We start from the raw sequence: 56,258 nt of genomic DNA on the forward strand, positions 1-56,258 counted from the left end.
GGTCGGGGCAGATCCGCATGCCGTGCAGGGTGACGTCGTCGCCGGTGTTGACCACGGCGGTGATCCGTGACCCGGATGTGACGTCCTTGAGTCCGCTGAGGAACCGGGCGCCGCCGATGCCGCCGGCCAGTACGACGATCTCCACGAACTTCATGGTGCCTCATGGGCACTTGTCGACTGTTCGCCCGGCGTGTCGCAGCTCGGGACGAGATCTGACGAACGATCTGTGACTCGTGGGGCTCCTGTGGTCATTTGGTTACACCAAGCGAGGTTGACGGTCACCCAACGACACGCGTGTAATTCCCGCGGTGTCACCGACTGCTGAGCCGCGGGAACGTCCCGCGGATCGCGTCGGGGACGAGAGCGAGAGGGGACGCATCGTCATGGCAGAGGTGTCGTGGTTGAGCGACCACATGGGCGCGTCCGATCGGCCGGCCGACCGGGGCACGGTGGCGTCGACCCCCGTGTTCGGCAGTCTGCTGGGCCTGGGTGAGGACGACGCGCCGTCGTGGCAGGAGCGTGCCCTGTGCGCCGAGACGGACCCGGAGGCGTTCTTCCCGGAGAAGGGCGGCTCCACCCGCGAGGCGAAGAAGATCTGCACCGGCTGCGAGGTCAAGGCCGAGTGCCTGGAGTACGCACTGTCCAACGACGAGCGCTTCGGCATCTGGGGGGGTCTCTCCGAGCGGGAGCGCCGCCGGCTCCGCCGCCGCGCGGTCTAGCACCCCCGGCCGCGAGGCCGTCCACAGCCGTCGATGCGTCGAGCATCGGCGGCTGTGGTCGTATGGCGGGCGTGCGAACGCGGGTGGTCACCGGCCGTGCCGACGTCCCCCGGGAGCTCCGGGCCGCCGCCCCGCTCATGGCCTCGCTGCGGGCGCCGATCCCGGCCCGCGCCCCCTGGCTCACCGCCGTCCTGAACGTCTCGGCCGCCCGGCCCGGCACCGGGTCCCCGGTCGCGGTGGTCGTCGAGCAGGCGCCGGGGGGACGGCCCGACGGGCTCGCCCTGCTGACCGCCCGCCGGCGCGGGGCCGCCCTGGAGCTGACGCTGCTGGGCGACGGCGCCGGCCCGGTGCCCCCGGGGCGACCGCACGCCCGGCTGCTCGCCCGGGACGACGACGCGGCCGCCCGGCTGGCCGAGGGGGTCCTGTCGCTGGTCTCCGGACGGTCCGCCCCCTGGTCGCTGTCGCTGTCCGGCCTGCCGCTGGGCGACCCGACCTCGCGGGCCCTGGGGCTGCTGCGCCCCGAGGCCTCCTTCGCCACCGCCCGCACCAGCCGGCTGGTCGACCGCCTCGACGGCGCCGGCGGGTCCGTCGCCCGCAGCCGCGACCCCCGCGAGGTGGAGCGCCGGCTGCCGGCCCTGCTCGCGGCCCAGCCGGACGGGCGGTGCCGTGACCTGCTCCGCGCGGCCGCCCGCCTGCACGCGGCCATCGGACAGGTGGAGGTCGCCGTGCTCACCGACGGGCCGCGGGTCCGCGCCACCGTGCTGACGCTCGTCGACGGCGCCGACCGGCAGCCGTGGGTGGGCTGCGGCGACCCGGCCGCCCTGGATCACGAGATGGGAGCGCCGGCGACGTCGCTGCGGGTCTCCGCCGGCTGGTTCAGCCGCCCACCAGCACCGCGCTGAGCGCCCGGTCGGGCACCGACTCCGCCCGGTCGGTGCCGAGGAACAGCGTGCCGCTCGCCGGGGCCCAGGCGCCGGGGTCCGCCGCGCCGTCGGAGCCCAGCGACACGGTCAGCTCGTAGACCCGGCCGGTGTAGACCGGCGGTCCACCGTTCGGTCGCGTGTAGGTGGGGAACCGCCCGGTCAGGCGCAGCACGTCGTCGTCCGCCTCGGTGGCCAGGGCGGGGGAGGGGAGGTCGGCGTACTCGACCGGCCCGGGCGTGCACCCGGCCGCGAGCGGGTCCGCGGGCGCCTCGGTGGACAGGCAGTTCCAGATGGGCAGCCGGACGTGGGCCAGGGCCGTGCCGTCGCCCCGCGCCGTCACGCTCAGGGCCGGGCTCGTGACCGTCGTCCCCACCGCCCGGTGCTCGAGGACGAGCGGCGCGAAGGAGAGCCGGGCGGCCCGGCCGCCGGCGTCCAGCGGGACCGAGAGGTGGGCGAGGCCGCCGGCGCCGGCCGCTCCGGGCGCGGGCGCCGGCGGCACCTCGGGCAGTTCGGGCACCGGCCGGGCCGACGTCGGAGAGCTGTCGGCCCGGCCCGCCCCGGAGTCGGCCGTCCCCTCCCGGCTGATCCCGGCGACGACGGCGAGCACCCCGAGCAGGAGCAGGGCGGCCGCCGCCATGGCCACGACGACGCGACCGGCGGAGGGGGCGTCGTCCGGATCGGCGACCGGCGCGGGCAGCACCCGGGCCGGCGGCCGGGCGGCGGCCGCGCCGGGCGTCCCCGGGGGCGTGGCGCGAAAGGCCGGCAGGTCGTCGTCCGGGAACGCCGGGCCGGGAGCCGGCGGCGGGAGGTCCCCGGGGCGTTGCCGGCGGCGGCCGGCGGCGGGGACGACGAGCAGCACCGCGCCGGCCAGGAGTGCGACGGCGCCGAGCACGGCCCAGAGCACGGCAGCGGCGTCCATCGTGCCCAGCATCTCAGGGGGGCGGATCGCCTCGTCCGCCCTCAGCCCGTGGGGTCGATCTCCTCGGGGTCGCGGCCCAGCAGCACGGCGACCTGGTCGACGACGACGTCGCGCACCAGGTCGGCGAGGTCGTCCCGGTCGGCGGCGCGGATCTCCAGCGGCCGGCGGTAGACGATGATCCGGGCGGGCACGTCCCGGCCGCCCTCGCGGTGCGCGGGCAGCACCCGGGCCAGCGGCACGCTGCTGTCGTCGAGCACGTCGGCGTCGAGGACCACCTCGTCGGGGCTGGTGTGCTCCACCCACGGCACGTCCTCGACGGCGAACTCCACGCCGGCCAGCTCCCGCTCCCAGCGGCGCTCGAGGTCCTCGACCGCGTCGAGCACCAGGTCGTCGAACTGCTCGGCCCGGCTGCGCGACAGCGGGACCTCCGCGGGGACGAGCCGCCCGCGCAGCCCACGGCCGTGCCGGTCGCGGCGGGACCGGACCGGTCGGCGGGGAGGTCGGCTCATGGCGACAGGAGGGTACGTCTCAGCGGGGGAGCCGGCGCCACAGCGCGCGGGGCACCACCTGCATCAGCGCGGCGACGGGGCCCAGGGCGCGCGGCACCCAGACGGTCTCCCGGTCCCGCGCCAGGGCCTCGACGACGGCGTCCGCGACGGTGTCGGGCGTGCTGGACAGCGGCGCCGGCGACATGCCCCGCGTCATGCGCCCGACGACGAACCCGGGCCGGACGAGCAGCAGTCGGACCCCCGATCCGGCGAGCGCGTCGGCCAGCCCGCTGGCGAAGCCGTCCAGCCCCGCCTTCGCCGAGCCGTACACGTAGTTCGCCCGGCGCACCCGCGCGCCGGCGACGGAGGAGAAGACGACGATCCGGCCGCGCCCGGCCTCGCGGTACCGCCGCGCCAGCAGGGTGAGCACGTGCACCTGCGCGACGTAGTCGGTGTGCACCACGGCCACCGCCGCGGCCGGGTCGGACTCGGCCGCGGCCTGGTCGCCGAGCACCCCGAACGCGACCAGCGTCGTGCCGGGCAGGCCGTGCCGGTGCTCGACCCGGGCGAGGACGTCGGCGTGCGAGCCGAGGTCGTCGGCGTCGAACTCCACCCGGTCCACGGCGACCGCCCCGGCGTCGAGCAGCGCGCCGGCCTCGTCGTCGAGGTCGTCGGCGCGGCGGGCGGCGAGCACCACGTGCCGGGCGCCGGCGGCCACCAGCCGCCGGGCCACCGCGACGCCGATCTCGCTGCGCCCGCCGAGGAGGAGGACGGGACCGGTCGTCGGCTCGCTGGCGGTGCCCATGGGGTCCATCGTGCAGGATGTGGCTCCTGCTCCCGTCACTCCGAAAACCCGGTGCGCCTGCTCCCATCGTCGCCGCCTCGCGTCTAGTGTCCAGGGCGTGAGGAACCGGTGGTGAGGCAGTCACGTCGCTGCTCGCGCAGCGGCTGCGCGCAACCGGCAGCGGCGACCCTGACCTACGTGTACGCGGAGTCCACCGCTGTCGTCGGTCCGCTGGCGACGTTCTCGGAGCCGCACAGCTACGACCTCTGCGAGTTCCACGCCCAGCGGCTCACCGTGCCGCGCGGCTGGGAGGTCGTCCGGCACGAGATCGACGTCGACGACGTCGGCCCGACCGGGGACGACCTGCTCGCCCTGGCCGACGCGGTCCGCGAGGCCGCGCGACCCGAGCCGCCCCGCGACCCGGCCGACGACGGCCGGGGCACGCGCCGCGGCCACCTGCGGGTCCTCCCCGACCTGTCCTGAACCGGGCGTCCTCCTAGGATCAACGGGCGCACGGCCAGGGAGCCGTCGCTCGATCCGGCGAGGGGCGACGAACACGTGGTGGACCTGAGCTCGATCATCAAGGCCTACGACGTCCGCGGCGTGGTGCCCGACGAGTGGGACGAGCACGTCGCCCGCCGGATCGGCGCGGCGTTCGCCGAGTTCGTGCACGCCGAGACCGGCGCGACCGCCGTCGTCACCGCGCACGACATGCGCGACTCCTCCGTGCCGCTGTCGCGGGCCTTCGCCGAGGGCGTGCTGTCGCGCGGGGTGGACGTCGTCGAGGCCGGGCTCGGCTCGACCGACCTGCTCTACTTCGCGGCCGGCTCGCTCGGCGTCCCCGGCGCGATGTTCACCGCCAGCCACAACCCCGCGCAGTACAACGGCATCAAGCTGTGCCGCGCCGGGGCCGCGCCCATCGGCCAGGAGTCCGGGCTGGTCACCATCCGCGAGCTCGCCGAGGTCGACAGCTACGACCGGGTGCCCGACCGGCAGGCCCAGATCTCCCAGCGCGACCTCCTCGCCGAGTACGCCGCGTACCTCCGGGAGCTGGTCGACCTCTCGACGATCCGTCCGCTGCGCGTCGTCGTCGACGCCGGCAACGGCATGGGCGGGCACACGGTGCCGGTGGTCCTCGCCGGGCTGCCGATGGACGTCGTCCCCCTCTACTTCGAGCTCGACGGCAGCTTCCCCAACCACGAGGCCAACCCCCTGGACCCGGCGAACCTCGTCGACCTGCAGGCCGCCGTGGTCCGCGAGGGCGCCGACATCGGGCTGGCCTTCGACGGCGACGCCGACCGGGTGTTCGTCGTGGACGAGCGCGGGCAGCCGGTGAGCCCCTCGGCCGTCACCGCGCTGGTCGCCGTCCGTGAGCTGGCCAAGGGCCGCGGGACGACGGTCATCCACAACCTCATCACCTCGCGGGCCGTGCCGGAGATCGTGCGCGAGCACGGCGGCGAGCCGGTGCGGACCCGCGTCGGCCACTCGTTCATCAAGGCCGAGATGGCCCGGACCGACGCGGTCTTCGGCGGTGAGCACTCCGCCCACTACTACTTCCGCGACTTCTGGCGCGCCGACACCGGCATGCTGGCCGCGATGCACGTGCTGGCCGCGCTGGGGGAGCAGAGCGGCACGCTGTCGGAGCTCACCGCCGCCTACAGCCGCTACGCCGCCTCGGGGGAGATCAACTCCACCGTGGCCGACGCCGCGGCCCGGACGGCGGAGGTCCGCGCGGCGTACGAGGGGACCGAGGGGGTGCGGTTCGACGAGCTGGACGGGCTCACCGCCGAGCTCCCCGACGGCTCGTGGTTCAACCTGCGGGCGAGCAACACCGAGCCGCTGCTGCGGCTCAACGTGGAGGCGCCCGACGCGGCGTCCATGGAACGGCTACGGGACCGAGTACTGGAGATGGTGCGCGCATGACCGCAATCACGGGACCCCTGGGCCTGGACCCGGCCCTGCTGGAGATCCTCGCCTGCCCCGACACCCACCACAGCCCGCTGACGGTCGACGAGGCCGCCGCCGAGCTGCTCTGCAGCACCTGCGACCGGGCGTTCCCGGTGCGCGACGGCATCCCCGTCCTGCTGCTCGACGAGGCCCGCCACCGCGGTCCCGAGGAGCTCGCACGCCAGCGGGGCACCGCCGGCGCATGACCGCGCCGGAGCTGGCCGAGGAGGTCCTCGACGACCTCGAGGTGCTGCGCGCCCGCGACCCCCGGGGGCTCCTGCCGGCCGTCGCCGGCGCCGGCGCCCAGGTCCGCGAGACCGCCCGGCTGGTCGAGGAGGCCGGGCTGGCGCGGGTCGCCGAGGGCGGCCGCCCCCGCGGCCTGGTGATCGTCGGCCGGCGCGAGGGCGCGGTGGCGGCGTCGGTGCTGCGGGCCCTGCTGGGGCCGGCGAGCCCGGTGACCGTCGACGTCGTCCCGGGGCCGGACCTGCCGGTGTGGACCGGGCCGACCGACATCGCCGTCGTCGCCACGCGGACCGGCGCCGGGCGGTACGCCGTGGCGCCGGCCTACGAGGCGGCCCGGCGCGGCGTCACGCTCGTCGGCATCGGGGCCGAGGACGCGCCGCTGCGCGCCGCCTGCTCCACCGCCCGCGCCCCCTACGTGCCGCTGCCGCACTCCCGGGTCCAGGGGACGACGCTGTGGTCGCTGCTCACGCCGTTGCTGAAGCTGGCCACCGACCTCGGGCTCGTCGCCGACGCCACCGCCGACCTGGCGCTGATCGCCGACGCGCTGGACGAGGTCGCCCGCGAGTGCGGCCCGGCGCAGGAGTCCTTCGTCAACCCGGCCAAGACCCTCGCGCTCGAGCTGCTGGACGCGCTGCCGGTGATCGCCGCCGAGGGGCCGCTGGCCGGCGCCGCGGCCACCCGCGTGGCCGACCAGCTGGAGACCCTCGCCGGCCTGCCGGTCACCACGTTCCGGCTGCCCGACCAGCGGGTCGCCGCGCGCGCCGTGCTCGGCGGCCCGCTGGCGCCCCGCGACGGCGCGGACGACTTCTTCCGCGACCGCTCCGAGGACGCCGGCCGGCGGCTGCGGCTGCTCACCATCCGCGACACCGACGCCGGCGACCACGACGGCCAGGGGGAGCGCGAGCCGCGCTCGGCCTCGGAGGCGATGCAGGAGGTGCTGCGCACCGCGACCGGCGCCAACGTCCCGGTCAGCGCGCTCGCCGAGTACGGGGAGCCGGAGCGGTACGGGCGGATGTGCCGCCTGGCCCGGCAGCTGGCGGTGGCCGACTTCAGCGCGGTCTACCTCGCGCTCGCCCTGGACCAGGAGCGGGCGCTGCGCTCCTGAGCACGGGGTCGGCGACCACCCGGTCGCGGGACGGCAGCCCACGCACCACCATCGGTGACACGGAATCGAGACACCGGCACACGAGTGCCGAGCGAGCGGAGGAACCCCCGTGGCGGGTGGACTGGCAGCCCTGTTGGACGACGTCGCGACGCTGGCCCGCGCGGCCGCCGCCTCCATCGACGACGTCGGCGCCGCCGCTGCGAAGGCGAGCGCCAAGGCCGCCGGGGTGGTCGTCGACGACACCGCGGTGACGCCGCAGTACGTGCAGGGCCTCGCCGCCGAGCGGGAGATCCCGATCGTCTGGCGGATCGCGAAGGGCTCGCTGCGCAACAAGCTGCTCTTCATCCTCCCGGCGATCATGCTGCTCAGCCAGTTCGCCGAGGGCCTGCTGACCCCGCTGCTCATGGTCGGCGGCTGTTACCTGGCGTTCGAGGGCGCGGAGAAGATCTGGGAGAAGGTCAGCGGCCACGGCCACGGGGCCGGCGGCGCCGACGCGGAGGTCAAGGACGAGGCCACGATCGTCTCCGGCGCCGTCCGCACGGACTTCATCCTGTCCGCCGAGATCATGGTCATCTCGCTGAACGAGGTCACCGACGAACCGTTCGTGGCCCGGCTGGTGACGCTGATCGTCGTCGCCTTCGCGATCACCGCGCTGGTCTACGGCGTCGTCGGGCTGATCGTGAAGATGGACGACGCCGGGCTGAGCCTGTCCCAGCGGGAGAACTCCGGACTGGCCGGCGTCGGCCGCGGCCTGGTCAAGGCGATGCCCAAGCTGCTCACCGGCCTGGCGGTCATCGGCACCGCCGCGATGCTGTGGGTGGGCGGGCACATCCTGCTGGTGGGCGCCGACGACCTGGGCTGGCACGGCCCCTACGACGTCGTCCACCACCTGGAGGAGCGTGCGCACGAGGCCGCCGGCGGGGTCGTCGGCTGGCTGGTGAACACGCTGGGCAGCGCGGTGGTGGGGTTGCTCGTCGGCGCGGTCATCGTGCTCGTCTGGCTGCTGGTGCAGCGGCTGCGGGGCAAGGGCGCGGCGACACACGACGCCGCGCACTGACGACGGGTCCGGCCCGGCTGGCCGGACGACGGGGACAGTGGGGGACATGGACCGGGGAGCGACCGACCGCACGCTGCTGTCACCCGAGCGGCGGCGCGCCGACCGGGCCCGGCTGGTCGACGGGGTGGTGGACGTCCTGGTCATCGGCGGCGGGGTCACCGGCGCCGGCGCCGCGCTGGACGCCGCCAGCCGCGGCCTGTCGGTGGGGCTGCTCGAGGCCCGCGACTGGGCCGCCGGCACCTCCAGCCGCTCCAGCAAGCTCATCCACGGCGGGCTGCGCTACCTGGAGCAGCTGGCGTTCCCGCTGGTGCACGAGGCGCTGCAGGAGCGCTCCCGGCTGGTGACGACGATCGCCCCGCACCTGGTCCGGCCGCTGCCGTTCCTGCTGCCGCTGACCGCGCCGGTGTGGCAGCGCGCCTACTACGGCGCCGGGGTGGCGCTCTACGACGTGCTCGGCGCCGCGCTGACCGCCGACCGGGGCGTGCCGGCGCACCGCCACCTCTCCCGACGGGCCGCGCTCGCGGAGTTCCCCGGGCTGGCGCCCGGGTCCGTCCGGGGCGCGATCCGCTACTGGGACGCCCAGGTCGACGACGCCCGGCACACCCTCGCCGTGGTGCGGACCGCCGCCTCGTTCGGCGCCGCCTGCCTGTCCAGCGCCCGGGTGACCGGCCTGGTCCGGGAGGGATCGGGGGAGAGCGCCCCGGTGGTCGGCGTGCGCGTGGCCGACCTGACCGACGGGTCCTCCTACGTGGTGCGGGCCCGCAGCGTCATCGCCGCCACCGGCGTGTGGAGCGACGACGTGGGGCAGATGCTGGGCGACAGCGCGCCCAGCCTCCGGGTGCGCGCCAGCAAGGGCGTGCACCTCGTCGTGCCGCGCGAGGCGATCGACGGTGGGCAGTTCGCCGGGACGGCGGGGGGAGGAGCGACCGGCGGCGGCCCCGACGAGCACCGGCCGGGGCTGATCCTGCGCACGCCGACCAGCGTGCTGTTCGTCATCCCGTGGGGCGAGCAGTGGATCGTCGGGACCACCGACACCCCGTGGGTGCTGGACCGCGACCACCCCGCGGCCAGCAGCCAGGACATCGCCTACCTCCTCGACCAGGTCAACCGCGTGCTGCGGCGGCCGCTGACCGCCGACCAGATCGTGGGCGTCTACGCCGGCCTGCGGCCGCTGCTGGCCGGCGAGGCCGACCAGACCAGCCGGCTCTCCCGCGAGCACGCCGTCGTGACACCCGCGCCCGGCCTGGTGCTGGTGGCCGGGGGCAAGTACACGACCTACCGCGTCATGGCCGCCGACGCCGTGGACGCCGCCACCGCCGGGCTCCCCGGGGTGGCCCCCTCCCGGACGGCGCGCCTGCCGCTGGTCGGCGCGCACCGCTGGGCCGCGGTCCGGAACGCCGCTCCCGATCTCGCCGCCGCCGCCGGCCTGCCCGTGGAGACGGTCGGCCGGCTCCTCCAGCGGCACGGTGACCAGGTCGGCGCCGTGCTGGCCCTCGCGGCGGCGGACCCGGCGCTGGCCCGCCCGCTGCCCGGGGCGCCGGCGCACCTCGCCGCGGAGGTGGTGCAGGCGGTGACCGCCGAGGGTGCGCTGCACCTGGACGACGTCCTCACCCGCCGCACCCGGGTCTCGATCAGCACGCCGCACCGGGGAACGGAGTCGGCCCCGGCCGTCGCCGAGCTGATGGCGGGGGTCCTCGGCTGGGACGCCGAGCGGACCGGGCGCGAGGTGGCGCACTACGAGGCCCGGGTCGCCGCCGAGCGGGAGTCGCAGCGGATGCCCGACGACCGGACGGCGGACGCGGCGCGGCTGGGCGCGGAGGACGTGCGCGCCGCCGTCTGAGGCCGCCGGTACCCCCGGTGGGGGATGTGCCGGGGGGATCACGAGCGCTACACACCTCAGGTGCCCGACTCGCCGGTAACCTCCTCGTCGATGTGGCACCTCACCAGCAACGTCCGTCACTACCCGTGGGGTAGCCGCACCGTCATCCCCGAGCTGCTCGGCCGACCGGCTCCCGCGGAGCTGCCGCACGCCGAGCTCTGGATGGGTGCCCACCCGGACCTGCCCAGCCTGCTGGCCGACGGGCGCCCGCTGGACAAGGCCATCGTCGAGGACCCGGTGCGGATGCTCGGCCCGCGCGTGGTCGAGCGGTTCGGGGACCGGCTGCCCTTCCTGATGAAGGTGCTGGCCGCCGAGACCCCGCTGTCGCTGCAGGCCCATCCCACGATCGAGCAGGCGACCGCCGGGTACGCGGCCGAGGAGGCCGCCGGCATCCCGCAGGACGACCCGGCCCGCACGTTCAAGGACCCGTGGCACAAGCCCGAGCTGCTGCTGGCCCTGACGACCTTCGAGGCCCTCTGCGGCTTCCGGCCGGTCGAGGAGTCGCTGCACTGCCTGGCCAAGCTGCAGCTGCCCGAGCTCAAGCCGACCATCGCGGCCCTGGCCCGGGGGGGTCTGCGGACGGCCATCCCGCAGCTCATCGCGCTGTCGGGCAAGCGGCGCAGCCACCTCGTCGAGGCGGTCGCGCGGCGGGCCGGACAGTTCGTGGCCGCCGCCGACCCGGAGTTCATCAACACCTACCGCTGGGCCGTCCGGCTGGCCGAGGCCTATCCGGGCGACCCGGGCGTCGTCATCTCACTCATGTGCAACCACCTGAAGCTGGCGCCCGGGGAGGCGATCTTCCTGCCCGCCGGGAACCTGCACGCCTACCTGTGCGGCGCCGGCGTGGAGGTCATGGCCAGCTCGGACAACGTGCTGCGGGGCGGGCTGACCCACAAGCATGTCGACCTGGCGGCGCTGATCGAGGTGCTGGACTTCACCGACGGCCGGGTGCCGGTGATGCACCCGGTGCTCGGCCCCGGCGGCCTGCGCTACCCGGTGCCGGTCGACGACTTCGACCTCACCCGGTGCCAGCTCGACCACCAGGCGGGCAGCCTCACCACGGCCGGGCCGCAGGTGCTGCTGTGCACGGAGGGCGAGGCCGTCCTCTCCGGCGAGGCGGGCGGCGGCGAGGAACTGGTGCTGCGCCGCGGGGAGTCGGCGTTCGTGCCGGCCGGTGAGCCGGTGAGCGCCCGCGGTCCCGCGGTCCTCTACCGGTCCACCACCAACGTGCGCTGAGCTCTCCGCTCGTCTCCGGCGGTCGTCCCGTGTGTCGTCCCGGGAGGGGCCGGGCGCGGACGTAGCGTCGGTCGGTGCCGCCCCGCCGTCGTCCTGCTCCGCTGGGCGCAGCCCTCGCCCTGGTGTCCCTCGTCCTGCTCGGCGGCTGCGAGACGACGTTCGGCAGCGACACCGCCGACACCGCCGAGGCCGCGATCGAGGCCGCGCGCCCCGACACCGCGCTCGCCGCCCTGGGGGAGCTCGCCGTGAAGGGCCGCGCGCCCCGCACCGGGTACGAGCGGGACCAGTTCGGCGCCGGGTGGGTCGACACCGACCGCAACGGCTGCGACACCCGCAACGACGTGCTCGCCCGCGACCTGACCGGGGAGGCGTTCGAGCCCGGCACCCGCGACTGCGTCGTCGTCTCGGGGACCCTGGCCGACCCCTACTCGGGGACGACGATCCCGTTCGTCCGCGGGCAGGACACCAGCGACGACGTGCAGATCGACCACGTCGTCGCCCTGTCCGACGCCTGGCAGAAGGGCGCGCAGGGGTGGGACGAGGCCACCCGGACCGCCTTCGCCAACGACCCGGAGAACCTGCTCGCCGTCGACGGGCCGCTCAACCAGCAGAAGAGCGACGGCGACGCGGCGACCTGGCTGCCGCCGAACACCTCCTACCGGTGCTCCTACGTGGCCCGGCAGGTCGCGGTGAAGCTCGACTACGGCCTGTGGGTGACCACCGCCGAGCGCGACGCCATCGCCGGCGTCCTCGCCGGGTGCCCCGACGAGCCGCTCCCCGGCTCGGGAGCGCCCGCGCCCGACGTCCCGGCGCCGGCCACCGACCCGGTCGCGGTGACCTACCCCGACTGCGCCGCGGTGCGGGCGGCCGGCGTCGCGCCGATCCGGCGCGGCGAGCCCGGCTGGAGCGATGCGTTCGACGGCGACGGTGACGGGGTCGGCTGCGAGGGCTGATCAGGCCCCCGTCGCGTAGACTGAGCGGCGGCACGAGCCCCGCCGAAGCCTCGGCATGCTCGCTCTCCCCGTTCTCGGGGATCGAAGCGACCCTGCATCCGACTGCATCGCCCGGCCAGCCTGCCGGGCACCCACCCTGGAGCGACATGACCGCCAGCACTGGTACCCGCACGCTGTCCACCCCGACCGGCGAGGCCGACTACAAGGTCGCCGACCTCTCCCTGGCCGGCTTCGGCCGCAAGGAGATCCAGCTCGCCGAGCACGAGATGCCCGGCCTGATGTCGCTGCGCGCCGAGTACGGCGACGCCCAGCCGCTCGCCGGCGCGCGCATCGCCGGCTCGCTGCACATGACCGTGCAGACCGCCGTCCTCATCGAGACGCTGACCGCGCTGGGCGCCGACGTCCGCTGGGTCAGCTGCAACATCTTCTCCACCCAGGACCACGCCGCCGCCGCGATCGTCGTCGGCGAGGGCACCCCCGAGGAGCCCGCCGGCGTGCCGGTCTTCGCCTGGAAGGGCGAGACGCTGCCCGAGTACTGGTGGTGCACCCAGCGCCTGTTCGAGTTCCGCGACGAGAGCGGTCAGGTCGTCGGCCCGAACATGCTGCTCGACGACGGCGGCGACGCCACGCTGCTCGTGCACCTGGGCACCCGCTTCGAGGCCGACGGCGTCGTACCCGACACCACCGAGGCCGACTCCGAGGAGTACGGCGTCATCCTCGAGACCCTCCGCGGCACGCTCGCCGAGGACGGCGGCTACTGGACCCGCATCGGCAAGACGATCAAGGGCGTCACCGAGGAGACCACCACCGGCGTGATGCGGCTCTACGAGCTCGCCCGCGACGGCCGGCTGCTCTTCCCGGCGATCAACGTCAACGACTCGGTCACCAAGAGCAAGTTCGACAACCTCTACGGCTGCCGGCACTCGCTGATCGACGGCCTCAACCGCGCCACCGACGTGATGATCGGCGGCAAGGTGGCCGTGGTCTGCGGCTACGGCGACGTGGGCAAGGGCTGCGCCGAGTCGCTCCGCGGCCAGGGCGCCCGCGTGATCATCACCGAGATCGACCCGATCTGCGCCCTGCAGGCCGCGATGCACGGCTACGAGGTCACGACGCTGGACGAGGTGATCGGCAAGGCCGACATCATCATCACCACGACCGGCAACAAGGACATCATCTCGGCCGAGCAGCTGGCCTCGACCAAGCACCAGGCGATCATCGGCAACATCGGTCACTTCGACAACGAGATCGACATGGCCGGCCTGGCGCGCACCCCGGGCGTCGTCAAGACCACGATCAAGCCGCAGGTCGACGAGTGGCGGTTCGCCGACGGCCACACGATCATCGTGCTGTCGGAGGGCCGGCTGCTGAACCTGGGCAACGCCACCGGGCACCCCAGCTTCGTGATGAGCGCGTCGTTCTCCAACCAGACGCTGGCCCAGATCGAGCTGTGGAACAACCGCGCCGCCTACGAGGGCAAGACCCCCGGCGTCACCGTGCTGCCGAAGAAGCTCGACGAGCACGTGGCGCGGCTGCACCTGGACGCCCTCGGCGTGAAGCTCACCGAGCTGTCGAAGGTCCAGGCCGACTACATCGGCGTCCCCGTCGAGGGCCCCTACAAGAGCGACCACTACCGCTACTGACGGGCACCCGACGGCCGGGAGAGACCCCGGCCGAGTGACACGTCGCGACACCCGCCTGGTCGAATGACCGGGCGGGTGTCGCCGTTCCGGGCTCCGAACAGCGCAGAATGGGCCCGTGGCATCCACCGCACCCTCTGCCGGGCCCAGTCGCGGCCGCGTCCTCGTCGTCGACGACGACGCCGCCCTCGCCGAGATGCTGGGCATCGTGCTGCGCCGGGAGGGCTACGAACCGGCCTTCGTCTCCGACGGCAACCGGGCGGTGGGTGTCTTCCAGCAGACCCGGCCCGACATCGTGCTGCTGGACCTGATGCTGCCCGGCCGCAACGGCCTGCAGATCTGCCAGGACATCCGCACGCAGTCCAGCGTCCCCATCGTGATGCTGACCGCGAAGGGCGACACCATCGACGTCGTCCAGGGCCTGGAGGCCGGGGCCGACGACTACGTCACCAAGCCCTTCAAGCCGGTGGAGCTGGTGGCCCGCGTGCGGGCGCAGCTGCGCCGGGGGGAGACCGGTCAGGCGGAGAACCTGACGATCGGCGACATCGCCATCGACGTCCCGGCCCACCAGGTCACCCGCGACGGCACGCCGATCGCCCTCACGCCGCTGGAGTTCGACCTCCTCGTGGCGCTGGCCCGCAAGCCGCGGCAGGTGTTCACCCGCGAGCTGCTGCTGGAGCAGGTGTGGGGCTACCGGCACGCCGCCGACACCCGGCTGGTCAACGTCCACGTGCAGCGGCTGCGCGCGAAGATCGAGCGAGACCCCGAGCGCCCCGAGATCGTGCTGACCGTGCGCGGGGTCGGGTACAAGGCCGGCCCACCGTGATCGGGGCTCGGTGACCGCACGGCCCGTCCCGGCGGAGGCACCCGTCACCGCCGTCCCCGCCGCCCCGGCGCCCGAGGCGCCGTCCGTTCCGCCTGCCCCGCCGGCCCGGGACCGGACGGCACGGCTGCGCCGCCGGCTCCAGGCTCGGGCGGCCCGCGGACGGCGGGCGCTGCGCCGGCTCGCCGCGACCGCGGTGCACGCGTGGCGCTCGTCGCTGCACGTGCGGATCGGCGCGATCACGATGGTCGTGGCCGGCACCGTGGTGGTGATCGTCAGCCTCGTCCTGTTCAGCCAGATCCGTGACCAGCTGCTGTCGGTGAAGCGCGAGGCCGCGATCGACCAGGCCCAGGCCGGGGTCACCTACGCCCGCGACGAGGTCGGCAGCATCGCCAGCGGCGACGCCGCGAGCGTGCGGACGACGCTGGACCGCACCGTCCAGCAGTTGCAGACCCGCGCCGGCTCGGCGGGCGACTTCGAGGTGGTCGTCGTCTACCGCACCGGCGACGACGAGGTGATCGCCGGTCGCCGCGGGGTGTTCCTGGCGCTGCCGGTGGACCTGCGCGCCGGCGTCGACTCCGGTGGCCAGTTCTCCCAGTACGCCCTCGTCCCCGACGGGGAGGGGGAGCGCAGTCCCGCGCTGCTCATCGGCGCCCCGGTGACGAGCGACGCGGCCGGGACCGAACGGATCGAGCTCTACTACGCCTTCCCCCTCCAGCAGGAGGAGGAGAGCCTCTCGCTGATCCGCAGCACCGTGATCATCAGCGGGATCGCGCTGACGCTGTTCGTCGTCGGGATCGGGGTGCTGGTGACCCGGCTGGTGGTCGACCCGGTCCGGCGTGCGGCCGGCATCGCGCAGCGGCTGGCCGAGGGCGATCTCGAGCAGCGGATGACGGTGCGGGGGGAGGACGACCTCGCCCGCCTCGCGACGAGCTTCAACGCGATGGCCGACAGCCTGCAGCGCCAGATCACCCAGCTGGAGGGGCTCTCGCAGCTGCAGCAGCGGTTCACCTCCGACGTCAGCCACGAGCTGCGCACCCCGCTGACGACCGTGCAGATGGCCGCGGAGGTGCTGCACGAGTCCCGGGAGGAGTTCGAGCCGCACGTGGCCCGGTCGGCGGAGCTGCTGCACGAGGAGCTCGACCGGTTCGAGGGTCTGCTGACCGACCTGCTGGAGATCAGCCGGTACGACGCCGGCGCCGCGGTGCTCGACTGGGAACCCACCGACGTCGGCGCCCTGGTGCAGCGGGTGGTGGGCGACTTCTCGGCACTGGCGGCCCGGCACGGCTGCGAGCTGCGGGTCGCCGGCCCCCAGCAGCCGGTCATCGCCGAGGTCGACCCGCGCCGGGTGCAGCGCATCCTCCGCAACCTGATCGGCAACGCCATCGAGCACGGCTCCGGCCGGCCGGTGGAGATCACCTGGGCGGCCAACCGGGTCGCCGTCGCCGTCACCGTCCGCGACCTCGGCGTGGGGCTCAGCCCGGCCGAGGCCCAGCACGTGTTCGACCGGTTCTGGCGGGCGGACCCCTCCCGGGTGCGGACCGTCGGCGGCAGCGGTCTCGGCCTGTCGATCAGCCTCGAGGACGCACGGCTGCACGGCGGGTGGCTGCAGGTGTGGGGAGCGCCGGGTCTGGGCGCCCAGTTCCGGCTGACCCTGCCAGTCACCTCGGGAGCGGAACTGACCAGCTCACCCCTCCCGCTGCGGCCGGCCATCGTCCGCCGTCCGGGGACTGCGCCGTGACGCGGCGTCCGGCCTGCGCCGCGTTCGTCGCGCTGCTGCTGGCCCTGGCCGGCTGCTCGACCGTGCCCGGCAGCTCCGCCACGGTGCAGATCACCCAGGAACCGGACCGCTCCTCCGAGGTCGAGGGCCTGGAGCCGATCGGCCCCGAGGAGGGCGCCAGCCCCGAGGAGATCGTGCGCCGCTTCATCGACGCGGCGGCGAGCACGGCGCGCCAGCACCCGGTGGCTCGCGAGTTCCTCACGCCGGCGGCGAAGGACGCGTGGTCCGACGAGACGGGCATCACGGTCATCGGGGCCGACTACGCCACGGTGACCGAGGGAACGGGGTCGGAGGGCAGCGCGACGGTCCGGGTCACCGCGGACCTGCTCGGCACCGTCGACCCGCGCGGGGTGTTCAGCATCGGGACGGAGGAGCGGTTCAGCCACGAGTTCCCTCTCGAACAGGTCGGCGGGGAGTGGCGGATCAGCGACCCGCCCGAGGGCCTGGTGATGCTGGAGCCGGACTTCGAGCGGCTCTACGACGAGCGGGCCGTCTTCTTCATCGACCCGACGCAGCAGCGGGTGGTGCCCGACCCGCGCTACGTGATCCGCGGCGACGCCCAGCCGACGACGCTGGTCGACCGGCTGATCGCCGGTCCGTCCCCGGCGCTGGAGGCCGGGGTGCAGAACCTCCTCGGCGACGCCGGGCTGATCCGGAAGGTCACCGTGTCCGGGCTGTCGGTCACGGTCGACCTCACCGGCATCTCCGAGCTGGCGGCGCCGGAGCTCTCGCTGCTGTCGGCGCAACTGGTGTGGACGCTCTCCCAGCTGCCGGGCACGCCGTCGGTGGAGCTGCTCTCCGACGGCGAGGAGCTGAACCTCGAGGGCGTCCCGCCGGTGCAGAGCGTCGAGGACTGGTCGGAGTTCGACCCGGAGGCGGCACCGCAGGGTGCGGTGGGGCACTACGTGGACGGCGGCGCGCTGCGCCTGGACGACGGCGAGCCCGCGCCGGGTCCGGCGGGTCAGGGGGCCTACGGGCTGCAGTCCGCCGCCGTGTCGGCCGATCCGCGGACGGGGGAGCTGTCGGCGATGGTCGGGGTCACCTCCCGCGACTTCCGGACCGCGCTGGTGGTGGGCCCCTACGGGGGCGACCTCGCCGAGGTGCTGCCGGGCGGGGCCTTCACCGCGCCCACCGTGGCGGCGACACGGGACGAGTTCTGGACCGTCCGCGACGGGACCGCGGTGGTGCGCGTCCCGGCCGACGGGCAGCCCCAGCCGGTCAACGCCCCCACGCTCGGGGCGCTGGGGTTTGCGTCGGTGCTCCAGTTGTCTCCCGACGGCGTGCGCGCGGCGGTGGTCGTGAACAGCAACGAGCTGTACGTCGGCACCGTCGTCCGCGCGGAGAACGCGCCGGTCACGCTGCGGGACCTGCGCCCCGTGGCGCCGTCGCTGACCGGCGTCCTCGACGTGGCCTGGAGCGCGTCCGACCAGCTGCTGGTCCTGGCCTCCGGCGGCCCGCAGGACGGCATCGCGCCCTACGCGCTCGGTGTCGACGGCTGGGGGCTGACCCCGGTGGCGACCGCGGGGCTGCCCGGGCAGCCGACCTCGATCGCCGCCGCACCGAGCCAGCAGCCCCTGGTCAGCGCCGGCGGCACGGGCGGCGCCGGCGGGACCATGTGGGAGCTGTCCGGCGGCACCTGGGTGACCCTGGTGCGCGGCGAGCAGCCGCGGCCGGGCACGGAGCCGTTCTTCCCCGCCTGACCGACGGTCCACAACCTGCGGACGCCGGCCGGACGCCGGCCGGTGGCACGGCAGGCTGGCGGCGTGCGTGCCGTCGGGGAGCTGGTGCGCGCCACCGCCGCCGCGCTCGCCGACCTCGTGCTGCCGCGGATCTGTGCGGGCTGCGGCGTGCCGGGCGCGGTGCTGTGCCGCGGCTGCGCCGGGGAGTTCGCGGTGCCGCACCTGGCGCAGCCGCGGCGGTTCCCGGCGGGCTTCCCGCCCACCGTCGCCGCGGCGGTCTACGACGGGCCGGTGCGCCCGGCGGTCAACGCCTTCAAGGAGCACGGGCGCGCCGAGCTGGCCCGGCCGCTGGGTGCGGCGCTGGCGCTGGCGGTGGCCGCCGTCCGGGCGGGTGTCCCCGGGGCGGGGCCCGGTACTCCGGTGCTGCTGGTGCCCCTGCCGGCGACCCGCAGCGCGCTGCGCGCCCGGGGGCGGGACCACGTCGCCGAGCTGACCCGGGCCGCCGTCGCCGAGCTGCGGACCGCCGGGGTGCCCGCCGGGTCCGGACGGCTGCTCGCCCGGACCGGCCGGGTCGTGGACTCGGCCGGTCTGTCGGCTGCCCAGCGGCGGGCGAACCTGGCCGGCACGTTCACCGTCCGGCCGGCCCGGCCGGCGCCGCCGGGCACGCTGCTCGTCCTGGTGGACGACGTGGTGACCAGCGGAGCGACGCTCAGCGAGGCCGCCGCGACGCTCACCCGGACACGCCGGAGCGACACGCCGGTGCTGGCCGCCGTGGTCGCCGCGACGCCGCGGCGCACCGGTCGCCGCGGTGCCGCGGGGCCACCTGCGCGGACGCCGCGGACGGGCTGAACCCGCTCCAGAGTGGCCGCCCGCTCGACTGTCGGGACACCTGCTGGACGACTAGCGTTCAACCGGACACACACCCGTACTACCGGGAGGTCTCATGGAGATCGTTGTCCGTGGCCGGAACGTCGACGTGCCGGAGCACTACCGCCAGCACGTCGAGGACAAGGTCGGTTCGCTCGACCGCTTCGACGGCAAGTTGAAGATGCTCCGGATGGACGTGGAGCTGTTCCACGAGAAGAACCCACGCCAGTCGGCGAACTGCCAGCGCGTGGAGATCACCCTGCGGGGCAAGGGCCCGGTCGTCCGCGCGGAAGCCTGCGCGCCCGACTTCTACGGGGCGCTCGACCTCGCCTGCACCAAGCTGGAGAACCGGCTCCGCCGGGCGGCCGACCGCCGCCGCGTGCACCACGGCCGGCGCACCCCCGACAGCGTGCGGCTCAACGGCAACACCGCCGACCCGCTCGCCCCTCTGCTCACCGCGCCGGCGGACGGCGACGCGCTCGGACCGGACGGGTCACCCCTCGTCTCCGAGCTCGACGAGCACCTGCCCGGCCACGTCGTCCGGGAGAAGCACCACCCGGCCGTGCCGATGACCGTCGACCAGGCGCTCCACGAGATGGAGCTGGTCGGTCACGACTTCTTCCTCTTCCAGTGCGCCGACACCGGGCAGCCCACGGTGGTCTACCGCCGGCACGCCTACGACTACGGCCTCATCCGGCTGGTCGACGTCCCCGTCGACGGTGCCGCGCTGCACAGCCACGCCCCCGCCGAACCGGTGGCGGCCCACCTCTGAGGTCCTGATCGGGAGTCGCCCGGGGACGCGATCCGTCCCCGGGCGACTCCGCGTCAGTCGCCGGGCAGCCGACCGAAGAGCACGGCGTCGGAGCGGCCGCCGTCGCGGTTCTCGAGGCAGCCGCGCACCAGGCCCTCGCGCCGGAAACCGGCGCGTCCGGCGGTGACCTGCGACGCGGTGTTCGCGACGTCGACGACCAGGTGGACCCGTGGCGCGCCCAGCCCCAGCGCCCACTCCGCGAGCGCGTGCGCCGTCTCCGCGGCGTAGCCCCGCCCGCGTGCACCCGCGGCGATCCAGTAGCCGATCTCGGGCCCGAGACGCCCGCCGCGGACGTGCACCCCTGCCGAGCCGACCAGGACGCCGTCGGCCTCGACCGCGACCGGCATGCCGCGGCCCTCGGCGCGCTCCGCCGGCGCCAGCTCCGACACCCACGCCCGCGCCTGCTCGCGCGTGTACGGCAGGGACAGGACGGTGATCCAGCGTTGGATCCCGGGGTCCTGGCAGGCGGCGAGGACGGCGTCCTCGTCGTCGGGCCGGAAGGGCCGCAGCAGCGGTCGCTCGGTGCGCACCACCTCCGTGGTCAGGTCCGACGTCGGCCAGGTCCATCCGGCCATCCTCAGGCGTTGCCGAGCACCCGGTCGACCGAGATCTCGATGACGACGCGCGCCGGGTTCTCCCGCGGCTGCCGGTAGCGGCGGGCGTAGCGCTCGACGGCCTCGGCCACGGACGCGGCGTCGTCCTTCACGACCGCCGTCCCCTCCAGGGTCAGCCACCGGCGGCCGTCGACCGAGCAGACCGCGACGCGGCCCTGCCCTTCCCGCACGTGCCGGGCCTTGGCCGACGTGCCCGACGTGATCACCCGGGCGATGGCTGTCTCCGGGTCGAAGGTGACCCCGACCGGGACGACGTGCGGGCTGCCGTCGGCGCGGAGGGTCGTCAGCGTCGCGAGGTGCCGCTCGGTGAGGAAGGTGAGGGTGTCGGGGCCCAGGGTGCGCGGGTCTGCTGCCACCGGCGGAGGGTATGCGCGCAGGCGCTGGTGCTCCCAGGCGGGCCGCCTACTCTGGGTCCGTGGTGTTCTCGAGAATCCTCCGTGCCGGTGAGGGCAAGATCCTGCGGCGACTCAACAGGATCGCCGACGCGGTCGAGTCGCTGGCCGACGACTACGTCGACCTGACCGACGCGGAGCTGCAGGCGAAGACGGACGAGTTCAAGGAGCGCTACGCCGACGGGGAGTCCCTCGACGAGCTGCTCCCCGAGGCGTTCGCCGTGGTCCGGGAGGCGGCGACCCGCACCCTCGGCCAGCGGCACTTCCGCGTGCAGATCATGGGCGGCGCCGCGCTGCACCTGGGCAACATCGCCGAGATGCGCACCGGTGAGGGCAAGACGCTCACCGGTGTCCTGCCGGCGTACCTCAACGCGCTCACCGGCGAGGGCGTCCACGTCATCACGGTCAACGACTACCTGGCCAAGCGCGACGCCGAGTGGATGGGCCGGGTGCACCGCTTCCTCGGCCTGTCGGTGGGCACGATCCTGTCCGGCGAGCGGCCGGCGCACCGGCGCGAGCAGTACGCCTGCGACATCACCTACGGCACGAACAACGAGTTCGGCTTCGACTACCTGCGCGACAACATGGCGTGGAGCAAGGGCGACCTGGTCCAGCGCGGGCACAACTACGCGATCGTCGACGAGGTCGACTCGATCCTCATCGACGAGGCCCGCACCCCGCTGATCATCAGTGGTCCGGCCGAGTCGGCGGGCAAGTGGTACCAGGAGTTCGCCCGGATCGTGCCGATGATGCGGCGCGACGAGCACTACGAGGTGGAGGAGTCCAAGCGGACGGTCGCCGTCACCGAGGAGGGCGTCGAGTTCGTCGAGGACCAGCTCGGCATCGACAACCTCTACGAGGCGGTCAACTCCCCGCTGATCAGCTACCTGAACAACGCGCTGAAGGCCAAGGAGCTCTACCACCGCGACCAGCAGTACATCGTCAGCAACGGCGAGGTGCTCATCGTCGACGAGTTCACCGGCCGCGTGCTGTCGGGCCGGCGCTACAACGAGGGCATGCACCAGGCCATCGAGGCCAAGGAGAAGGTGCAGATCAAGGACGAGAACCAGACCCTCGCCACGATCACGCTGCAGAACTACTTCCGGCTCTACGAGAAGCTGTCGGGGATGACCGGTACCGCCCAGACCGAGGCGGCCGAGCTCTCCCAGACCTACAAGCTGGGCGTCGTCCCGATCCCGACGAACCGGCCGATGGTCCGCATGGACCGCTCCGACGTCATCTACAAGACGGAGAAGGCCAAGCTCGAGGCGGTCGTCGAGGACATCGCCGAGCGCAGCGAGGCCGGCCAGCCGGTGCTGGTGGGCACCGCGAGCGTCGAGAAGTCCGAGCTGCTGTCGAAGTACCTGACCCGCAAGCAGATCCCGCACGAGGTCCTCAACGCCAAGAACCACGCCCGGGAGGCGCACATCGTCGCCCAGGCCGGGCGGCTGGGGGCGGTCACCGTGGCCACCAACATGGCCGGTCGCGGTACCGACATCCAGCTCGGCGGCAGCCCCGACTTCATCGCCGACGAGGACCTGCGCGCCCGCGGCCTGACCCCGACGGAGACCCCGGAGGAGTACGAAGCCGCCTGGGACGACGCGCTCGCCGCGGCGAAGAAGCAGGTCGAGGAGGAGCACGAGCAGGTCGTCGAGGCCGGTGGCCTCTACGTGCTCGGCACCGAGCGGCACGAGAGCCGCCGCATCGACAACCAGCTCCGCGGCCGCTCCGGCCGGCAGGGCGACCCGGGGGAGTCGCGCTTCTACCTCTCCCTCGGTGACGACCTGATGCGCCGCTTCAACGGCCCGATGCTCGAGTCGATGATGAACACGCTGCGCGTCCCCGACGACCAGCCGATCGAGTCGAAGATGGTCAGCCGGGCGATCCTGTCGGCGCAGACCCAGGTCGAGCAGCAGAACTTCGAGATCCGGAAGAACGTCCTCAAGTACGACGAGGTGCTCAACCGGCAGCGCACCGTCATCTACGACGAGCGGCGCAAGGTGCTCGACGGCGAGGACCTGCACGTGCAGGTCAAGACGATGGTGGACGACGTCGTGGGCGCCTACGTCGACGGCGCCACCGAGACCGGGTACGCCGAGGACTGGGACCTCGAGCAGCTGTGGACCGGGCTCAAGGCCCTGTACCCGGTGGGCCTGGACCGCGACGAGCTGCTCGAGCGGGTCGCCGACGGCGAGCAGGCCGCGCTCACGCCCGAGACGCTCAAGCAGGAGCTGCTCGACGACGTGCACCGCGCCTACGAGGAGCGCGAGACGACCCTCGGTGCCGAGGTGATGCGCGAGCTGGAGCGGCGGGTGCTGCTGAGCGTGCTCGACCGCAAGTGGCGCGAGCACCTCTACGAGATGGACTACCTCCGGGCCGGCATCCACCTGCGCGCGATGGCCAACCGCGACCCGGTCGTGGAGTACCAGCGCGAGGGCTTCGACATGTTCAACGCGATGCTCGACGGGATCAAGGAGGAGTCCGTCGGCTTCCTGTTCAACCTCGAGGTCAAGACCAAGGAGGAGCAGGAGGCCGAGGCCCAGGCCAAGCAGGCCGAGGCCGAGGCCAAGGCGCTCGCCGCCGCCCAGGAGGGCACCGCCCGTGTCCTGGCCCGTCAGCAGGCAGCCGCCGCCGCGGCGAACGGCAACGGCAACGGCAACGGCGCGGGCACCGCGCCCGCCGGGGCCCCGGTCGGCACCGCGCCCGGGAGGTCCGCTTCGACGACGCCCACGAAGGCGGCGCCCACGGCGCGCCGCAGTGCCGGTGCCGGCCCGGGCAAGAAGACGGCGCCCGTTGCCCGTGCCGTGACCCCTGCCCCCGTCGAGGAGCCGACCACCTCGGGCACCGGCCCCCAGCTGGCCGTCAAGGGTCTCGACGAGCCGCGCCGCCAGGAGAACCTGACCTACTCGGCGCCCAGCCTCGACGCCTCTCCCAAGGAGGGCGGCGCGGCGAAGGCGGCGAAGACCGCGACGGTCAGCGGTAACAAGGAGCCGGCCCGCAACTCCCCGTGCCCCTGCGGCTCGGGCAAGAAGTACAAGTTCTGCCACGGCGCCTCGAAGTAGCGCTGCCCGATCCGATCGCGCCCCCGCCGGCCCCGTGCCGGCGGGGGCGCGGTCGTCTCCGGGTCAGCCGATCTGGAGGGCGGTGCACCGCCAGCGGCCGTCGATGCCCTCGAGGCGCGCGGCGACGGCGTGCGCCCGGCCCGACCGCCGCGCCACGACGCTGATCTCGGCGACGCCGTCCACCGGCTCGCAGACGCGCACCGGCCCGAGCAGCACCGGCGCGGTGCCGCCGCCCGCGCACCAGGCCGGTGGGCGGCGGTGGGCCAGGCCGGCGTAGAGGTTCGGGGCGGTCATGGGCTGCACCTGCGACAGGGGGCGCAGACCCGCGAGGCCCTCCAGGACGAGCAGGAGCAGCCGCCGTCCGGCCAGCGCGGGGTCGGGCAGGTCGCTGCGTGCCGACCACGTCGGGCCGAAGTCGGCCGCCCGCCGGTGCGCCTCGCGCGGACGCGGCCCGGGCCGGTACCGGGGCCGCGGCGGTGCGATGCCGTGCCGTACCAGGGCGGTGAGCGGCTCGTCGCCGAGCGGGGGCTGCGGCGTCGGGACGACGGTCAGCCGGAACGTCCGCAGCGGGACACCGGGGACGGGTGCGGAGGACGGTGGCGCGGTCATCCGGGGAGCTCGCTCTCGCTGGGCGGGACGGGGAGGACCGGTGCGCGCAGCACCTGGCCGGGGAGCAGCAGGTCGGGATCGGGTCCGATGACGTCGGCGTTGGCGGCCCACCAGGCGTCGACGGCCCGGGCCACGTCGTCGTCGCCGGGGTCGCTCCCGGTCCGGGCCCGGAGGTCGGCCGCGGCGATGTCCCACAGGCACTCCCCGCGGACGACGACGTGGTCGCCGGACGGCCAGTCGGGGACAGGGTCGTCGCCGGATGCCGACGGTGGCGAGGTCGCGGGTGGCGCGGCGGCCGGCCAGTCGGGGACGGGCGGGGCGAGGGGCAGCGACTGGATCCTGGCGGCGGGTTCGGTCGCGGTGGAGCAGCCGACCAGGCCGGGCCCGGCCACGGTCAGGCCCAGGCCCAGGGCGACCGCGGCCGCCCGGCGGGTGCTCGCCGGGAGGACCAGCCGGCCGGTCAGCCGGGCCGTTGCGCCGAGTACTCCGGGTGCAGCGGAGAGCGCGGTGAGGAGCAGGCCGAGCGCACCCCAGCCCCAGGCGACCCAGGCCAGCAGAGCGGCCAGCCCGGCCACGAGCTGGTCCGGCCCGACCGCGTCTGCGACGGCCTGCGGATGGGCCAGGGCCCCGGGCCCCGGCAGATCGGCATCCAGGCTCGCCAGCAGCGCCGCCGTGACCGCCATGGCGGCGGTGGTGGCGAACAGCCGTCGCAGCGACATCGTTCCTCCTCGCGTCGTCTCGTGTACTAGAGCAAGCAAACGTCACCAAACGCAAGGGATGTGTACAGAGGTACGCTCCGGCCGTGCGGTGGCAGCGGTTGTTCGCCGATCTGCAGGCGGAGATGGAGGCCGAGGAGGTCGCGGCCGAGCGGGCGGAGGACGCCTCGCGGGCACGGCTGGAGTTCGGCGGGATCCGCCTGGCGGACCGCATCGGTGGAGCGGTCGGCCGGGAGCTCGTCCTGCGGTGCGGAGGCGGAGCCGAGCTCCGGGGCGTGCTGGCCGAGTCCGGATCCGGGTGGGTCCTGCTGGTCGAGGCGGCCGGGAGCCGGGAGGTGCTCGTCGCGCTCGCCGCGGTCCGTGCGGTGGCGGGTCTGGAGCGGACCACCGCGGTACCGGACGAGCGCGAGGTGGCTCAGCGGCTGGACCTGCGGTGGGCGCTGCGCGGGCTCGCGCGCGACCGCAGCCCGGTGCAGGTGCTGCTCGACGACGGTGGAGCGGTCACCGGCACCGTCGACCGGGTGGGCGCGGACTTCCTCGAGCTCGCCGAGCACGCGCCCGGCGAGTTCCGGCGCGAAGGTGTGGTGCGGGGGGTGCGGGCCGTGGCCATCGACGCCGTCGTCGCGGTGCGACGGCTCACCCCCGGGCTGGACTAGGCGCCCTCGACCCCCGCAGGGGAGGCGTCGGTCTCCGGGTCCAGCTCCGGGACGTCGCCGGCGCGGGCCTCGGCGTACCGCTGCTGGATGAACCGCTCGAGTTCGTCGACCTCGACGCGCCACTGCCCGCGGCCGCCGATCTGGATCGCGACGAGCTCCTTGCGGCGGACGAGCGCGTACACCTGCCGCCAGGAGACGTTCAGGATCTCCGCCACGTCGGCGAGGGTCAGGAAGCGCGGTGTGGGCATCGGCGGTCTCTCATCCGGGGTCGGCGTCAGTCTGTCAGCCTCCCGGATGTCCTCGTGGCACCGTCCACACCCGAACGTGTGGACAACCGATGCGCGGGAACGCGCTCGTACCGCATCATCTGCGTCCGACCGTCGGGATCCCGGCGGCGAGGGACCAGGCGGGTCGCACCGCCGACGGTGAACGGAGTCGACGCCGGTGACCGATGTCCGGACGGCACCTCCGCCGGCACGCCCCGCTCCGCCGTCGGCCGGGCCGACGCGCGGACCGGTGCCCCGTCGGGTGCGCCCGCCGCGCTGGCTGGACCTGCGGCTGGTGCTCGGGGTGCTGCTCGTGCTCGTGTCGGTGCTGCTGGGCGCCCGGGTGGTGGGCGCTGCGGACACCACGGTGCCGGTCTGGGCGGCGTCGGGCGACCTCGCGGCCGGGACCCTGCTCTCCGGCGGGGACCTCGTCGCGGTCGACGTCCGGCTGGACGACGCCGCGGGGCGGTACCTGTCCACCAGCACCCGGCCGGAGGGCCGCACCCTCGCCCGGGCGGTGGGCGCGGGCGAGCTGCTGCCGGGCTCGGTCCTCGAGGACGTCCCCGAGCTGAGGCGCCTGGCGCTGCCGGTGCAGGCCGGCTGGGTGCCGCCGGGTCTGGCGCGCGGTCAGATCGTGGACGTCTACGCGGTGGCGGACGCCGCTGCGGGCGCCACCGGCGTGGCCGACGGGGCGGTCACCCCGGTCGTCCTGGGCGCCCCGGTGCAGGCGGTCACCGGCCGGACCGACGGCGTGCTGTCCAGCGCCGCGACCACCGTGCAGGTGGTCGTCTCCGTCGGGGCCGACGACGCCGCGGCTGTCCTCGCCTCCGTCGGCGGCCGGCCGCTGGTGGTGGTCGTGCACGACTCGGTCGACGTCGCTGCGCCGTCGGCGGGGACGGTGCCCGCTGCGGGGACGGTGCCGTCGGTCGCCACGCCGCCGGGTGTCGCGGGGCCCACGGGCTGATGGCGCTGCAGGTCTTCACCGCGGTCACCGGCGCCGCCTGGGAGTCGGCGCTCGTGGGCGCGCTCGATCGGGCCGACCACGGGGTGACCGTCGTCCGTCGCTGTGTCGACGTGGGCGAACTGCTCGCGGCCGCCGCGACGGGGACGGGGCAGGCCGCGCTGCTGTCCGCCGACCTGCGCCGGCTGGACGGGAGCGCGGTGGCCCGGCTGGCGGCTGCCGGGGTCGCGGTCGTCGGGCTGGTCGAGCCCGGGGACGAGGGTGCCGCCGGCCGGATGCAGGCGTGGGGTGTCCTGCGGGTGCTCCCGGCGGACGCCGGGCCCGAGGAGATCGCCCGGGCGCTGCGCGAGGCCGTGGCGGGTGGTCCGCCGGCGGGCCGGGACATGGCCGATCCGCGGGCCGCCCTCCCCGGGCCGCACCGGGACCAGCCGGAGGGCGAGCGGGCGGAGGGTCCGGGCATCGTCGTCGCCGTCTGGGGACCCACGGGCGCGCCGGGCCGGACCACCGTGGCGGTGGGACTGGCCGACGAGGCGGCCCGGCTGGGCGTGGAGACGCTGCTGGTCGACGCGGACGTGTACGGCGGGGTCGTGGCCCAGGTGCTGGGGCTGCTCGACGAGTCGCCCGGGCTGGCGGCGGCGGCGCGACGTGCGGCCGCGGGCACCCTCGACGAGGCCGCGCTCCGGCTGCTGTCCTGGGAGGTCCGCCCCGGTCTGGGGGTCCTGACCGGTCTCGCGCGGGCCGACCGGTGGCCGGAGCTGCGCCCCTCGGCGGTGGTGCAGGTGCTCGAGGAGGCGCGCCGGCTGACTCCGCTGACCGTCGTGGACTGCGGGTTCAGCCTCGAGGAGGACGAGGAGCTGTCCTTCGACACGGCGGCACCCCGGCGCAACGGCGCCACCCTCGCCGTCCTCGAGACAGCCGACGTGGTGGTCTGCGTCGGTGGCGCCGACCCGGTGGCACTGCAGCGGTGCATCCGGGCTCTGGGTGACCTGCGCGACGCGCTGCCGGACGTCGAGCCGCTCCTGGTGGTCAACCAGGTGCGACGGGGGCCGGTGCCCGGGGACCCGCACCGCGAGGTGGCCGAGGCCCTGGAGCGCTTCACCGGTCGCGGCGTCGACGCCTTCCTGCCGGCCGACCGGCGGGCGACCGACGCCGCTCTCGCCTCGGGCCGCACTCTCGCCGAGGTCGCGCCGGCGTCGCCGTTGCGCGAGGCTCTCCGGGCCCTGGCCGCACAGGTCACCGGCGTGTCCGCGCAGGCGTCGCGCCGCAGCCTGAGCTGGCGCCGGTTCCGATCGAGCCGCACCGCCGGGTGAGACCGTCGGCCGGACAGCAGGATGGACGCAGGACCGGCCGTGCCGGTGAGCAACGGGGCCGCCGGACCGAGGGAGAGCCGATGCTGGAGCGCCTGACGACCATCGATGCGTCGTTCCTCTACCTGGAGGAGTCCGACGCCCCGATGCACGTCAGCGGGGTCCTGCTCCTCGAGCCGCCGGCCGGTGGGCTGGACGCGATCGCCGGCCTGGTCGAGGCGCGACTGCCGCTGGTGCCGCGGTACCGGCAGCGGGTCCTGGAGGTGCCGGGCCGGCTCGCCGACCCGGTGTGGGCCGACGACCCCGACTTCGACGTGAGCTACCACGTCCGGCAGTCGGCGCTTCCACGGCCGGGCACCGAGGTCCAGCTCCTCGACCTCGTCTCGCGGCTCACCTCCCGCCCGCTGGACCGACGGCGGCCGCTGTGGGAGCTCTACCTCGTGGAGGGTCTGTCCGGCGGGCGGATCGCAGTCATCACGAAGACCCATCCCGCCCTGGTCGACGGCCTCGGGGCGGTGGACATCGCGCAGGTGCTGCTCGACCCGTCGCCGGACGCGACGGCGCCGGAGGTCGAGCCCTGGCGACCCCGCCGGCTGCCCAGCGGGGTCGAACTGCTGCGCGCGGCCGTGAGCGAGTACGTGCAGCGGCCGTCGGCGGCGGTGGAGAGCCTCGGCCAGGCCGTGACCGACGTGCGGGCCACGGCGGCGCGACTGGGTGGTGCGGCGTCGGGCTTCGTCCGGGCGGCTCGGTCGGCGGTCTTCCCGGCGCCGAACAGCCCGCTCAACGCCGCCCGGAGCCGGCAGCGCCGCGTCGCGGTGGCGCGCGCCGACCTCGACGACCTCAAGGCCGTGCGGCGCGCGCACGGCGGCACCGTGAACGACGTCCTGCTGACCGTCGTGACGGGTGCGCTGCGGGACTGGCTGCTGTCCCGGGGGGCGGCGGTCGTGGCCTCGACGTCCGTGCGGGCCCTGGTGCCGGTGTCGGTGCAGGGCGACGAGCAGGAGGCTCCGGGCAACCGGGTCGCGAGCTATCTGGTCGACCTGCCGGTCGGGGAGCCCAACCCCCGGGTCCGCCTGGCGCGGTTGAGCTACGCCATGCGCGGTGTCGCGCGATCGGGCCGGTCGGTCGGCGCCGACACGTTGATCGCCCTGACCGGCTTCGCCCCGCCGACGCTGCACGCGCTCGGCGCCCGCGCGGCCAAGGGACTGTCGCGGCGGATGTTCAACCTGGTCATCACCAACGTGCCCGGTCCGCAGCAGCCGCTCTACGCGGCCGGCGCGCGGATGCTCGAGGTGTTCCCCGTCGTCCCCCTGGTCCGCGGGCAGGGCCTGTCCATCGGCATGACCAGCTATGACGGCCGGGTCTACGTCTGCCTGAACGCCGATCGCGACACCGTCGGCGACGTCGACCTGCTCGCCGACCTCATCGAGCAGGAGCTGGCCGAGCTGGTCGAGGCCTCCCGGTGAGGGTGCCGGCCCTGCGCCGGGAATGGACGGCCGCCCGGCCGGGCTAACGTCGTCGTCCAACCGATGGAGGGAGCGACCCGGGTGCGCGTGTACCTGCCCGCGACGACGACGGTCCTGCGGACGCTCGTGGACGAGGGGCGACTGCCCGGGCCGCACACGGCCTTCGCCGTGACGGACGTCCTGCGCCAGCACTACGCGGTGAGCGACGCCGGGGCCGACACCGAGGAACTGGAGTACGCGGCGCTGCTGGCCGCGGCCCGCGCGAGCCTCCGCCTGCTCGACAACGACCCCCTGGCACCACGCCGCCGGGCGGTGATCGCCGCCGACGTGCCCGACGCGGCGGTGACCTCGCTCGACGAGCCGCACATCGAGGCGGGCGCGGTGCGGGTGGCCGCGGACATCGACCGGAAGGACGTGGCGAGCGTCCACGTGGACGGCTCCGACGCGGAGGAGGACGTCCGCGCCGCGGTCAATGTGGTCCTCGAGGCCGATCTCGGGAGCGACGACGCGCAGTTCGTCGTCGACCAGGCCGAGGGACACGAGCTGGCCTGGTACGCCACGCAGGAGGTCGGGCCGCTGCTCGACCTGCTCTGACCCCGTCGCCGCTCGGGCGCTCCCGGCGGTCACGACGCTCCGTCGCCCCGCACCCGGCGCAGCGCGACCTGGACCCGCCGCGCCGATCCCGACTCGACCAGCCACCCCGAGCCGGGTCTCGCCGGTACCGGCGTGCGCGGTAGCCGGAGGCCGAGCACGTCGGCGTCGCCGGGTCCCGGGCACAGCAGGAGACCGCTGCGCCGACGGCGGAGCGCCGCCACGGGGCCGCGGAAGACAGCGGCCAGGTCCGCGGCCGTGCCGGTGAGGACCGGGAGCACCGACGGGGGCAGCGCGGAGGTGAGGGCGCTTCCGACCGGTGTCTCGGCCACCGCCGGGTGGTCGTCGACGAGGACCACCCCCGCCCGCCCGTCGAGCCGGCCCACCCACTCCGTCCAGCCGGCCGTGTCCGCTGCGTCGACCTCGGTGAGGGCTGCCTCCTCCGCATCCGCCGTGGGGTGGGTGCCGGGGCCCACGACCCGGGCGACCGGGACGCCGGTCGCCGTGAGGTGGGCCGCGAACGCGGCGACGACGGCCGACCGTCCGCTGCCCGGTGGACCGGCCACGAGGAGGCCGCCGGAGCGCTGGAGGTCCAGGGTGAGCACGTTTCCCTCGTCGCCTCCCGGTCCGAGCGGGAGCGTCATCGGCGGTAGCTGTGGCGATCCTGCGTCCGGCAGGGGAAGTTCGGGGTCCGGGGCCAGTTCCGGGATGCGCAGCGCCGTGGACGTGGTGCGGGAGGCACATGGCACGGACGGCCGTGGCAGCGCGAGCTGGCACTCCCACCCGGCCTCACCGACCAGTGCCCGCCCCGGCGGCCGGTGCTCCGGGACGGCACGCGCCGGGATCCCGGCGACCGCGTAGTCGGTCCGGTCCGGCAGGGGCAGCACCAGGCGGGTGCCGACGGCGGCGGCGAGCCGTCCACCGGGAACGGCCCGGTCGGCGGTGAGCACGCACGTCAGCCCGGCCGGGCCGCCGTCGCGCACCAGGCGCAGCAGCGTCGCCGAGCCGCGCGCGGGATCGGCCTCGTCCAGCTGCGCCGACACCGACTCGAGCCCATCGACCAGCAACAGGAGGCGGGGCGTGGACCTGCCGGAGGCACGCCGCTCCGACACCTCGGCCGCGAGCCGGTCCACCAGCCGGGTGGTCCGGAACGCGTCGTCGGCGCCGACGGTGGTCCCGGTGTGCGGCAGGCCGGCGGCGACCCGGGCGAGGGCGCCCCCGTCGTGGTCCAGCGCGTGGACGTGCAGCTCCTCCGGTGAGTGGGTGGCGACCGCCTCGCCGAGCACCGCTCGGAGCAGCGTCGTCCGGCCGCTGGCCGGCCCCCCGACGGCCAGCCAGCCGCCGCCCCGCGCCAGGTCGAGGGTCAGGACGTCCTGGCGTTGGAGGTCGGGCCGGTCGACCAGGCCCACGCGCACGGAGGAGTGCTGCTCCGGTCCGTCGGCCGCTCCCGCCTCCAGGTCTGTGGCGTCCAGGTCCGCGACGGGCAGGCGGTCGGGGAGAGGCGGCCGCCACGGCTGATGGGGCCGGGCGATGCCGGCCCGGTCCGCCTGTCGCACCAGGTCGGCCACGAGGACGGCCAGGTCCGTCGGGCCCTCGCCGTCACCCGCCGAGGCGGGGTCGGGGGCGTCCGGCCACTGCCAGCGGGACACGCGTGGGTGGTCGGGCCCGGCGAGCGGCCGGCCGGCCACGCGCGCCACCTGCAGCAGCACCGGCTCCGACGCGCCGACCCGGAGGAACGCCCGCCCCGGGCGGTGCGCCGGCAGGTGCGCGGCAGCGCCGGTGCCGAGGACGTCGCGGGAGTCGGATCCGCTGGTGGTCCGCAGGCAGAGCCGGAGGCTGCAGTTGGCCCGGATCTCCGGCGACACCACGCCGGCCGGGCGCTGCGTGGCCAGCACCAGGTGGACGCCGAGCGATCGGCCCCGCTGGGCGATGGCGACCAGGCCGGGGACGAAGTCGGGGAGCTCCTCGGCAAGCCCGGCGAACTCGTCGACCACGATGACGAGTCGGGCCAGATCGGCGCCGTCGGGGAGTCCTGCGACATCGGGCACCCCGGCCGCCGCCAGGATCGCCTCACGGCGCGTGAGCTCCGCACCGAGCGAGCGGAGGGCGCGGGCCGTGGTGCGGGCGTCGAGGTCGGTCAGCACCCCCACCGTGTGCGGGAGGCCCGCCGCCTCGGCGAACGCCGCGCCGCCCTTGTAGTCGACCAGGAGGAACGAGCACCGGTCGGGCGGATGGGCGACAGCCAGCCCGGCGATCAGCGACTGCAGCAGTTCGGACTTCCCTGCTCCGGTGGTGCCGGCGACGAGGGCGTGCGGGCCGTCCCGGCAGAGGTCCACGGCCACGGGTCCCTCGGCGGAGGTGCCCAGGACGGCGACCAGCGCGTCCCGGCGCCGTGACCACCCGGCTCCCGGGTGGTCGGACACCCCGGACAGCAGCTCCCCGGCGAGCAGGTCCACCAGGCGGACGGCATCGGGCAGGCGCTTCCCGCCCGCGTCCGCCGTGGAGAGCGGCGCCAGGTCGCGGGCCAGCGCCGCCGCCCTGACCGGCTTCAGCCGGTCGGGGACGAGCTCCTGCGGAGGCGACGCCGGCCGGCGCAGGAGACCGCTCTGCCCGGTCTCCCCGGCCAGCCGGAGGACGGCAGCCGACTCGTCCCCGGTCGGCCCCGTCGTGGTGAGCGGGAGGACTCCCCGCCGGCGGGCGGAACGGAGAGCCTCGGCCAGCCGGCGGCCCGGCGGGAGGTCGACGACGACGAGGACCCACGGTCCGACGGGATCGCCCGGACCCGGCTCGTCCGAGGAGAGGGCGCCGTCCGCGCGACGGGCGATCACGTCCTCCAGCCACGCGATGTCCGGCCCCTCGTCGGCAGCCGGGACAGCTGCGACCCGCACGTCGGCCGGTTCCGTGTGCGGGAGCCAGCGCAGCCACTGCCAGTCGTCCAGTCGTTCTCGCGTGGTCAGCAGCGCGATCCCGAGGTCGCCGGGGGAGAGCAGCACCGCTGCCTGCGCCAGCACGGCGCTCACCACCTCGAGCCCAGCCGACCGGGGACCGACGACGGCGAGCCCCCCGCTGGCCGCCAGATCGAGGACGACGGGGACGTCACTGCACCGCTGCGGCGTCCTCGTGCCGTCGGGCTCCACCCGGACCACCCGGAGGAGGCCCGGTCCCCGGCCGATCCGGACCGTGAGGGCGCCCGGGGTGCTCCGGTGCCGTTCCCAGAGTGGCGCGGCGCGTCGCCGGGCCGCCGCCAGCAGCCGGGCGAGATCCGGCGGAGCCACGTCCGCGGCGCGTCGGTCTGCCCGGACGGCCTCCTCGAGATGGGCCCGGGCCGCCGCGACCTCCTCGGCGTGGAGCGCTGCATCGCTCCGCGACGAGCGGGCACCGGTCCACCGGTCGCCGAGCCAGGTACCGAGCGCGACCAGCGGGCTGAGCAGCGCGAAGAACAGGAAGGTCGGCGCCGCGAGCAGCCAGGCGCCGAGCGCTCCGGCGACGGCGGGCAGCGCGATGGCGACCCAGGAGAGTCGCCGGCGAACCACCTCCGGGGGAGCGGTGGGGAAGCGCACCTCGCAGTCCGGGCGAGCAGCCGGTGAGGAGGCGAGCGGGCGCACCAGCGTCCGGCCGCCGGGAGCCGGCGCCCTGCCGAGGCGGGCGCCTCCGGGACCACGGACGGTGAGCGCCGAGCAGCCGATCCGCAGGACCGAGCCGGAGCTCCACTCGACCGGCTCCGTGCCCAGCCGCACGTCGTCGAGTCGGCTGCCGTTGGCCGATCCGGCGTCGGCCACGGACACCCGGCCGCCGGAGACGTCGATGACCACGTGCCGCCGGGACACGTCGGGGTCGTCGACGGCGATGTCGGCGGTGCTCCCTCGACCGACGACGTGGCGCCCACCGGGCAGGCGGAGGCTGAGACCGGTGTCGGGCCCACCGACGACCTCGAGTGCGAGCGCGCTCCCGGACTCCTCGGCCGGGAGCCGGGGACCGGGTCCGCCCAGCCCGAGGACGGCGCCGTGGGCGAGGTGGGCAGAGCGGAGGTCGAGGTCATCCGCCAGTGGTGTCGAGCCGTGCCAGAGCCTCGGCACCGCTCCCGCTCCCAGCCGGTCGAGACCAGCCGTGAGCGAGGCCAGGGGCGCCTCGTCGGGCGCGTGCACCTCCACGTCCAGGGCGCCGGCCGGGCCGGCCAGAGTCCACCGACGGGTCGCCGGACGGTCGGGGGCGGAGCCGCTGGTCACCCGGCGATCGTGAGAGGGGGGAGGCCTGCCGGAGGGGCTGCACCCGGATCTGTGGACGCCGTCCGCCCCTGTGGACACCCGGGGCCGTCGGCGCCGGATCCGGCCTAACGTCCGCCGTCACCGGGAGGGACCCGGAACGGAGGAGGACACATGAAGGTCGACATCGCCACGCTGCAGTCGATGGCCGGGCAGTGCAGGGCCGAGGCGGCGGAGGCGACGGCCCGCCAGGCCACGCTGTCGAGCAGCGTGAACACGTCGGTGCTGGACGGGTGGAGCGACAGCCAGGCCGCCGTCCGCTTCAGCGAGCTCTACGAGCAGTGGCGGCTGGCCGCCCAGGGCGTCGCCGATTCGCTGACCGGCATGGGCGGCCTGCTCTCAGGGGTCGCCGACTCCTACCAGCAGCACGAGGCGGAGATGGCGGCCCGCATCGGGGCGCTGCTCTGAGCCGGGAGACCGGTCAGGTGCCGGCGGGCGAGCCCGCCGGGGCCAGGCCGCGGGAGCGACCGACCAGGCGGCTGCGGAGCTCCGGCACCCGCTCCCACGGCAGGATCGAGAGGATCGCCACGCAGTGCGGCAGGAAGACGATGGTCACGCCGGCGAAGACCATCAGGTGGAAGCCGATGAGGAAGACCACCAGCGCCACCCGGGCACGGTCCCGCCAGACCAGCAGGATCAGCGGCGACAGCAGCTCCAGGCCGATCATCGCCCACTGCATCGCCTCGAGCAGCCACGGGAAGTCCAGGGTCCAGTCCGACAGCCAGGTGCCGCGGCGGATGACCGCGCGGGCCAGGGTGGAGCCGGTCGGCCAGTCCCAGCCGCCGAACCGGATCTTCGCCCAGGCGGCCAGGAAGTAGGTGAGCATCACCGCGACCAGTACGACCGCCATCGCGAAGCCGGCGGCCTCGGAGCGGCGGCGGTCCCGGAACCGCGCGACGCCGACGGTGGGCAGCACCGCGAGCAGCACCAGGAAGGCGATGCGGTCGTGGTCCACCTTCCCGTAGCTCATCGCGATGACCATCCACTCGAAGTAGAGGAGGAACACCGCGGTCCCGAGCACCCGGGGCGCCCGGCCGGTCGCCGCCACCAGCGCGGTCAGCAACAGCGCCCACTGCACGACGGTGACCACCGTGTGCGTCGGGTCCGGCAAGTGCAGCAGCTTGCCGACGGTCAGCGGGGCGTACCACTCCGTCGGCACGTTCGCGTGCGCCTTGACCCACTGGGTGGTCACCAGGACGTCGACCCAGATGAACAGGTAGGCGATGGTCCGCATGACCGCGATGCGGGTCAGCGGCACGGGCCGGAACCACCACGCCGCACGCAGCGGGTTGCGCGGGGTGCCGTCGGTGGCGGGGGAGGAGACGTCGGACCGGCTCATTGCGGCGCCTCCAGGTCCTGCTCGACGACGACCGTGTCGGTGAACTCGCCGGTGCGCTGGCCGTCGTCCAGCTCGATGCGGCGGTGGATCACCTGCACCTCGACCAGCGGTTCGGCGTCGGGATGCCGGTCGGCGTAGGTGTCGGCGAGCAGCGCGAGCAGCTCCGGGTGTTCCTGCATCCGGGGCAGCTGGCCCTCGAACTCGGCGCGGCGCAGCCCCACCGCGCCGCCGGAGAGCCGCACCTCGTCCCCGGCCGCGGTCAGGCCCACCACGCGGGTGGAGATCACCGGGGCATCCGGGTCCGCCCGCGTCGAGTACATGCGGAAGGGGCCGAACGGGAAGTCGGCGTCGTCCCCCCAGACGGTGCCCGTCATGACCACCGCCAGCACCGCGGCGGCGACGCCCAGCCGCACCCGGCGCGAGGCGCGGGACAGCGGCACCACGTCCGTGCCGGTGGTGCTCTCGGCCGTGGGAGGCGTGGACACCCGGCCATCGTAGGATCGGCGCCCGTCCAGACGGGTCACCGACGCGTGCGTGGGCACAGCACCCGGCCCCGTCCGGTCTCGCTGTCCTCCGCGTGCCGGCGCGCCCCATCCAGCAACGTCGCGGGAGCCCCCACATGCAGTTCGGTCGGTACTACGAGGAGTTCGAGGTCGGGGCCGTCTACAAGCACTGGCCCGGCAAGACGGTCACCGAGTACGACGACCACCTGTTCTGCCTGATCACGATGAACCACCACCCGCTGCACCTGGACACGAACTACGCCGAGGAGACCACCGACTTCGGCAAGAACGTCGTCGTCGGCAACTACATCTACTCGCTGCTTCTGGGCATGAGCGTCGCCGACGTCTCCGGCAAGGCCATCGCCAACCTCGAGGTCGAGTCGCTGCGGCACGTGAAGCCGACCTTCCACGGCGACACCATCTACGGCGAGACCACGGTCCTCGACAAGACCGAGTCCAAGTCCAAGGACGACCGTGGCGTGGTCTACGTCGAGACCATCGGCTACAAGCAGGACGGCACCGTCGTCTGCATCTTCCGCCGCAAGGTCATGGTCCCCAAGCGCAGCTACGGCGACAGCCGCGGCGGCGAGCAGCCCGGCCGCCCCGAGCCCAAGGCCCGCTGAGCCGAGAACGCTGAGCCGACCACGCTGAGCCGATCGCGCGCCCAGCCGCTCAGCGGGGCAGCACGCCCCACGCACCGAGGCTCTCGAGCAGCCCGACGGTGCACGACAGCCCCGCGAGCGCGGCGGCGTCGGCGAAGGTGACCTCGTCGGCGTCGTCGCCCGCGACCGGCACCGCCCGCGGGTCCAGCAGCGTGCACGCCAGGTCGGCGACGTCGTAGACGACGCCCGCCCCCGGCACGCGCACCCGGCCGACCACGGCCCCGGCCCGCACCGGCAGCCCGGTCTCCTCCCGGACCTCCCGCTCGACCGCCTCGGCGAGCGACTCGCCCGGCTCCACCCGCCCGCCGGGCACCGACCACAGCCCCCGCCCGGGCTCGGTGCCCCGCCGGATGAGCAGCAGCCGGCCCGCCGCGTCGTGCACGATCCCGCCGACGCAGGCGACCACGGGCCGCCCGCCGGCAGCGGCCTCGGCATCGGCCCCGGCAGCAGTGCCGGGACCAGCGGGGTCGTCGGCAGGCACGCGTCCGACGCTAGCGCGCCCTGCGGGGCGTCCTGGGGCACGCTTGACGAACTCCCGCGCCCCCAGGACGGTGTCAGCGATGAGCGTCTCCCCGGTCTGCCCGCGCTGCGGTGAGCGCGCCACCGTCCGCCCCGGGGACTCCGGGCAGGCCTGGTGTCACGTGCACGGCGCCATCACGCCCCTGCACCACACCGCGCTGATCGCCCACGACGCCATCGCCGCGGTGACCGCCGACGCCCGCGTCCCGGCCTGGGTGCCCGACCCCATGCCGGCCGGCTGGTCGGTGACCGGGATGGCGTGGGGGGGCGAGCCCGGCGCGCGGGCGATCGTCGTCGACTGCGCCGGCCCGGCACCCCTGGGCGGGTCGGCCGAGCTCGTCCTGGTCGCTGAGGAGCCAGGCACCGGCGTCGGTTGCGGGTACGCCGGCCTGCCCGGCCTCGACCCGGGCGACGTCATCACCGGCCCCTCCTCGGCCGCCGTCGAGGCCGCCGGCCAGCACGCCCCGCTCTGGGCGATCCCCACCACCGACGACCGGGCCGCCTTCGTCGGCGAGTCCTACGGCGTGTGGCTGTGGCTGGTCATGTGGCCGATGTCGGCCGCGTGGCTGCTCGCCGAGGAACTCCGGCTCATCGACCTGCGGGAACGCGTCTACCCGGACCTGCCGCTCGGCCCGCCCAGCGAACACCTGCTCCCCGGCGAGTAGCGGACCGATCCGCCTCGGCGTGTCTGCGGCTGGCACCCGTGGGACGCGTGTTACCCATGTGACCGGCCCGCCCCGGGCCATCCCGGCGGGCGTCGTCCACCGGTGCCGTGAACTCCTCGGAGGTGGCGTGAACCTCAAGAAGGTCATCACCTGGCTGCTCGTGGCCTTCGTCGTCTTCTACGTGATCCAGGCGCCGGAGAAGTCCGCCGACATCGTGAAGAGCGCCGGCGAGACCCTGGGGAACGCCGCCTCCTCGCTGGGCGACTTCGTCTCGTCGCTGGTCTAGGCCGCGTGCCCGATCCCGCCCCGCGCCCCGAGCGGTGGCACAAGGACGCGGCCAAGTACCTGCTGCCGGGTGAGCTGCCGCCCGTCGTCGCCACGCGGCGGCACTGGGCGGTGCTGATCCTCCCCGTGCTCAAGACGCTGCCGGTCCTCGTCCTCGGCGGCTGGCTGCTGGTGCTCGACCCGGACAACCGCGTCTCCAGCACCGCCGGACTGCTCGTGGTGGTCGCCGGCCTCGGCGTGCTGGCCGCGCGCGTCGCCGGGTGGTGGATGAGCCACTTCATCGTCACCAACCGGCGGGTGCTGCTGACCAGCGGCGTCGTCGTCCGCACCGTCGCGCTGCTCCCGCTGCGCCGCATCACCGACCTCACCTGGAAGGAGGCGCTGCTCGGTCAGGTGCTGGGCTACGGCACGTTCCGCTTCGAGTCGGCCGGCCAGCAGCAGGCGCTGTCGGAGATCACCTACCTGCCGCACGCCGACGTCCTCTACCGGCGGGTCAGCCAGCTGCTGTTCGGTGCCGACGGCGTCGTCGACGGCGAGGACGAAGGGGATCCGGTGGAGGTCCGGCGGGCCACCGCGCCCGACCTCGCCCGGCGGGACACGCAGCCGCTGCCGCGTCCGCCGCAGGTCACGTGACCGCGGCCGGACGTCGTACGGCAGGCTGACCGGCGATGCGGATCGACCTGCACACCCACTCCTCGGTCTCCGACGGCACCCAGACGCCGGCCGAGCTGCTGGCGACCGCGCGCGACGCCGGGCTCGACGTCGTCGCACTCACCGACCACGACACCACCGACGGTTGGGCGGCGGCGGCGCGGTCGCGTCCCGCCGGGCTGACCGTCGTCCCGGGCATGGAGCTGTCCTGCCGCTGGCTGATCGCCGAGGGCAACCCGATCAGCCTGCACCTGCTGGCCTACCTGTTCGACCCCGAGCACCCCGCGCTGGCCGCCGAGCGCACCCGCCTGCGCGAGGAGCGGCTGTTCCGCGGTGAGCGGATCGTCTCGAGGCTGGTCGCGGCCGGCTACCCGGTCGAGTGGTCGCAGATCGTCACCGCGTCGGGCGGCGGGGTGGTGGGCCGGCCGCACGTGGCCCGCGCTCTGGTCGACGCCGGGGTGGTCGGCTCGGTCGACGAGGCCTTCGCCGATCTGCTGCACCCGCGCAGCCCCTTCTACGTCGCCAAGACCGACACCGACGTCCTCGACGGCATCCGGCTGGTCCGCGCGGCCGGCGGCGTGCCGGTGTTCGCCCACGGCCTGGCCACCAAGCGTGGGCGGGTCGTCGACGACGACGCGATCGCCGCCATGGCCGGGGCGGGGCTGCTCGGCCTGGAGGTCGACCACCCCGACCACAGCGCGGCCGAGCGGGCGCACCTGCGCGGCCTCGCCGGCGAGCTCGGCCTGCTGGTGACCGGCTCCAGCGACTACCACGGCAGCAACAAGACGACCCCGATCGCCGCCTGCACCACCGCGCCGGACCAGCTGGAGGCCCTCCTGGCCGCCGGCACCGGCAGCGCGCCGCTGACCGACTGAGCGCGGCCGGTCAGCCGGGAGTCGCCGCCACCGCGCCCAGGGTGCGGAGCAGGTCGAAGCGGGAGGCGTCCTCGCTGCCCGGCTCGGCCGTGTAGGTGACCAGGCGCAGGTCGGTGCCGTTCGCGGTCAGGACGTCGCAGTCGAGGGTCACCGGGCCGACGAGCGGGTGCACGAACGTCTTCCGCTTCGACCGGTGCTCCACGACGGTCCCCTCGGCCCACATCCGCGCGAACCGCTCGTTGCCCTGCAGGTCGGCCAGCAGCTCCCGCACCGACGCGTCGTCCGGGTAGCGGATCACCGCGGCCCGCAGGTCGGAGACCAGGGCGCGCTCGTGCTGCTCCTGCTCCTCGGGAGTCCAGACCACGGCTGGGGCGCGGTCGGCGAACTGCTCGGCGATCAGGTTGACCCCGGGGCCGATGCGGCCGAGCAGCGACTGCCAGGCCGGGTTGGCCGCCAGCAGCGTCCAGTGCGCCGTCCAGACCCCGACGGCGACGTCGGGCAGCCGCGCGATCAGCCGCTGGACGCTGCCCGGGATGAGCGTGGGCACGGCGCTCGGAGCGGGCGCGGGCAGGCCGGCGGCGAGGTACAGCTGGTCGCGCTCGGCGTCGGTGACCTGCAGCGTCCGGGCCAGGGACGCGATCACCTGGGCCGAGGGCCGCTCGGCGCGCCCCTGCTCGAGCCGGACCAGGTAGTCGACCGAGAGCCCGGCCAGCAGGGCGACCTCCTCGCGACGCAGACCCGCGGTGCGGCGCTGGCCGCCCGGGAAGCCGACGGCGGCGGGCTGCAGCCGCTCCCGCCACGCGCGCAGCAGCGTCGCCAGTTCCCCTCGGTCGGTCACCCGTCCCATGGTCGTCCATCCGCGGGGAGCTGGGTGGTACTGCCGGTCATACGGTCGAACGGGCCTCCCGGACACCGCCCGGACGGGGGCACCGTCGGCCCCATGACGACGACGTTGATCACCGGTGGGAACAAGAGCCTGGGCTTCGAGACGGCCCGGCGACTGGCGGAGCGGGGGCACCGGGTGGTGATCGGTGCCCGCGACCCCGAGCGGGGCCGGCGCGCGGCCGAGGAGCTGGGCGTGGAGTGGGTGCAGCTGGACGTGACGTCCGACGCGTCGGTGGCCGCGGCGGCGGCGGAGGTCCGCGAGCGCTTCGGCGGGCTGGACGTGCTGGTCAACAACGCCGGCATCGCCGGCGGCATGAGTGCGGTCGAGGACGTCGACGCCGCGGCCCTCCTCGCCGTCCTCGACACGAACACCGTGGGGATCGTCCGGACGACGCAGGCCTTCCTGCCGCTGCTGCGGGAGTCGGCGGCGCCCGTGGTGGTGAACGTGACCAGCGGGCTGGGCTCCTTCGCCGTCCGGAGCGACCCCGAGCGGCTGGAGAGCACGCTGCCCACGCTCGCCTACTCGGCCAGCAAGGCGGCGCTGAACATGCTGACGCTGGTCTACGCCCGGTTCCTCCCGGACGTCCGGGTGAACGTGGTGGACCCGGGCTACACGGCCACGGAGTTCAACGGCCACTCCGGCCCGCAGACCGTCACCGAGGGCACCGACGCCATCGTCGCGATGGCGACCATCGGCGCGGACGGCCCGACCGGCACCTTCACCGACCGGCACGGCACCGTCGGCTGGTGAGCCGGGCGTCCGGCTGGTGACCCGGGTGTCCGTCGTCGGAGTCAGCGTCGGCGGCCCTGTCGGTCCCCGGGGATAGCGTGGGGGCATGGGCGGGGGACAGCTGGAGATGCCGGGCATGCCGCGGCGGCTCTTCCCCGCCACGCCCAGCAAGCTGGCCACCTTCACCGACTGCCCGCGCCGCTATCGGCACGCCTACCTCGACCGGCCCACGCCGCCGAAGGGCCCGGCCTGGGCGCACAACTCCGTCGGCTCCGCGGTGCACGCCGCCCTGCGGTCGTGGTGGGAGCTGCCGATCCGGGAGCGGACGGCGGCGTCGGCGCGGCAGCTGCTGTACGGCGTGTGGTCGCCCGCCGGGTTCCGCGACGGCGACCAGGCGCAGCGGTGGCGCTCCCGGGCCGCGGGGTGGATCACCGACTACGTGACCGGGCTCGACCCGGCCGAGGAGCCGGTCGGCACCGAGCGCCAGGTCGCGGCCACCACGGAGCGGCTGGCGCTGTCGGGCCGGATCGACCGCGTCGACCAGCGCGGCGACGAGCTGGTGGTCGTCGACTACAAGACCGGCCGCCGGCCCAGCACAGACGACGAGGCGCGCGGCTCGGCGGCGCTGGCGGTCTACGTGCTCGGCGTCCGCCGCACCCTGCGCCGGGCGTGCAGCCGGGTGGAGCTGCACCACCTGCCCTCGGGCACCGTCGCGGCGTTCGAGCACACGGACCGCTCGCTGGCCAACCACGTGCGGCGGGCCGAGGACACCGCGGAGGACATCGAGCGGGCCACCGAGGCGCTCAAGGCGGGCGAGGACGCCGATGCCGCGTTCCCCGCCGTGCCCGGCCGGCAGTGCGGCTGGTGCGACTTCCGGTCCAGTTGCGCGCCCGGGCGGGCGGCCGGTCCGCAGCCGGAGACGTGGAGCTTCCTCGCCGAGGAGGAACCGGCCGAGGAGGCCGTCACGCGCTGACCGCCTCCGCCGTCCGCTCGACGCCGGTCCGCACGATCGGCGACTGCCGCATCCGCACCGGCAGCGCGAGCAGCCCCTGGCGGAACGCCCGCAGCGCGGCCGTCGCCGCGGCGTCGGTCAGCCCCAGCCCGGGCATCGAGAACATCTGCCGCGCCCACGCGGGCATCAACGCGAAGCCCAGTCCGGCCAGCCCGCCCCACGCCGGCCGCGCGGGCGTCAGCAGCTGCACCCACGTCGGCATCGGCGGCAGGAGCAGCAGGCGGACGGCGTCGCGGGCGGCTGCCGTGGCGGCCAGCGACGGTCGCAGGTCGGCGAAGTACGTGTCGAGGGCGGCGACGGTGCGCGGCACGGTCTCCTCCGGGACCCCGACCAGGGTGGCCGCGACGACCTGTTCGGCCACGTAGCGGTCGGCGTCCTCGCCGGTCAGGGGCACCCCGGCGCGGCGGGCGGTCGACAGCAGCGAGTCGACCTCGCAGTTGTGCACCCAGAGCAGCAGGTCGGGGTCGTCGACCCGGTAGGCGCGGCCCGTGGACTCCTCGACCCCGCCCAGCTGGTGGTGCAGGCCGCGCACGCGGGCCACGACCCGGCGCGCCTCGGTGCGGGTGCCGAAGGTCAGCGTCTCGACGTACTGCCCGGTGCGGATCAGCCGCTGCCACGGCTCGTCGCGGAAGGCGGCGGAGTTGCGCGCGACGCCGTCCATCGCGACCGGGTGCAGCGCCTGCAGCATCAGCGCGCGCAGCCCGCCGGCCGAGTAGCTGGGGTCGGCGTGGATCCGCCAGGTGACGCTGCCGGGACCGAAGAAGCCGCGGTGATCCTCGTCCGGCGTCCAGTCGGCCGGCTCGGGCAGCGGCGTCCGGTAGCCGCTCACGGGCGTCCCGCGGCGGCGGCGTCGGAGCCGGACGAGTCCTCGTCGGCGGCCGAGACCGAGACCGACGCCCAGAAGTCGACCAGCACGGCCAGCGTCTCCGCCGGGTTCTCCACGGCGGGGGAGTGGATCGAGCCCGGGATCACCGCGTGGCGGGCGCCCAGGCGGCGGGCCATGTCGGTCTGCGCCTCGGGGGTCCAGGCGTCGTCGGCCACCCCGTGCGCCACCAGCACCGGCATCCCGGTCGCGGTCAGCTCGGCGACCCGGTCGGGCTCGGAGGTCATGGCGTCGGCCATGCCGCGCAGCCCCGCCGCGCTGTTGGCGAGGAACCGGCGCGCGTAGAAGGCGCGGGTCGGCTCGGGCACGGCCTGCGCCTTCGGGTCGGTCATCGACAGCTGCTCGAGGGTCTCGTGCACCAGCTGGACGCCGCCGGTCTCCAGCAGCGGGCCGAGGTGGTCGAGCAGGTCGGCCCGCGGTCCGACCAGTGCCGACGGCCCGGAGCCGAGCAGGGTGAGCGAGCGGAACGCCGAGGGGTCGGCGAGGACGGCGGAGCGGGCCACCAGCCCACCGAAGCTGTGCCCGAGCAGGTGCGGGACGCCGGTCTCGTCGGCCAGCACCCGCGCCACCCCGAGCAGGTCCTCGCCGAGCTCGGCGACCGAGTACCGCGCCGGGTCGTCCGGGCCCGGGGACTCGTACTGCCCGCGCTGGTCGACGGCCACGACGCGGTAGCCGGCGGCGCTCAGCGGGGCCAGCAGCGGGGCGAAGTCCTCCTTGCTGCCGGTGTAGCCGGCGACCATGAGCACCGTGCCGCGCGGACCGTCGCCGCCGGTGTCCAGGGCCGCGAGCGGGCCGGTGCCGCCGGGGAGGGTCCGGGCCGCGGCGTCGTGGTCGGCCAGCTGGCGGAGGTCGTCGGGCGCGATGGCGAGGGCGGTGCGGTCGTCGGAGCCGCCGGGCATGACCATGCACCCAGTGAACCCCGCCGCGGCGACGGATGCCGAGCGGGTCCTCAGGCGAAGGCGAGCACGCGGTCGTCCAGCCGGTACACGACGACCGGCCCGGCCGTCGCCGTCCGGCCGCCGGGCGGCAGCTCGCCGTCGACGGTGATCCGGCCGGTCTCCTCGCCGGTGCGCGGGTCGCGGGACACGAACGCGCCCTCCTCGGGCACCAGCACGGGCGGGCCGACCACGTCGAGCGCCTTCTCCTGGTCCACCGCGGGCAGCCCGAGCGAGGGCCGCGACCACAGCAGCCCCCCGTCGGACTGCTCCAGGACGACGGTGGTGCCGCGCGCCCAGACGAGCAGGCTGCCGATCGCCTCGACGGCCGCCGGCGGCGCGTCGTCCGCGGTCTCCTGGGGAAGCGGGACGGCGGGCAGCGACGTCCCGGTGTCGCCCTCGAACACCTGCAGCTCGTCGCCGGCCACCACCGCGACCAGGCGGCCGACCCCGGCGAGCTGCACCGGGCCGGCGTCGTCGGGCACGAGCAGGTCGCGGCTCCACGTCTGCTCGCCGTCGCCGCGGTCCAGACCGCGCAGCCGCGCCGTCCCGTCGCAGGACTCCAGGAGGACGACGCCCGCGCTGCCGGTGGCGCCGGACTCGATCCGGCACCCCTCGGAGACGGCGGCCCGCCAGCGCAGCGTGTCGCTGCCCGGGTCGAGCGCCACCACGCCGGTGGGAGAGGTGGCCAGGACCATGCCGGGCGAGCTGGTCAGGGAGGCGTCGGGCCGCAGGTCCAGGTTGCGGGTCCACCGCCGCACGCCGGTGCCCGCGTCGAGGGCCACGGCCTCGTCGCAGCGCCCGGCGGTGGCGAACACCGCGACGGCCCGCCCGTCGACGGCAGTGACGTCGCACAGGCGGGCGTTGGCGCGCGTGTAGTGCCAGGCCTCCTCGCCGGTGACCGCGTCGAGCGCGCGGACGCCGTGCGGCTCACCGAGCAGGACCCGGCCGGCCTGCACGGGCGTCCCGGGAACGGGGTCGCCGTCGGCGGACCAGGCCGCGGAGACGGCGCCGGCCGGCGCCCCCTCGGGGACGTCGGCCGGCGCTGCGGTCGTGCTCTCCGTGGCCGCGGCGTCGGAGCCGCGCCACAGGAGCGCGGCCACCACCACGAGGGCGACGGTGGCCGCGGTCCACACCCAGACCCGCAGCGGCGGGCGGCGCAGTCGGGGCATCGGGGACCGGAGGGTCAGGAGTCGGAACCGCCGCCGGAGGCAGCCGGGCTCGCGGAGCCGCCCGAGCTCCCGCGGCCGGCGCCGCCGCGGCGACGACGACGGCGCGGCCGCGCCGGGCCGTCACCCTGCCCGGAGCCGGCCTCGCCACCGGCGACGGCGGCGTCCGGGGAGTCCGTCGACCGGCCCTCCGAGGCGGCCGCGGCACCCTCGGCGGCGGGACCGGCACCGCGGGTGCGGCGACGCGGACGGCTCGTGCGGGGGCCCGCGGGACGCTCGGCCTCGCCGTCGCCCGGACCGCTCGCGCCGTCGCGCGCGGGGCCCCGGCTGTCGCGGGCGCCGTCCCGGCCGCCGTCGCGGCCGCCGCCGGTGGGGCGGTTGCGCTTGCCGGTCTCGCCGAGGTCCTCGAGGGTCTCGGCCTCCAGGCCCTCGCGGGTGCGCTGCGAGCGCGGCAGCCGGCCCTTGGCGTTCTCGGGGACGTCGAGGTCGGTGTAGACCCACGGGGAGGTGGAGTACGTCTCCGGCGGGTCGTCGAAGCCCAGGTCCAGGGCCTTGTTGATCAGCTGCCAGCGGGGGATGTCGTCCCAGTCGACCAGCGTCACCGCGACGCCGGTGCTGCCGGCCCGGCCGGTGCGGCCGATCCGGTGCACGTAGGTCTTCTCGTCCTCGGGGCACTGGTAGTTCACGACGTGGCTCACGCCGGTGACGTCGATGCCGCGGGCGGCCACGTCGGTGGCGACCAGGACGTCGACCTTGCCGCTGCGGAACGCCCGCAGGGCCTGCTCGCGGGCGCCCTGGCCGAGGTCGCCGTGCACGGCGGCGGCGGCGAACCCGCGGTCGACGAGCTCGTCGGCGACCTTCTGCGCGGTGCGCTTGGTGCGACAGAAGACCATGACCAGACCGCGATCGCGGGCCTGCAGCACGCGGGAGAGCAGCTCGGGCTTGTCCAGGTTGTGCGCCCGGTAGATGAACTGGGTGGTCTGCGGGACCGTGCTGCCCTCGTCGTTGCCGTGCGCGCGGATGTGCGTCGGCTGGGTCATGAACGACCGGGAGAGCGTCACGATCGGGCCCGGCATGGTGGCCGAGAAGAGCATCGTCTGCCGCTTGTCCGGGACCATCGCCAGGATCCGCTCGATGTCGGGCAGGAAGCCCAGGTCGAGCATCTCGTCGGCCTCGTCGAGGACGAGGACCTTGACCTTGCCGAGGATCAGGTCGCCGCGCTGGGCGAGGTCGAGCAGCCGCCCGGGGGTGCCGACGACGATCTCGACGCCGGTGCGCAGCGACTCGATCTGCGGCTCGAACGCGCGGCCGCCGTAGATGGCCTGCACGCGGATGCCGCGGCGGGTGCCGGCCGCGCCGAGGTCGCGGGCGACCTGGACGCACAGCTCACGGGTCGGGACGACGACCAGGGCCTGCGGCACGCCGTCGCCGCCCTCGGCGGGCGGGGAGAGCCGCTGGAGCATCGGCACGCCGAACCCGAGGGTCTTGCCGGTGCCGGTGCGCGCCTGGCCGATCAGGTCGTTGCCGGCCAGCGCCAGCGGGAGGGTCAGCTCCTGGATGGCGAACGTGCGGTGGATGCCCACGTCGGCCAGCGACGCGACGATGTCCGGGTGGACGTCGAAGTCGCTGAACAGCGGGCTGTCGGGGGCGACCGGCGCGCCGCCGAGCTCCTCGACGGACTGCTCGATCTGCTCCGGAGCGGGCGCGCCGGTCTCGGCGTGGTCGAGCTCGGGGGTGGTGGGGGTGTTCTCGGTGGAGGTCAGTGCTCTCGCCTCGGTCTGCTGGGGGAGCGGGCACCGGGAACGACGACGTCGTCGCTGCGGTCCGCTCCTCGGTCGGTTGTCGCGGATCTCTCTCCAGCGCCGACGCGGCCAGCGGACCGGGTCCCTGCGAGGGCTGCCCGGGAGACTGCCCCGCGCCCGGGAGGGGCTCTGCGGGGCGTCGTCCATGACGTGTCAGCGCACGTGGATCTGGCGGGCCGGAGGGCCCACCGACCCCCATGTTACCGCGCGCGACGGCTAGCCTCCGTGCCGCAGTGTGTCGGCTGACCCGCGAGCACCCGCCCCGCCCGCCCAGACCACCCCCCGCACGACCAGAGGAGTTCCGTGGCCACGGTCGAGACCCGCGCCGTCGTCGACCTCCTCGGCGCGCTCGCCTACGCCGAGCTGACCGCCTTCGACCGGCTGGCGGAGGACGCCCGGATGGCCCCGACGCTGACCGGTCACGCCGCGCTGGCCCGCATGGCCGCCGCGGAGCTCGGCCACCACGGACGGCTCACCGAGCGGCTGGTCGAGCTGGGGGCCGACCCGGTCGCGGCGATGGGCCCGTTCGTCGCCGCGCTGGACGCCTTCCACACCAGCACCCGGCCACGGACGTGGCTGGAGGGCCTGGTGAAGGCCTACGTCGGGGACGGGCTGGCCGCCGACTTCTACCGCGAGGTCGCGACCTTCCTGCCCGAACCCGACCGGGGGCTGATCCTCGAGGTCATGGCCGACACCGGGCACGCGGACTTCGCCGTCCGGGAGGTGCGCGCCGCCATCGCGAGCAACCAGAAGGTGGCCGGCCGGCTGGCGCTCTGGGGCCGGCGGCTCGTGGGCGAGGCCATCACCCAGTCGCAGGCCGTCATCGCCGAGCGGGACGACCTGGCGCAGCTGATCATGGCCGGCACCGGGGACCTGTCCGGGATCGGCCGGCTCATCGAGCGGATCACCAGCGCGCACACCGACCGGATGAGGGCGCTGGGCCTCAACCCGTGACGCCGCTGATCTCCGCGCACCGCGGCGGTGCCGGGGACGACGTCGCGCGGGAGAACACCCTCGAGGCGCTGCGCGACGCCGCCGGGTCCGAGTGCGAGTACGTGGAGGTCGACGTCCAGCGGTGCCGCGACGGCGTCCACGTCGTCCACCACGACGCCTGGATCCGCGAGGGCAACCGGCGGATCCCGATCGCGTCGCTGTCGCTCGCCGAGTTCGCCGCGCGCGCCGGGAGGTACCTGCTGCTCGACGACGCCCTCGCGGTGCTGCGCGGCCGCACCCGGGTCCACCTGGACCTGAAGTTCGCCTCCCGCCCCGAGGCCGGCGACGTCGCCCCGGCCGAGGAGGTCGTGCTGGTGCGGCACGTGGTCGAGGTGATGGGCGCGGGCAACGTCGTCGTCACCGGGCTGGACGACGCGGCGGTGGCCGCGGTCCGGACCTGGTCGCGCGAGCGCCACCCGGAGCTGCTCGTCGGGCTCGCGCTCAGCCGGGACGTCGGGCGCAGCGGGCTGGTCGCCCTGCTCACCGGACGCCTCCGCGAGGTCCTGCCCGGCCGGCGGCTGCGGGCCTGCGACGCGAACCTCGCCGTCTGCCCGCGGGACCAGGCGAGGCTGTGGGGCGCGCGCTGGGCGCGGCGCACCGGGCTGCCGCTGCTGGTGTGGACCGTCGACGGCCCGGCGGCACTGCGGGCCTGGCTGCGGGACGACCGCGTCTGGCTGGTGACGACGAACTTCCCGGAGCGGGCGCTGCGGCTGCGCCGCGAGCTGGCCCGGACGACGACGGGGCGCCCTCTCCGCAGAGAGGACGCCCCGAGGCAGTCGGTTCCGTTCAGGCGCCGGCGATGAATCCCACGCGCGGCTTGTCGGCCGGGGCGATCTCCACGTAGGCGATCCGGTCCACCGGGACGACGACGCGGCGACCGCGATCGTCGACGAGCGAGAGCAGCCCGTCCTTCGTGGCACCGCTCATGGCCGCGGCCACGTCGGCCGCGATCTCGTCGGGGGTCTTGGGGCTGTCGATGACCAGCTCCCGGGGGGAGTGTTGGACACCGATCTTGACTTCCACGCTGGATGCCTCCTCGAGTTGCTCAGCTGGCGACCACGCTAGTCCAGCGGCCGCCGGCGGGACCTGTCCTGCGGCTGCGCCGACAGCGAACGGCGTGGGGCGGCGGTCGCGGCGTCAGGCGCCGCCGTCGACCCGCGGGAAGCCCGACATCCCGCGCCAGGCCAGCGCCGACATGAAGGCCACCGCCTCGTCCCGGCTCACCGAGCCCTTGCTGGCCAGCCACCAGCGGGCGCTGGTCTCGGCCAGCCCGGTGAGCCCGGCGGCCAGCAGCAGCGAGCGCTCGTGGTCGGCGCCGGTCTCGGCGCCGATGACCTCGGCGATCGCCTCGACGCAGTCGCGGGTGCCGCGGTCGACCAGGGTGCGGACGTCGTCGTCGTTGCGCAGGTCGGACTCGAAGACCAGCCGGAACGCCTCGCCCTCGGCGTCGATGAAGTCGAAGTACGCCCCGACGGCGCCGTCGACGCGCTCCTGGTTGTCCTCGGTGCCGGACATGGCGTTGCGCACCCGGTCGGCCAGCTCGGTGACCTGCAGCTCCAGCAGGGCGAGGTAGAGCTCGCGCTTGCCGGGGAAGTGCTGGTACAGCACGGGCTTGCTGACCCCGGCCCGGTCGGCGATCTCGTCCATCGCCGCGGCGTGGAACCCCTGCGCGACGAACACCTCCTGCGCGGCCTGGAGCAGCTGCAGCCGCCGCGCGCTCCGCGGGAGGCGCGACGTGCGGCGGACCGGAGCGGGTGACGGGCGCGACAGTGACATGGCGAGGGGATGTTACCGACGGGTCACCAGGGCGCGCGTACCGGAGCGGGGCGTTCTACCGTTCCCCGGTGCCCCGACCCGCCGGCTCCGGTCCGTCGTCCGCACGGCTGTCCGACGCCGCGCTGCCCCCGCTCGACACCGCCTCGGCGGCCTGGCCCGGCTCGCCCATGCCGGTCCGCGGCGGCGAGGTGTTCGTCCGCCGGACGCCCTGGCGCGGTCCGGTGGACCGGTCGGACGCCGGTGCGCCCCGGGAGCGGGCGCTCTACGTGCACGGCCTGGGCGGTGCCTCGACGAACTGGACCGACCTCGCGGGACTGCTCGCCGTCCGGTTCGACGGCTGGGCGGTGGACCTGCCCGGCTTCGGGCTGAGCCGTCCGCCGCTGCGCGGCTCGTATTCGATCCGCGGCCACGTGCAGGCGGTGATCGACGTGCTGGAGCAGGTGGTCGCCGAGCCGGGGGAGGCCGCCGGCCGACCGGTGCACCTGCTCGGGAACTCCCTCGGCGGCCTGGTCAGCCTGATGGTCGCCGCCCGCCGCCCGGACCTGGTCGCCACCCTCACGCTGATCTCCCCGGCGATGCCGGTCTACCGGGTGCCGAAGGCCTTCAGCCCGGCGCTCCTGCTGCTCCTCCTCCCGGGCGTGCCGTCGGTCGCCGAGCGCCGCCTGGCCGGGGTGACGCCGGAGCAGCAGGTGCGCGGCATGGTCTCGATGTGCTTCGGCGACCCGTCGCGGATCCCGCCGCAGCGGCTGGAGCAGGCGCTGGCCGAGATGCGCGAGCGCGCCGAGCAGGCCTGGGCACACCGCGCGCTGGCCCGCAGCATGCGCGGGCTCATGACCTCCTACCTGCGCGTGGGTGCGGCCAACGCGTGGCGGATGGCCCGGTCGCTGCGCGTTCCGACGCTCGTGGTCTGGGGGGACCGCGACCGGCTCGTCGACCCGGCGCTCGCCCCGCGGCTGGCCGCGGCGGTGCCCGACGGCCGCCTGCAGCTGCTCCCCGGGGTGGGCCACGTGGCGATGCTCGAGGCCCCGGAGGAGACCGCCCGGGCGGTGCTCGGACTCGTCGAGGACGCCGACGCGGGAGCGGTGGAGGTCCGTGACGCGCCGTGAGCCGACACGCCTGACCCGTGCGACTCGCCCGGGTGTGGACTCTGCTCACCGCTGGTGATCGTGAGACTCTGGTGAGTGGCCGCAGTCGGCCGGCAGATCGAGGATCCGCGGGAGGGCGCGCGTGGCGGGAGCACCGCCGTCCGGGAGCCGGACCGGCAGCCGACGCCCCGCTGCCGACGCCGGTGACCGCCGGGTCGAGCGCCTCCCGGGTGTGCCGCCCGCCGGGGTCCGCCGTCCGCCCCCGCCCCGGCCTCCGCTGCCGCCGCGGCCGGTCTCGTCGCGTGCGCGGCTCGCGTCCGTCGACCGTCGTCCCGTCGACCGCCGTCCGCTCGACCCGCAGGACCGCCGTCCGCCGCCGCGGCGCGGCGGTCCGCCGCCCGGACGGCTGCGCCGCTTCGTGCTGCGCCACGGGTGGCGGGCCTACGCCATCCCGCTGCTGACCGTCGCCACGCTGCTGGCGCTGGTCGACCTCGCGCGCACCGACGCCGACGCCGACCCGGCCTCCGGTGCGGCCGCGGCGGCGTCTTCGTCGGCGGCGGAGCGGTCGGACGACGTGGGTGGCCCCGGGACGCCGGCCCCGACCGCCGCGGCCGTGGGCGAGGGGGCGCCGACCTCGACGCCGTCCGAGGCGGCCACGGCCACCTACGTCGAACAGGGCGCGGGCACCGTCACCGTCGTCCCGGGGTCCTCGCCGGTCTACGGCACCGGGCCGCTGCAGCGCTTCGCCGTCGAGGTGGAGGACGGCATCGGCGTCGACGGGGTGGCCTTCGCCGCCGCGGTCGAGCAGACGCTGGCCGACCCTCGCGGGTGGGGGAACGGCGGGCAGATGTCCTTCCAGCGCGTCGGCGTGGAGGAGGAGGCAGCCGGGGACTACGACTTCAAGGTCAGCCTGATCAGCCCCGGCAACATGGAGACCTACTGCCCGGGGGTCGGCACCCAGGGGTACACGTCCTGCCGGTACGGCGACCGTGCGGTCATCAACCTGGCGCGCTGGGAGACCGCCGTCCCCGACTACGAGGGCGACGTCGCCACCTACCGCCTCTACGTGGTGAACCACGAGGTCGGGCACGCCCTGGGCAACGGGCACGAGCAGTGCGGGGGCGCCGGCGAGCTGGCCCCGGTCATGCAGCAGCAGACCCTCGGACTGGAGGGCTGCACCAAGAACCCCTGGCCCTACCCCGCCTGAGCCGGGGGGCGGGCGGCGGGAAGAACGGCACCTGGGACGCTGTTGTGCGAACCAAGGCCGGCTCCGGGAGGGGCCGCGGTCCGCAACCCGAGGAGCAAGCGTGTCCCTGCCACCGCTGGTGGAGCCCGCCGCCGACCTGTCGATCGACGAGGTCCGCCGTTACAGCCGCCACCTGATCATCCCCGACGTCGGCATGGACGGGCAGAAGCGACTCAAGAACGCCAAGGTGCTCGCCGTCGGCGCGGGTGGCCTGGGTTCGCCGGTGCTGATGTACCTGGCGGCCGCCGGTGTCGGCACGCTCGGCATCGTCGAGTTCGACACCGTCGACGAGTCGAACCTGCAGCGCCAGATCATCCACGGCGCCTCCGACGTGGGCCGGTCCAAGGCCGAGAGCGCGCGGGACTCCATCAAGGAGATCAACCCCTACGTCGACGTCCGCCTGCACGAGACGCGGCTGGACAGCGAGAACGTGCTGGAGATCTTCGCCGACTACGACCTCATCGTCGACGGCACCGACAACTTCGCCACGCGGTACCTGGTGAACGACGCCGCCGTGCTGCTGAACAAGCCGTACGTGTGGGGCTCGATCTATCGCTTCGACGGCCAGGTCTCGGTCTTCTGGAACGACCACGGCCCGAACTACCGCGACCTGTACCCGGTGCCCCCGCCGCCCGGCATGGTGCCCAGCTGCGCCGAGGGCGGCGTGCTCGGTGTCCTCTGCGCGACGATCGGCGCCATCCAGGCCACCGAGGCGGTCAAGCTGATCACCGGCATCGGCGAGACGCTGCTCGGCCGGCTGATGGTCTACGACGCCCTGGAGATGACCTTCCGCACGATCAAGGTGCGCAAGGACCCCGAGGGTGAGCCGATCACGGAGCTCATCGACTACGAGACCTTCTGCGGCGTCGTCTCCACCGAGGCGCAGGAGGCGGCCGCGGGCGCGACGATCACCGTCGACGAGCTCAAGGACATGATGGATGCCGGCAAGGACTTCGAGCTGATCGACGTCCGGGAGCCCAACGAGTACGAGATCGTGTCGATCCCCGGCGCGAAGCTCATCCCCAAGGACGAGCTGCTGTCGGGCCGGGCGCTGTCGCAGCTGCCGCAGGACAGGCCGATCGTGCTGCACTGCAAGACCGGCGTCCGCTCCGCGGAGGTCCTCGCGGCGATCAAGAACGCCGGGTTCAAGGACGCCGTCCACGTCCAGGGCGGCGTGACCGCCTGGGCGACCCGCATCGACAAGGCACTGCCCACCTACTAGGCCGTGCCGCCCGCAGGGCCCGCCCCCCACCGGGGGCGGGCCCTGCGTCGTGTCGGGGGTGCGGGGTTGACTGGACGACGTGCCCCCCGCCGACGACGCCGCACTGCTCGAGCTCTTCCAGCGCGCCCAGAACGCCTTCACCGACCTGGTCGACGCCGTCGAGGCCGGCCGGTGGGACGACGAGGCGCTGCCCGGCTGGACCGTCGCCGACCTGGTCGCCCACCTCGTCGACGAGGCCCGCTGGATCCCCGACCTGCTGGCCGGTGACCCCGCCGAGCTGGTCGACCCCCGGTTCTCGCACGCCACCGACGACCTGCTCGGCGACGACCCGCTGACGGCGTGGGAGACCGCAGCCGACGCCGCGCTCGCCGCCCTGGCCACCGGCGACCTCGCCGGCACGGTCCACCTGACCCGCGGTCCGACGCCGGTGCGCGAGTACGTCGAGGAGCTGACCGCAGACCTCGTCGTCCACGGCTGGGACCTCGCCTCCGCCACCGGCGGCGACGTGCGGATCGACCCGGCGCTCGTGCGGGCCGCGGCCGTGCTGGCCGACCGGCTGCCGGACGACGGCGTGCCGGGGCTGTTCGACCCGCCGCTGGAGGTGCCGGACGGCGCTCCCGAGCAGGTGCGGGTGCTCGCCCGCTTCGGCCGCCGCGCCTGAGGTGGCAGACCCCGCGGACGTCGACGAGGCGGTGTACGACGCGGTCGAGGCGATCCCGCCCGGCCGGGTGAGCACCTACGGCGCGATCGGCCGGCTGGTCGGCGTCGGCCCCCGGCGGGTGGCCCGGGCGCTGGCGCAGGGCGGGGGAGCGGTGCCCTGGTTCCGGGTGATCCGGGCCGACGGGACGGCCGCCGAGCCGGTGCGGGCGCGCCAGCTGGAGCTGCTGGCCGGCGAGGGCGTGCCCGTGCGCAACGGCCGGGTGGACCTGCGCGCGGTGGGCTGGCCGGACTGACCCGCCGTCGTCCCGGGGTCTGACGCCCGGCCGGCCGTGATCGTCCCGCAGGCCGACGCGCCGAGGTGAGCTGCGGAGATGGACTGTCGGCATGCACACGACGCTCGTCCGGCCGCCTGCACCGCACCCGCCCCGTCCGCGCGCCCGGCGGCTGGTCCGCCGGCTCGCGGCCACCGGACTGGTCGGGGTGCTGCTCCTCCTGGTCCTCACCGCCTCGGCGTGGCTGGCCACCCCCGGCGTGGGCGACGCCCGCGAGCGGGCGGACGCGCTGCTGGCCGCGCACGGCGCACCGGCGCTGGAGGGCGAGCTCCCCGACCGCGTGGTCGCCGCCGTGCTCGCCACCGAGGACAGCCGCTTCGCCGGCCACGCGGGCATCGACTGGCGCGGCGCCCTCCGTGCCCCGTGGGGCGTGCTGACCGGTGAGGACCTCGGCGGCTCGACCCTGGACCAGCAGCTGGCCAAGAACCTCTACGAGGACGGGGCGAACGACGCCCTGGCCCGGCTGGGCTCCGTCGTCCTCGCGGTGAAGCTCGACGCGCACTGGACCAAGGACGAGCTGCTGCGCATGTACCTGGACAGCGCCTACTTCGGGCACGGGTTCACCGGCGTCACCGCGGCGAGCGAGGGCTACTTCGGGCTCGCCCCCGGCGAGCTGTCCTGGTCGCAGGCCAGCCTGCTGGCCGGTCTCCTGCAGGCGCCCAGCGCCTACGACCCGCTCGAGCACCCCGACCGGGCGGCCGCGCGCCAGGAGCACGTGCTCGACCGGCTGGTCGACGTCGGGGCGCTCTCGAGGGCGGACGCCGACGAACTCGGCCCGGCCTCGTGGGACCTCCTCGGCGGCTGAGTCCCGGGTTCCGCACCAGCCCCGGGAGTGTCGGTGACCCGTGCTCCCATAGAGGCGTGGCAGTTCGGGGGGAGGTCGAGCCGGTCTACCGGCTCGTGCAGCAGGAGAAGCCGCAGGGGGCCCGGCCGCGGCTGGACCCGACCCAGCAGGCGGTCGTCGACCACCCGGGTGGTCCGCTGCTGGTGCTCGCCGGTCCCGGCACCGGGAAGACGACGACGATCGTCGAGGCGGTCGCCGCGCGCATCGACGCGGGCGTCGACCCCGAGCAGATCCTCGTCCTGACGTTCAGCCGCAAGGCCGCCGCCGAGCTGCGCACCCGCATCACCGCGCGGGTCGCGCGCACGATCCGCGAACCGCTGGCCCGCACCTTCCACTCCTACGCCTACGGCGTGCTCCGCCGGGCGGCCCTGCTGCGCGGAGAGGCGCCGCCGCGGCTGCTCACCGCCGCCGAGCAGGACGCCGTCGTCGC

At 75.2% G+C, this 56,258-nt stretch carries 59 protein-coding genes (2 of these 59 cut by a window edge); 39 read left to right on the forward strand and 20 right to left on the reverse strand.

Annotation, left to right across the window (positions count from 1 at the left end; genetic code table 11):
* Positions 1–154, reverse strand: partial view of a 2-phospho-L-lactate transferase gene (gene cofD, locus N555_RS0116605; RefSeq protein WP_231502876.1) — the 5' portion only. Its footprint begins 806 nt before the window's first position; 154 of the gene's 960 nt are visible here — the first part of the coding sequence; its start codon is at positions 152–154; its stop codon lies off the left edge, out of view.
* Between the two features lie 259 nt (positions 155–413).
* Between cofD and N555_RS26100 the strand changes: the two genes are divergently transcribed.
* Both N555_RS26100 and N555_RS0116615 read left to right on the forward strand, forming a co-directional pair.
* A complete protein-coding gene (locus tag N555_RS26100) occupies positions 414–719 on the forward strand; it encodes a WhiB family transcriptional regulator (protein ID WP_197029067.1) in 306 nt (101 codons plus the stop codon).
* A 71-nt stretch (positions 720–790) separates the two neighbouring features.
* On the forward strand, positions 791–1,621 hold the full coding sequence (locus tag N555_RS0116615; protein ID WP_231502878.1) for a GNAT family N-acetyltransferase: 831 nt from the start codon (positions 791–793) through the stop codon (positions 1,619–1,621).
* Here N555_RS0116615 and N555_RS26105 read toward each other — a convergent pair.
* From N555_RS26105 to N555_RS0116630, 3 genes are read right to left on the reverse strand one after another with little or no spacing between them, the layout of a single operon-like run.
* Positions 1,596–2,561 carry a hypothetical protein gene (locus N555_RS26105; RefSeq protein ID WP_156036398.1) on the reverse strand — a complete coding sequence of 322 codons (966 nt, stop codon included), beginning with the start codon at positions 2,559–2,561 and terminating at the stop codon, positions 1,596–1,598. The two genes, N555_RS0116615 and N555_RS26105, sit on opposite strands and share 26 nt — an antisense overlap.
* Before the next feature lie 41 nt (positions 2,562–2,602).
* The gene (locus N555_RS0116625; RefSeq protein WP_029432626.1) at positions 2,603–3,070 is read right to left on the reverse strand and encodes a metallopeptidase family protein; all 468 of its coding nucleotides are present in this window, start codon (positions 3,068–3,070) and stop codon (positions 2,603–2,605) included.
* 19 nt (positions 3,071–3,089) lie between these two features.
* On the reverse strand, positions 3,090–3,854 hold the full coding sequence (locus N555_RS0116630) for an SDR family NAD(P)-dependent oxidoreductase (RefSeq protein ID WP_029432627.1): 765 nt from the start codon (positions 3,852–3,854) through the stop codon (positions 3,090–3,092).
* Between the two features lie 111 nt (positions 3,855–3,965).
* Between N555_RS0116630 and N555_RS0116635 the strand changes: the two genes are divergently transcribed.
* The 14 genes from N555_RS0116635 (at position 3,966) to hpf (ending at position 19,814) form a co-directional block, all read left to right on the forward strand.
* Positions 3,966–4,316 carry a DUF3499 domain-containing protein gene (locus N555_RS0116635; RefSeq protein WP_029432628.1) on the forward strand — a complete coding sequence of 117 codons (351 nt, stop codon included), beginning with the start codon at positions 3,966–3,968 and terminating at the stop codon, positions 4,314–4,316.
* Positions 4,317–4,394: 78 nt separating this feature from the next.
* A complete protein-coding gene (locus N555_RS0116640) occupies positions 4,395–5,756 on the forward strand; it encodes a phosphomannomutase/phosphoglucomutase (protein ID WP_231502880.1) in 1,362 nt (453 codons plus the stop codon).
* A complete protein-coding gene (locus N555_RS26110) occupies positions 5,753–5,986 on the forward strand; it encodes a Trm112 family protein (RefSeq protein ID WP_051684164.1) in 234 nt (77 codons plus the stop codon). Before N555_RS0116640 ends, N555_RS26110 begins: the two co-directional genes overlap by 4 nt.
* Positions 5,983–7,128, forward strand: a complete 1,146-nt coding sequence (locus tag N555_RS0116650) for an SIS domain-containing protein (RefSeq protein ID WP_029432631.1) — start codon at positions 5,983–5,985, stop codon at positions 7,126–7,128. Before N555_RS26110 ends, N555_RS0116650 begins: the two co-directional genes overlap by 4 nt.
* Positions 7,129–7,237: 109 nt before the next feature.
* Positions 7,238–8,185, forward strand: a complete 948-nt coding sequence (locus tag N555_RS0116655; RefSeq protein WP_029432632.1) for a DUF808 domain-containing protein — start codon at positions 7,238–7,240, stop codon at positions 8,183–8,185.
* Between the two features lie 46 nt (positions 8,186–8,231).
* Positions 8,232–10,025, forward strand: a complete 1,794-nt coding sequence (locus N555_RS0116660; RefSeq protein WP_034511189.1) for a glycerol-3-phosphate dehydrogenase/oxidase — start codon at positions 8,232–8,234, stop codon at positions 10,023–10,025.
* 90 nt (positions 10,026–10,115) lie between these two features.
* A complete protein-coding gene (gene manA, locus N555_RS0116665) occupies positions 10,116–11,300 on the forward strand; it encodes a mannose-6-phosphate isomerase, class I (RefSeq protein WP_029432634.1) in 1,185 nt (394 codons plus the stop codon).
* A 74-nt stretch (positions 11,301–11,374) separates the two neighbouring features.
* Entirely contained in the window at positions 11,375–12,253 is an 879-nt protein-coding gene (locus N555_RS0116670; RefSeq protein WP_029432635.1) for a GmrSD restriction endonuclease domain-containing protein, read from the forward strand.
* A gap of 146 nt (positions 12,254–12,399) precedes the next feature.
* Complete coding sequence (gene ahcY / locus N555_RS0116675; RefSeq protein WP_029432636.1) at positions 12,400–13,896, forward strand: adenosylhomocysteinase; 1,497 nt, start codon at positions 12,400–12,402, stop codon at positions 13,894–13,896.
* Positions 13,897–14,011: 115 nt separating this feature from the next.
* Positions 14,012–14,719 (forward strand): MtrAB system response regulator MtrA, encoded by a 708-nt coding sequence (mtrA, locus tag N555_RS0116680; RefSeq protein ID WP_029432637.1) that lies wholly within the window; start codon positions 14,012–14,014, stop codon positions 14,717–14,719.
* A gap of 10 nt (positions 14,720–14,729) precedes the next feature.
* Positions 14,730–16,457: an MtrAB system histidine kinase MtrB gene (gene mtrB / locus N555_RS0116685; RefSeq protein WP_029432638.1), complete on the forward strand. Its 1,728-nt coding sequence runs from the start codon at positions 14,730–14,732 to the stop codon at positions 16,455–16,457.
* The gene (locus N555_RS0116690; protein ID WP_029432639.1) at positions 16,454–18,196 is read left to right on the forward strand and encodes an LpqB family beta-propeller domain-containing protein; all 1,743 of its coding nucleotides are present in this window, start codon (positions 16,454–16,456) and stop codon (positions 18,194–18,196) included. Before mtrB ends, N555_RS0116690 begins: the two co-directional genes overlap by 4 nt.
* Positions 18,197–18,259: 63 nt before the next feature.
* Positions 18,260–19,024: a ComF family protein gene (locus tag N555_RS0116695; protein WP_231502888.1), complete on the forward strand. Its 765-nt coding sequence runs from the start codon at positions 18,260–18,262 to the stop codon at positions 19,022–19,024.
* A gap of 94 nt (positions 19,025–19,118) precedes the next feature.
* A complete protein-coding gene (gene hpf, locus N555_RS0116700) occupies positions 19,119–19,814 on the forward strand; it encodes a ribosome hibernation-promoting factor, HPF/YfiA family (protein ID WP_029432641.1) in 696 nt (231 codons plus the stop codon).
* A 53-nt stretch (positions 19,815–19,867) separates the two neighbouring features.
* On the opposite strand, the gene N555_RS0116705 is transcribed toward hpf, so the two are convergent.
* The gene (locus N555_RS0116705) at positions 19,868–20,428 is read right to left on the reverse strand and encodes a GNAT family N-acetyltransferase (protein ID WP_051684165.1); all 561 of its coding nucleotides are present in this window, start codon (positions 20,426–20,428) and stop codon (positions 19,868–19,870) included.
* Between the two features lie 2 nt (positions 20,429–20,430).
* The gene (locus N555_RS0116710; protein WP_034511192.1) at positions 20,431–20,823 is read right to left on the reverse strand and encodes a pyridoxamine 5'-phosphate oxidase family protein; all 393 of its coding nucleotides are present in this window, start codon (positions 20,821–20,823) and stop codon (positions 20,431–20,433) included.
* 59 nt (positions 20,824–20,882) lie between these two features.
* Between N555_RS0116710 and secA the strand changes: the two genes are divergently transcribed.
* Positions 20,883–23,921, forward strand: a complete 3,039-nt coding sequence (secA, locus tag N555_RS0116715; RefSeq protein ID WP_029432644.1) for a preprotein translocase subunit SecA — start codon at positions 20,883–20,885, stop codon at positions 23,919–23,921.
* 63 nt (positions 23,922–23,984) lie between these two features.
* Here secA and N555_RS0116720 read toward each other — a convergent pair whose 3' ends face one another.
* Complete coding sequence (locus N555_RS0116720; protein ID WP_029432645.1) at positions 23,985–24,530, reverse strand: Rv3235 family protein; 546 nt, start codon at positions 24,528–24,530, stop codon at positions 23,985–23,987.
* Positions 24,527–25,249 (reverse strand): LysM peptidoglycan-binding domain-containing protein, encoded by a 723-nt coding sequence (locus N555_RS26975; RefSeq protein ID WP_029432646.1) that lies wholly within the window; start codon positions 25,247–25,249, stop codon positions 24,527–24,529. Before N555_RS26975 ends, N555_RS0116720 begins: the two co-directional genes overlap by 4 nt.
* Positions 25,250–25,332: 83 nt before the next feature.
* Here N555_RS26975 and N555_RS0116730 point away from each other — a divergent pair, with 83 nt between their 5' ends.
* The gene (locus N555_RS0116730; RefSeq protein WP_029432647.1) at positions 25,333–25,902 is read left to right on the forward strand and encodes a hypothetical protein; all 570 of its coding nucleotides are present in this window, start codon (positions 25,333–25,335) and stop codon (positions 25,900–25,902) included.
* Here N555_RS0116730 and N555_RS0116735 read toward each other — a convergent pair.
* Positions 25,899–26,150 carry a helix-turn-helix domain-containing protein gene (locus N555_RS0116735; RefSeq protein WP_029432648.1) on the reverse strand — a complete coding sequence of 84 codons (252 nt, stop codon included), beginning with the start codon at positions 26,148–26,150 and terminating at the stop codon, positions 25,899–25,901. The two genes, N555_RS0116730 and N555_RS0116735, sit on opposite strands and share 4 nt — an antisense overlap.
* A 268-nt stretch (positions 26,151–26,418) precedes the next feature.
* On the opposite strand from N555_RS0116735, the gene N555_RS26120 reads away from it, so the two are divergent.
* The 4 genes from N555_RS26120 (at position 26,419) to N555_RS0116755 (ending at position 30,496) form a co-directional block, all read left to right on the forward strand.
* Entirely contained in the window at positions 26,419–27,132 is a 714-nt protein-coding gene (locus N555_RS26120; protein ID WP_051684167.1) for an SAF domain-containing protein, read from the forward strand.
* Entirely contained in the window at positions 27,132–28,439 is a 1,308-nt protein-coding gene (locus N555_RS0116745) for an AAA family ATPase (protein WP_029432650.1), read from the forward strand. Before N555_RS26120 ends, N555_RS0116745 begins: the two co-directional genes overlap by 1 nt.
* A gap of 80 nt (positions 28,440–28,519) precedes the next feature.
* Positions 28,520–29,902: a WS/DGAT/MGAT family O-acyltransferase gene (locus N555_RS0116750; RefSeq protein WP_029432651.1), complete on the forward strand. Its 1,383-nt coding sequence runs from the start codon at positions 28,520–28,522 to the stop codon at positions 29,900–29,902.
* Between the two features lie 63 nt (positions 29,903–29,965).
* Entirely contained in the window at positions 29,966–30,496 is a 531-nt protein-coding gene (locus tag N555_RS0116755; protein WP_231502891.1) for a DUF6912 family protein, read from the forward strand.
* Positions 30,497–30,525: 29 nt separating this feature from the next.
* On the opposite strand, the gene N555_RS0116760 is transcribed toward N555_RS0116755, so the two are convergent.
* On the reverse strand, positions 30,526–34,719 hold the full coding sequence (locus N555_RS0116760; RefSeq protein WP_029432653.1) for an FtsK/SpoIIIE domain-containing protein: 4,194 nt from the start codon (positions 34,717–34,719) through the stop codon (positions 30,526–30,528).
* A gap of 150 nt (positions 34,720–34,869) precedes the next feature.
* Between N555_RS0116760 and N555_RS0116765 the strand changes: the two genes are divergently transcribed.
* Positions 34,870–35,163 (forward strand): WXG100 family type VII secretion target, encoded by a 294-nt coding sequence (locus N555_RS0116765; RefSeq protein WP_029432654.1) that lies wholly within the window; start codon positions 34,870–34,872, stop codon positions 35,161–35,163.
* 13 nt (positions 35,164–35,176) lie between these two features.
* On the opposite strand, the gene N555_RS0116770 is transcribed toward N555_RS0116765, so the two are convergent.
* Positions 35,177–36,094: an MFS transporter permease gene (locus N555_RS0116770; protein WP_051684168.1), complete on the reverse strand. Its 918-nt coding sequence runs from the start codon at positions 36,092–36,094 to the stop codon at positions 35,177–35,179.
* On the reverse strand, positions 36,091–36,579 hold the full coding sequence (locus N555_RS0116775) for a hypothetical protein (RefSeq protein WP_051684210.1): 489 nt from the start codon (positions 36,577–36,579) through the stop codon (positions 36,091–36,093). The genes N555_RS0116770 and N555_RS0116775 overlap by 4 nt, the downstream gene beginning before the upstream one ends.
* A 134-nt stretch (positions 36,580–36,713) precedes the next feature.
* On the opposite strand from N555_RS0116775, the gene N555_RS0116780 reads away from it, so the two are divergent.
* On the forward strand, positions 36,714–37,220 hold the full coding sequence (locus N555_RS0116780; RefSeq protein WP_029432657.1) for a MaoC family dehydratase: 507 nt from the start codon (positions 36,714–36,716) through the stop codon (positions 37,218–37,220).
* Between the two features lie 49 nt (positions 37,221–37,269).
* On the opposite strand, the gene N555_RS0116785 is transcribed toward N555_RS0116780, so the two are convergent.
* A complete protein-coding gene (locus tag N555_RS0116785) occupies positions 37,270–37,740 on the reverse strand; it encodes an NUDIX domain-containing protein (protein ID WP_197029052.1) in 471 nt (156 codons plus the stop codon).
* Positions 37,741–37,819: 79 nt separating this feature from the next.
* On the opposite strand from N555_RS0116785, the gene N555_RS0116790 reads away from it, so the two are divergent.
* From N555_RS0116790 to N555_RS0116805, 4 genes are all read left to right on the forward strand, one after another.
* Positions 37,820–38,443: a DUF6758 family protein gene (locus N555_RS0116790; protein WP_029432659.1), complete on the forward strand. Its 624-nt coding sequence runs from the start codon at positions 37,820–37,822 to the stop codon at positions 38,441–38,443.
* Between the two features lie 127 nt (positions 38,444–38,570).
* Complete coding sequence (locus tag N555_RS28395) at positions 38,571–38,729, forward strand: hypothetical protein (RefSeq protein WP_197029053.1); 159 nt, start codon at positions 38,571–38,573, stop codon at positions 38,727–38,729.
* 5 nt (positions 38,730–38,734) lie between these two features.
* Positions 38,735–39,361, forward strand: coding sequence for a PH domain-containing protein (locus N555_RS0116800; protein WP_034511197.1), 627 nt, complete (start codon positions 38,735–38,737; stop codon positions 39,359–39,361).
* A gap of 35 nt (positions 39,362–39,396) precedes the next feature.
* Complete coding sequence (locus N555_RS0116805) at positions 39,397–40,254, forward strand: PHP domain-containing protein (RefSeq protein WP_029432661.1); 858 nt, start codon at positions 39,397–39,399, stop codon at positions 40,252–40,254.
* Between the two features lie 10 nt (positions 40,255–40,264).
* On the opposite strand, the gene N555_RS0116810 is transcribed toward N555_RS0116805, so the two are convergent.
* Complete coding sequence (locus N555_RS0116810) at positions 40,265–41,092, reverse strand: helix-turn-helix transcriptional regulator (protein WP_029432662.1); 828 nt, start codon at positions 41,090–41,092, stop codon at positions 40,265–40,267.
* Between the two features lie 102 nt (positions 41,093–41,194).
* Here N555_RS0116810 and N555_RS0116815 point away from each other — a divergent pair, with 102 nt between their 5' ends.
* Both N555_RS0116815 and N555_RS0116820 read left to right on the forward strand, forming a co-directional pair.
* Positions 41,195–41,890 (forward strand): SDR family NAD(P)-dependent oxidoreductase, encoded by a 696-nt coding sequence (locus N555_RS0116815; protein WP_029432663.1) that lies wholly within the window; start codon positions 41,195–41,197, stop codon positions 41,888–41,890.
* Between the two features lie 85 nt (positions 41,891–41,975).
* Positions 41,976–42,842, forward strand: a complete 867-nt coding sequence (locus N555_RS0116820; RefSeq protein ID WP_029432664.1) for a RecB family exonuclease — start codon at positions 41,976–41,978, stop codon at positions 42,840–42,842.
* On the opposite strand, the gene N555_RS0116825 is transcribed toward N555_RS0116820, so the two are convergent.
* Genes N555_RS0116825 through N555_RS0116840 form a run of 4 tightly spaced genes read right to left on the reverse strand, consistent with a single transcriptional unit; the run spans position 42,832 to position 47,817 of the window.
* Entirely contained in the window at positions 42,832–43,710 is an 879-nt protein-coding gene (locus tag N555_RS0116825; RefSeq protein WP_051684170.1) for an oxygenase MpaB family protein, read from the reverse strand. The two genes, N555_RS0116820 and N555_RS0116825, sit on opposite strands and share 11 nt — an antisense overlap.
* Positions 43,707–44,669: an alpha/beta fold hydrolase gene (locus N555_RS0116830; RefSeq protein WP_051684171.1), complete on the reverse strand. Its 963-nt coding sequence runs from the start codon at positions 44,667–44,669 to the stop codon at positions 43,707–43,709. The genes N555_RS0116825 and N555_RS0116830 overlap by 4 nt, the downstream gene beginning before the upstream one ends.
* A 44-nt stretch (positions 44,670–44,713) precedes the next feature.
* Positions 44,714–45,871, reverse strand: a complete 1,158-nt coding sequence (locus N555_RS0116835) for an outer membrane protein assembly factor BamB family protein (RefSeq protein ID WP_231502893.1) — start codon at positions 45,869–45,871, stop codon at positions 44,714–44,716.
* Between the two features lie 14 nt (positions 45,872–45,885).
* A complete protein-coding gene (locus N555_RS0116840) occupies positions 45,886–47,817 on the reverse strand; it encodes a DEAD/DEAH box helicase (protein ID WP_231502895.1) in 1,932 nt (643 codons plus the stop codon).
* A gap of 156 nt (positions 47,818–47,973) precedes the next feature.
* On the opposite strand from N555_RS0116840, the gene N555_RS0116845 reads away from it, so the two are divergent.
* A complete protein-coding gene (locus tag N555_RS0116845) occupies positions 47,974–48,624 on the forward strand; it encodes a ferritin-like fold-containing protein (RefSeq protein ID WP_029432669.1) in 651 nt (216 codons plus the stop codon).
* Positions 48,621–49,466 (forward strand): glycerophosphodiester phosphodiesterase, encoded by an 846-nt coding sequence (locus N555_RS0116850; protein ID WP_051684172.1) that lies wholly within the window; start codon positions 48,621–48,623, stop codon positions 49,464–49,466. Before N555_RS0116845 ends, N555_RS0116850 begins: the two co-directional genes overlap by 4 nt.
* On the opposite strand, the gene N555_RS0116855 is transcribed toward N555_RS0116850, so the two are convergent.
* Positions 49,450–49,686, reverse strand: coding sequence for a DUF3107 domain-containing protein (locus N555_RS0116855; RefSeq protein WP_029432671.1), 237 nt, complete (start codon positions 49,684–49,686; stop codon positions 49,450–49,452). The genes N555_RS0116850 and N555_RS0116855 overlap by 17 nt on opposite strands.
* A gap of 114 nt (positions 49,687–49,800) precedes the next feature.
* Positions 49,801–50,439, reverse strand: coding sequence for a TetR/AcrR family transcriptional regulator (locus N555_RS0116860; RefSeq protein WP_051684173.1), 639 nt, complete (start codon positions 50,437–50,439; stop codon positions 49,801–49,803).
* A gap of 68 nt (positions 50,440–50,507) precedes the next feature.
* Here N555_RS0116860 and N555_RS0116865 point away from each other — a divergent pair, with 68 nt between their 5' ends.
* The 7 genes from N555_RS0116865 to N555_RS0116895 all read left to right on the forward strand — a co-directional run.
* Complete coding sequence (locus N555_RS0116865) at positions 50,508–51,545, forward strand: alpha/beta fold hydrolase (protein ID WP_029432673.1); 1,038 nt, start codon at positions 50,508–50,510, stop codon at positions 51,543–51,545.
* 397 nt (positions 51,546–51,942) lie between these two features.
* Positions 51,943–52,731 carry a DUF3152 domain-containing protein gene (locus tag N555_RS0116870; protein ID WP_231502897.1) on the forward strand — a complete coding sequence of 263 codons (789 nt, stop codon included), beginning with the start codon at positions 51,943–51,945 and terminating at the stop codon, positions 52,729–52,731.
* Positions 52,732–52,831: 100 nt separating this feature from the next.
* Entirely contained in the window at positions 52,832–53,992 is a 1,161-nt protein-coding gene (gene moeZ, locus N555_RS0116875) for an adenylyltransferase/sulfurtransferase MoeZ (RefSeq protein WP_029432675.1), read from the forward strand.
* Between the two features lie 79 nt (positions 53,993–54,071).
* Positions 54,072–54,653 (forward strand): TIGR03086 family metal-binding protein, encoded by a 582-nt coding sequence (locus N555_RS0116880; RefSeq protein ID WP_081866301.1) that lies wholly within the window; start codon positions 54,072–54,074, stop codon positions 54,651–54,653.
* Between the two features lies 1 nt (position 54,654).
* The gene (locus tag N555_RS0116885) at positions 54,655–54,945 is read left to right on the forward strand and encodes an MGMT family protein (RefSeq protein ID WP_029432677.1); all 291 of its coding nucleotides are present in this window, start codon (positions 54,655–54,657) and stop codon (positions 54,943–54,945) included.
* A gap of 91 nt (positions 54,946–55,036) precedes the next feature.
* Entirely contained in the window at positions 55,037–55,789 is a 753-nt protein-coding gene (locus tag N555_RS0116890) for a biosynthetic peptidoglycan transglycosylase (protein ID WP_051684174.1), read from the forward strand.
* A gap of 56 nt (positions 55,790–55,845) precedes the next feature.
* Positions 55,846–56,258, forward strand: the beginning of a protein-coding gene (locus tag N555_RS0116895; protein WP_081866302.1) for an ATP-dependent helicase. Its footprint extends 2,773 nt past the window's final position; 413 of the gene's 3,186 nt are visible here — the first part of the coding sequence; the start codon lies at positions 55,846–55,848; its stop codon lies off the right edge, out of view.

The sequence above is a fragment of the Blastococcus sp. URHD0036 genome (assembly GCF_000701365.1).
Taxonomy (GTDB): Bacteria; Actinomycetota; Actinomycetes; order Mycobacteriales; family Geodermatophilaceae; genus Trujillonella.

Bases quoted from the DNA above. Each gene is read 5' to 3' on its own strand.
- N555_RS0116770 (WP_051684168.1), bottom strand. From the start codon at position 36,094: ATGAGCCGGTCCGACGTCTCCTCCCCCGCCACCGACGGCACCCCGCGC.
- N555_RS26100 (WP_197029067.1), top strand. From the start codon at position 414: ATGGGCGCGTCCGATCGGCCGGCCGACCGGGGCACGGTGGCGTCGACC.
- N555_RS0116735 (WP_029432648.1), bottom strand. From the start codon at position 26,150: ATGCCCACACCGCGCTTCCTGACCCTCGCCGACGTGGCGGAGATCCTG.
- N555_RS0116750 (WP_029432651.1), top strand. From the start codon at position 28,520: ATGCTGGAGCGCCTGACGACCATCGATGCGTCGTTCCTCTACCTGGAG.
- N555_RS26105 (WP_156036398.1), bottom strand. From the start codon at position 2,561: ATGGACGCCGCTGCCGTGCTCTGGGCCGTGCTCGGCGCCGTCGCACTC.
- N555_RS26975 (WP_029432646.1), bottom strand. From the start codon at position 25,249: ATGTCGCTGCGACGGCTGTTCGCCACCACCGCCGCCATGGCGGTCACG.
- N555_RS0116820 (WP_029432664.1), top strand. From the start codon at position 41,976: ATGGGCGGGGGACAGCTGGAGATGCCGGGCATGCCGCGGCGGCTCTTC.
- N555_RS0116720 (WP_029432645.1), bottom strand. From the start codon at position 24,530: ATGACCGCGCCACCGTCCTCCGCACCCGTCCCCGGTGTCCCGCTGCGG.
- N555_RS0116745 (WP_029432650.1), top strand. From the start codon at position 27,132: ATGGCGCTGCAGGTCTTCACCGCGGTCACCGGCGCCGCCTGGGAGTCG.
- N555_RS0116660 (WP_034511189.1), top strand. From the start codon at position 8,232: ATGGACCGGGGAGCGACCGACCGCACGCTGCTGTCACCCGAGCGGCGG.
- N555_RS0116835 (WP_231502893.1), bottom strand. From the start codon at position 45,871: ATGCCCCGACTGCGCCGCCCGCCGCTGCGGGTCTGGGTGTGGACCGCG.
- N555_RS0116650 (WP_029432631.1), top strand. From the start codon at position 5,983: ATGACCGCGCCGGAGCTGGCCGAGGAGGTCCTCGACGACCTCGAGGTG.
- N555_RS0116765 (WP_029432654.1), top strand. From the start codon at position 34,870: ATGAAGGTCGACATCGCCACGCTGCAGTCGATGGCCGGGCAGTGCAGG.
- N555_RS26110 (WP_051684164.1), top strand. From the start codon at position 5,753: ATGACCGCAATCACGGGACCCCTGGGCCTGGACCCGGCCCTGCTGGAG.
- manA (WP_029432634.1), top strand. From the start codon at position 10,116: ATGTGGCACCTCACCAGCAACGTCCGTCACTACCCGTGGGGTAGCCGC.
- N555_RS0116830 (WP_051684171.1), bottom strand. From the start codon at position 44,669: ATGGTCATGCCCGGCGGCTCCGACGACCGCACCGCCCTCGCCATCGCG.
- N555_RS0116805 (WP_029432661.1), top strand. From the start codon at position 39,397: ATGCGGATCGACCTGCACACCCACTCCTCGGTCTCCGACGGCACCCAG.
- hpf (WP_029432641.1), top strand. From the start codon at position 19,119: ATGGAGATCGTTGTCCGTGGCCGGAACGTCGACGTGCCGGAGCACTAC.
- ahcY (WP_029432636.1), top strand. From the start codon at position 12,400: ATGACCGCCAGCACTGGTACCCGCACGCTGTCCACCCCGACCGGCGAG.
- N555_RS0116890 (WP_051684174.1), top strand. From the start codon at position 55,037: ATGCACACGACGCTCGTCCGGCCGCCTGCACCGCACCCGCCCCGTCCG.
- N555_RS0116755 (WP_231502891.1), top strand. From the start codon at position 29,966: ATGGAGGGAGCGACCCGGGTGCGCGTGTACCTGCCCGCGACGACGACG.
- N555_RS0116790 (WP_029432659.1), top strand. From the start codon at position 37,820: ATGAGCGTCTCCCCGGTCTGCCCGCGCTGCGGTGAGCGCGCCACCGTC.
- N555_RS0116625 (WP_029432626.1), bottom strand. From the start codon at position 3,070: ATGAGCCGACCTCCCCGCCGACCGGTCCGGTCCCGCCGCGACCGGCAC.
- N555_RS0116860 (WP_051684173.1), bottom strand. From the start codon at position 50,439: ATGTCACTGTCGCGCCCGTCACCCGCTCCGGTCCGCCGCACGTCGCGC.
- N555_RS0116705 (WP_051684165.1), bottom strand. From the start codon at position 20,428: ATGGCCGGATGGACCTGGCCGACGTCGGACCTGACCACGGAGGTGGTG.
- N555_RS0116840 (WP_231502895.1), bottom strand. From the start codon at position 47,817: ATGGACGACGCCCCGCAGAGCCCCTCCCGGGCGCGGGGCAGTCTCCCG.
- N555_RS0116780 (WP_029432657.1), top strand. From the start codon at position 36,714: ATGCAGTTCGGTCGGTACTACGAGGAGTTCGAGGTCGGGGCCGTCTAC.
- N555_RS0116630 (WP_029432627.1), bottom strand. From the start codon at position 3,854: ATGGGCACCGCCAGCGAGCCGACGACCGGTCCCGTCCTCCTCCTCGGC.
- N555_RS0116815 (WP_029432663.1), top strand. From the start codon at position 41,195: ATGACGACGACGTTGATCACCGGTGGGAACAAGAGCCTGGGCTTCGAG.